Origin of the sequence: Thermorhabdus hydrogeniformans (assembly GCF_049310025.1) — a bacterium.
In the GTDB taxonomy this organism is placed as follows: Bacteria; Bacillota; Thermosediminibacteria; order Thermosediminibacterales; family Tepidanaerobacteraceae; genus JBJYKD01.
Window position 1 is genome coordinate 1 of record NZ_JBJYKD010000004.1, and the last position, 57671, is coordinate 57671.

The following is a 57671-nucleotide window of genomic DNA, read 5'->3' on the forward strand; positions in this document are numbered from 1 at the left end:
GTGATTGTTTTTGGCAACTACTACCTACGACACCAAGGGGAGGGAATCCTCCTTTTTTCCGAAAAACTTTTAGTTTCGATAGTTTTGAGGTAGCAAGCATGTAAATTTAAGGTCTTAGTTTGACATTACAATCATGAAAAACGGAGGAAGTTTAATGAATATAAAGGATTTATTGGCAGCTGTTGGAGTAATAATTAACGGCCTGCCGCAGGGGATTCTGGCGCTGTCGTTTGGGTTTGCATCATTGCCTACCGCCCTGGCTTTTATAGTGGGAGCTGTTGGCGCCAGTGTTTTCGGCCTGGTGGCGCCGATATCCTTCCAGGCCGAGACCATCACCCTGGCCGGCACCATGAGCAAAGATTTGAGAGAAAGGCTCTCCATGATTTTCTTTGGCGGGCTTATAATGACGGTGATTTCTTTATTCGGCCTGAACCAGAGTATTATAAATTTTGTGGGGCCCGTCATAACAAACGGCATGATGGCCGGAGTGGGCATAATGCTCTCGGCCGTTGCGGTGAATATGGCCAAAAGCAGTAAGACTGTCGGATTATCCTCTATAGGTCTTGCTTTTATCGTATATATATTCTCAAAAGACCTGGTGTACACCATAGTATCTTCAGTAATATTTTCCAGCGCAGTGGGCTACTTTACCAGAGAACAAAATGTGAGCTACGACAACGGTAAAGAGAGCATAAAACTTCAAAAGTTGACCTTAAACCCCTTTGTAATACGGGGAGCCCTCGCCATGGTTTGCCTGAACATAGGCGCAAACATAGCTTTTGGCAATATTACAGGCTCTTTTTCAGGGACCTCGGTAAATATAGACCACCTGGCAATAGTTAGCAGCCTTGCCGACATGGCTTCTTCTTTGTTCGGAGGCGGGCCGGTGGAATCGATAATTTCGGCAACCGGCGCGGCCCCCCATCCAGTTCTGGCTGGAATTTTGATGATGAGCCTTATGGCGGTAATACTCATTACCGGACTTTTGCCCAGGATTGGAAAGTACGTGCCGATGGAATCAATAGCCGGGTTCTTGCTCGTACTGGGGGCGGTGGTTACATTCCCTGTAAATGCCAAGCTTGCCATGGAAGACCCAGTGGTTGGAGGAGTAACAGCCGCTGTAACTGCCACCACCGATCCCTTTACGGGCATGGCTGCGGGGCTGATTATGAAATTGTTGAAGGGAACACTGGGTTTTTAAGTCCGTTTGATAAAATATTATTGATATCCGTATGAAAATATATAGATACTTTAAATAATGTGGGTCTAATTTAAGAATATATTGGAGGTTTAAAAATGGAAAAATACACACTGGAGATACTGGGCCTCAAACGGGAACTTCCGGTAATAGAAGTCGCACCCGGATTGAAAATAGCGTCTTTTGTTATCCTGGGGGATACGGAGCTTGTGGTAAAAGCTGCCCCCGAGATCGTTAAGCGCCTGCCCGAGGCGGATGTAATAGTTTCGGCGGAAGCCAAGGGCATACCGCTGGTTTTTGAAATTTCACGGCTTTTGGGCAAGAACTATATCGTGGCTCGAAAGAGCGTAAAACCTTATATGGAATCGCCCATCACCGAAGAGGTGGTTTCGATAACAACTCAGAAAAAACAACTCCTGGTTTTAAATGGAGTTGATGCGGATAAAATTAAGGGCAGGAGGGTTGTCTTAATAGACGACGTTGTGAGCACGGGGTCTTCCCTTGCAGCTCTGGAACGACTGGTGGAAAAAGCGGGAGGCAAGGTGGTGGCCAAAGCCGCAATCCTTGCTGAAGGAGAGGCCGCCGACAGAAAAGACCTGATTTTTCTGGGCACACTTCCCGTTTTTAAAAACAGCTGAAATTATGTCTAAAAACGGGCAGGTATATGTCTAACGGTATTTCATCTTATGGCATCCAGAAAGTTTTTTAAGATCCTGGCTGTTAAGCCCCATATGACATTTTATAAAATCAAAATCCATGATTATGTCTCCAATATCCTGAGCGATATTTTAATCTGCGGGCGATGTCCAGCAATATGTCTCTCTTGTTTAAACCGGGGTCTTCTATTACCTTCTCCAGCAGCTCCTTCAATATTTCTCCTATGCGAGGCCCCGGGGGTATACCGAGTTCTTTTATCAGGTCATCGCCAGAAATATCCAGGTCTTTTATTTGATAATCGCTGTGTTCGCGCTTTATGACCTCCAGGTCTTCCAGCAACTTTTTAAGCCCATGGCCGACCGCCTTTTCAAAACCGCTGGCTATCCTGTCGGCCACCCTCAGATCAATGAGGTCGTAGATGTTCTCCCAGCCCACTTTTGATACGAGGCGCCGGGCTTCGGATATCTGCGATTCGGCGGTATAGTGAAACATGTGGTGCCTGATGAGGAGCACCACTTTTTTTACGGTATTATTATCATATCTCAAGTTTCTGAGGATGTTTTCGGCCATTATCGAGGATTTTACATGATGCTGCGGAAATTCCAGGCCCTTCTCCCCTTCTATGGCCGAGCGGGGTTTTGCCGCATCGTGAAGCAGAGCCGCCAGCCGCAGGGGCAGGGTATTTCTGATAACCTTGCACGCAATGAGGTTGTGTTCCAGCACATCCACCGGCTTATTGTAGTGCATCATACCCATGCCTTCCATGAGCTCAGGAATGATGTATTCCATGAGACCTGTGACCACAAGAGTCACAAGGCCGTCATAGCAATTGTCGCCGGTCAGGAGTTTGGAAAGCTCGTCCCGGATTCTTTCCCGGGAAATATCGGCAAGTTCGCAAGCCCTGGCTTTCAGGGCATAGAGGGTGGAGGGCTCAATGGAAAATCCAAGCTGAGCCTGGAAGCGGGCGGCTCTCATGGCCCGCAGAGGGTCCTCCCAGATTCTTTTGGTGGAACCGGTGCACCTTATGATGCCTGCTTCGAGGTCGCTTAGCCCGCCGAAAGGGTCTAAGAATTCGTCAGATATAGGGTCATAGGCCATGGAGTTTATGGTAAAATCACGACGGGCAAGGTCGGTATAAATGCTACCGCCGAAGGTATAGTCCGGTTTTCGGCCGGGAGCGTCATCCCTGAAAGGGGTGATTTCTATTTTGATTTTTGTCTCTTTGATGTTATCTTCTAAAAGGTTTAATTCCCTTCTAGGATCGCAGGATGTTTTTTTGATTGGGTTTTTTCGTATTACCAGCATGGTGCCGAAGTTTCCATAAGGTACCGCATCGGGGAAAACAGAGGCGATTTCATCGGGCAGGGCGCTGGTGGCGATATCAAAATCCGGATTTTCCCGGCCGAGCAGCATATCCCGCAAGGCTCCGCCCACCACATAGGCTCTATGGCCTGCGGTATTGAGTTTCACACAAATTTCCTTTATGAATGCGGGTATTTCAAAGCGAATCATGTGATACTATCTCCATTAACTATTCCTCATAAAAAAGCAGGGGAAGCAAAAAGTTATATGTAATTTATGATGCCCTATAATATCGCATTTCGGCCGTATTGTCAAATAACGAACTGATGGTGTATTATATTTGATACAATAAAATTTTGGGAAATATGCCCTCACGGCAATTATATACATATTTTAGAAAAAAATCGAGCTTTTAAAATTCTGTAAAGGCATGATAGAATGATTAAAAAATGGTGAGGTGGGTTGCGATGGACATTAAAGAAATGTTTTTAAAAGGCAAGACCTACGAGGATTTTTTAAAGGATGCCGACGAAAAGTCACATGCAAGGCTCGGTGAAATTTATAATACCCTTGATTTTTCTGATGATATAAAAAGACATATAAAAAACATTAACCGAAAGATAAAGGTACTGGCTTTTGCCGAGCCCTGGTGCCCCGATTGTACCGTGAGCGTCCCGGTGCTGGTGAAAATGGCGGAAGAAAATGGAAACATGGAATATGCTATACTCCCCAGAGAAGGGTATGAGGAATTTTTGAAGAATTACCAGTATGAAGGCAAGCCCAGAATCCCCACCTTTATTTTTTATGATGAGGATTTTTTCGAACTGGGAGCTTTTATCGAGATTCCCCAAAAGATAAAGGCCGTTTATGAGAGAGGATTCCAGCCTGACATCATTGTAGCCCGCAGGGATTATCGAGCCGGAAAACACTCAAATATGATAGCTGAGGAGTTTCTGGAGATTATTTTTCAGGGTAAACATTAAGGGCGCGCTTTCTCCGCAGTATCGCCGAGTGTTATCCAGCCGGTTTCAAAAAGCATAAAATTGGTGAGATGGTCGGTTTTTTTGAAGAATGAGTTTATGGCGAAATGTGATTTGATATAATAAAATATAATAAAAATACGCTCTGATGTTTGTGATTATCCGGGAAAGGATTGAAGGATATGCCTTTTTTTGTGATATTGCTCGTTTTTCTGATGCTTTTTCCATACCTCCTGATACCGGTGCTCATATTTTTTGGAATCGGTATCCTCTTCCTGCTGCCCTATGTGCTGATATTCAATTCCTTTTACAACGTTATAACAATACCGTGGCAGATATTGAAGATTGCCGCCGACAGGCGCATACGGAAAAATCACAGCCTGGAGCACGCTACGGTGAACGTGCTTGAGGAACGCTACGGCAGAAATCTGAGAATCGGTGGCCTTGCTTATGCCAACGGTTTTTCCCTGTCGGGGCCGGATATGCCGTCGCCTTATGAGGTAATGGATGCCGCAAGGGAAGGCCATTATCGCATGACCAGGGGCGAGTCGAATCTTGCCATACATCCCCGCTGCGGGACTTCCATAGCGGCGGCAAATTTTCTTTTCTCTCTTGTTTTTATCCTGCTCCTCTTTTTCTATAACCACCTGTCCCTTCTGAATCTGGTGGCCGCCTTTTTGCTGGCGAATGTAATGGCAAAACCTTTTGGTCTGACACTGCAAAAGTTTTTTACAACCCATCCCGATGTAAGCGATGTTGAAGTGCTTGACATTTACGGTAAACCCGCAGCGTATGGCTTCCCCTTTGAAATTATATTGAATCCCAACAGAACTTATTTTATAAGAACCTGTGCAGGCAGGGGAAATGCGTGGAGATTATTTTAAATTGGGGAGGAGGTGTTTTGACGGTGTGCTCATGAGCCCCCTGGAGGGCGGAGCATGCTTATTTTTTATGAAAATACCCGGCAAAAAAATTGAAGCAGAATTCGAGGCGAGAGTAAACCGGTTTGTGGCAAGGGTCAGGCTGCAAAAAAAGAGCTTCGAAGTCCATGTTCCCAACAGCGGCAGGCTGGCCGAACTTCTTGTGCCCGGAGCCCGCGTGATTTTGCGGGAAGCTGCAAACTCATTGCGCAAATACAAATACGATTTGATCATGGCATATAAGAACGGCCTGCTTGTGTCAGTGGATTCCCAATTACCCAATAGACTCTTGATGGAAGCCTTTAACAAAAAATCCCCGATTTTAATGGAACATGACAGGGCAAAAAGGCTTTTAAAATACCCTATCGCAAAACCGGAAATAAGTTACAAAAACAGCCGGTTTGATATAGGACTGGGCGACGAAAATGATATCAGGTACTATATCGAAGTAAAAGGTGTGACGCTGGTGGAAAACCGCAGGGCCTTATTCCCCGATGCTCCCACAGACCGGGGTGCAAAACACCTTAAAGAACTGGAGAGGGCCCGGCATGAAGGATTGGGGGCCGGGGTGTTTTTTGTAATTCAGAGAGAAGATGCCGCAGCTTTTTCTCCCAATGATTCCATGGATCCCCCCTTCGGAGACGCTTTGAGGCGGGCCGCCCGGGCAGGTGTGGATATTTTTGCCTTCCGCTGCGCCGTTGAACCCGGAGAAATAAAATTAATCGGTCCGGTAGACGTGAGACTTTGACAGCAGGGCGTATCGGGGCGTATCGGGTTGTATTAATTGTTTCAAAATGCTAAAATTAAGAAAGGTGGAGAAGCCGTAACTTTTGGCTTTTCAGGCCCGAATTTTGCAATTTGGGAGAGCCCCCCTGCAGGATTTTGGAAGACGGCTCTGAATTATATTTTATTTCGGAGAGGTGGATACATTGAGGATTACAAAAGAAACCGTGGAGCATGTGGCAAACCTTGCCAGGCTGTATCTTTCGGAAGAAGAAAAAGCCGAGATGACCGATAAGCTGAATTCCATACTCGAATATATGGAAAAACTCAATGAACTCGATACCGAGGATGTCCCTCCCACTGCGCATGTCATTCCGATAAAAAATGTCTTTCGCGATGATAGGGTAAGGGAGAGCCTGCCGGTCGAGGAAGTGTTGAAAAACGCCCCGGATAAGGATAAAAACTTTTTCAGGGTTCCCAGAATTATCGAGGAATAATCACAAAGTTCGTCCGTGAGAGTGAGGATATTGCAGTATCACCGCGGGGCTCAAATTTTGTTTTTTGATTCAGTGAAAAACACTTTATTTCTAAAACAGAGGAGGTTGGGCAATTGGAATTACATAGGCTTACAGTCCACGAAGCGCACGAGCTTCTCAAGAAAAAAGAAATATCTTCGGAAGAACTTACCAGGGCTCTTTTGAAAAGAATAAAAACAGTGGACGAAAAAATAAAAGCATACTTGACTCTGGATGAAGAAGGAGCTTTGCAAAGCAGCCGCAATGCCGATGAGAAAGGCGATTTCGACAACCCCCTCTCGGGAATCCCGGCGGCCGTCAAAGATAATATATGTACAAAGGGCTTAAAGACGACGTGTTCGTCAAAAATCCTGGGAAACTTCGTACCCCCTTATGACGCCACCGTTTCGGCAAAGCTCAAATCCCTGAACGCTGTAATTTTGGGCAAGACAAACATGGATGAATTTGCCATGGGCTCTTCCACAGAAAACTCGGCGTTTTTTGCCACACGAAACCCCTGGGATCCCAACCGCGTGCCGGGCGGGTCATCGGGAGGCTCAGCAGCTGCGGTGGCGGCCGACGAATGTCTTTTCGCGCTGGGCTCCGATACCGGAGGTTCCATCCGCCAGCCCGCGGCGTATTGCGGGGTGGTGGGGTTAAAACCCACCTACGGCAGGGTCTCCAGGTTCGGGCTGGTGGCCTACGCTTCGTCCCTTGATCAGATAGGTCCCATTACAAAAGATGTTACCGATTGCGCCCTGGTGCTGAACGCCATTGCGGGTCACGATTCCATGGACTCTACGTCGGCGGATGTGCGGGTGCCCGATTACACGAAAAGTCTGGTGGCCGATGTGAAGGGCATGAAAATCGGTTTGCCGAAGGAATACATGGGAGAAGGCGTCGACCCGGATGTCAGGGAAGCGGTTTTATCGGCGGTCAAGACCTTTGAAAAGATGGGGGCGGTGTGCGAGGAGATTTCGCTCCCCCATACCGGCTACGCTCTATGGGCCTATTACATAATTGCCCCTGCGGAAGCCAGTTCCAACCTCGCCAGGTATGACGGTATTCGTTACGGTGTGAGGGCCCGTGATTACGACGACCTGATAGACCTTTACAAGAAAACCCGCAGCGAGGGCTTCGGGGCTGAAGTAAAGCGACGGATAATGCTGGGGACCTATGCTTTGAGTTCCGGATATTACGACGCCTACTATTTAAAAGCTCAAAAGGTCAGGACCCTTGTAAAAAAAGATTTCGATGAAGCCTTTCAAAAATACGATTTTATCATAGCTCCCACCGCTCCGACAGTGGCCTTTAAAATTGGTGAGAATACCGACGATCCCCTGAAAATGTATATGAACGATGTTTGCACAATACCGGTTAATATGGCGGGGCTGCCGGGCATATCCATTCCCTGCGGTTTTTCCGGGAAAATGCCCATAGGGCTTCAGATTATAGGAAAGCCCTTTGATGAGGAAACTGTCCTGCGGGCGGCTTTTGCCTTTGAACAGGCCACCGATTTTAACAGGCCGAAACCCGGCATATAAGTGGAGGTGAAAACCATGAATTATGAAACTGTTATAGGTCTCGAAGTGCATGTGGAACTCTTTACAAAGTCAAAGATATTCTGCGGCTGTACCACGGAATTCGGCGGAGATCCCAATACCCATTGTTGCCCCGTGTGCCTTGGCATGCCGGGGGTTCTGCCCGTGACAAACAAAAAGGCGGTGGAATATGCCATAAAAGCCGCACTGGCGTTAAACTGCGAAATAGCCGGATACTCCAAGTTCGACCGAAAAAATTATTTTTATCCAGACCTGCCCAAGGCCTACCAGATTTCTCAGTACGACCTGCCGCTGGCCAAAAACGGCTATATTGAAATAGAAGTTGGCGGCACTACCCGCCGGATAGGCATTACCAGAGTACATCTGGAAGAGGATGCCGGAAAATTGATCCACGAAGAAGGCAAGGGATATTCACTGGTGGATTTGAACCGTACGGGAGTTCCCCTCATAGAAATAGTTTCCGAGCCAGATATTCGCTCGCCGGAGGAGGCGTGGCTGTATCTTAACAAACTGAAAGCTATTCTCCAGTACATCGAGGTTTCCGATTGCAAGATGGAGGAAGGTTCGCTGCGCTGTGATACAAATATATCCATCAGACCTGCCGGTTCTGAAAAATTCGGCACAAAGGTTGAGATAAAAAACCTGGGCTCCTTCAAGGCCGTCAGGCGCAGCCTTGAGTACGAGGAAAAGAGGCAGCGGGAAATCCTTGAAGAGGGCGGCGTTATAGTTCAGGAGACGCGCCGCTGGGATGAGGCAAGAGGCATAACCACATCCATGAGAAGCAAAGAAGAAGCCCATGACTACCGCTATTTCCCGGACCCTGACCTGGTACCCATGGTTATCGATAGGGAGTGGATTGAGGAGCTCAAAGCCGAGCTTCCGGAATTGCCCGATGCCAGAAAGAAGCGCTACATGGAAGATTACGGACTGCCGGCTTACGACGCCGGGGTGATTACATCTTCCAAAGCTTTATCGGATTTTTATGAAAGGTGCATATCTCATTACCACGACCCGAAAACCGTCAGCAACTGGGTGATGGTGGAGCTGATGGGCATATTGAATGAGACGGGGAAAGACGTTGAGGATATAAAGATAAAACCCGAACAGCTTGCCGGTATGCTTTCAATGATAGATAAAGGCACCATTAGCGGTAAAATTGCCAAGGAAGTGTTCCGGGAGATGTTCGAGACCGGCAAAAACCCGGAAGCCATAGTAAAAGAAAAAGGCCTGGTACAGATATCGGATCAATCCGAGCTGGAAAAAATCGCCCGTAAGGTAATAGACGAAAACCCCAAGTCGGTTCAGGATTACAAGAACGGCAAAGAGAAGGCGCTGGGATTCCTCGTTGGGCAGATAATGAAAGAGACCAGGGGAAAAGCCAATCCGCAAATGGTGAATAATATTTTAAAGAGGATGCTGGAATAAAAAATTGCACCGGATGTGCAGACCCCCTGTCAAATAAGAGACAGGGGGTTTTGATTTAACAAGTTAAACAAAGAATATAATGAATAATTATACAATTTAGACAAAACAACCGGTTTTTGAATTTAAAACCTCTCATAAAGCAGGATTTTTTAATTTGTTATCGAAATATGTTTAATGTCATGATATTTTTAAACGATAAAACAGAAAAATTATTAAAAAAATAATTGCAGATTATAATATATTTTTAAGGGAGGGGGGTGGTTTTAAGGGGTAAAAGAAATATATTGTAAAATACCGCTTACTAAATTGAAGAGATTTCAAGGAGGGGATTTGATGCTGAAGAAAAGTATAGTTTTACTGGTTGTGTTTTTACTGATAATAACCGCTCTCGCCGGCTGCGGGCAGAAGCCGGCCCAGCAGGGAACTCAGGAGCAACAGCAGCAACAGCAGCCCGCCGCCGAAGGTCCCAAGAGCGGCGGAGTGCTAAGAATGGCCATAATGTCCAATCCGCCTAAACTCGACCCGGTGCATGCGACAGACACCTCTTCGGCCAGGATAATCTATCAGATCTTTGAAACGCTTGTGGATTACGACAAAGACGGCAATGTCCAGCCCCTTCTGGCCGAATCCTGGGAGATTTCCGATGATAAAAAAACCTATACTTTTAAATTAAGAAAAGGTGTGCATTTCCACAAGACCATAGAAGGCGGACAGCCCACCGCCAACGGCGGCCGGGAGGTAAAGGCCGACGACTGGGTATGGACCTTTAACTATATTCTCAATCCCGACACCAAGTCCGAAAGGGCCTACTTCCTTGATATGATAAAAGGTTACAAGGATTACCAGGAAAAGAAAACCGACCATATCGCCGGCATCTCCAAGGTGGATGACTATACCCTTAAGATTGAACTGGAATACCCCTTTGCGCCTTTCCTGAGCGTGCTGGCGTACAATACGTTTAACGTTCTGCCGAAAGAGGACGTGGAAAAGTGGAAAGACCAGTTTAACTTCCATCCCGTGGGAACCGGCCCATTCAAATTCGAACAGTGGGTGCAGGACGATAAGGTCGTCCTTTCAAAAAATGAAAACTACTGGAAGAAGGACGCCAGCGGCAATCAGCTTCCCTACCTGGACGGCCTGGAATTCAGGGTTGTGACTGACCTGGCGATGGAGTGGACAGAATTTGGTCTTGGCAACTTTGAGCAGATAGAAGAAGTCGACGATCCATATTACCAGGAAGCCAAGGCAAAAGAAGGTTTCCAGGAAGGACCGACTCTGGGTACATACTACTATGGATTTAACCTTACCAAATCCCCCTTCAAAGACAACAAAGCCCTCCGCCAGGCCTTCAACTACGCTCTGGACCGCAAGACATTGATAGACCTCGTGAGGAACGGCAGGGTCCTGCCGGCCACCGGTGTACTGCCTCCCGGTATGCTGGGCTATGACTCGAGCATCCAGCCCCAGTATACTTTTGACCCCGAGAAAGCCAGGCAGTTGCTGAAAGAGGCGGGTTATCCCAACGGCATCAAGGTTGAACTGGTTTACAACACCAGTGAAGGCCATAAGAGGATCGCCGAAGCCGTACAGCAACAGATGAAAGAAATCGGAATCGACATGTCCCTGAAGAACATCGACTGGGGCGCTCTGCTGGACGCCACCGACAGGCTTGAAATACCCTTCTTCAGGATGGGCTGGGTGGCGGACTATCCCGACCCCGACAACTTCCTGTATGTTCTGTTGAATTCCGCCAATATCGGGCCCCAGGGCAATTATTCCGGGTTTAACAACAAGGAATTTGACAACCTGACAAACCAGGCCCGTATTGAGACCGATCCGGCAAAGCGCGCGGAGCTTTATAAGAAGGCCGAAGCCATAGCCCGCGAAGAGGCCCCGTGGCTGTTTATTTACCATTACACCACCCATACCATCACGCAACCTTATGTAAAGAACGTTGTGCTGCCTTTCTTCGGCGAGTACTCCATGAAGTATACCGAAGTCTGGATGGACAAATAGAATATCAGCGAATCTGGCTTCCCCTTATAAGGGGAAGCCAGGTCATGTATAAGCACAACCCTGGAAAAGCGCAGCTCGAGGAGGGGGAAAACTTTGCTGAATTATATCGTAAGGCGTCTCATAGGGGCTATTCCCGTTATTCTGGGAGTTATTGCAGTTGTCTTTATACTCACCACCATAGTACCCGGCGACCCGGCCCGGATAATGGTGGGACAGAGGGGAAATCCGGAAACCATAGCAAAAATCAGGCAGGAAATGGGCCTGGATAAGCCCCTGGCCGTTCAGTTTTTCGATTTTATGAAAAACGCTTTGACACTTAATCTGGGAAAATCTTACAGGAATAATATGACGGTGGTGGAAGCCCTTCTTTCCCGTCTGCCCGTTACGGCTAAACTGGCCGTTTTTGCTACGATAGTCGCGGTTTTAATGGGCGTCCCTCTGGGGATTGTATCAGCCGTTAAGCAGTACTCCTGGATAGATTACAGCGCCATGTTTTTTGCGATTCTGGGGATCTCAGCTCCGGTCTTCTGGGTGGGGCTGCTTTCGGTGGTGCTTTTTTGCGTGAAACTGGGCTGGATTCCGGGGACCGGCACGGGCAATGGGGAATTCATCTATTATATTCTGCCTTCGCTGGTGCTGGGAATCCGACCTGCCGCTTTAATAGCCAGGCTTACGCGTTCCAGCATGCTGGAGATAATTAGACAGGATTATATCCGGACCGCAAGGGCAAAGGGCCTTTCCGAAAGGGTGGTTATCATGAAGCACGCCCTCAGAAATGCTCTAATTCCGGTAGTAACGGTGATAGGTATTGAAACGGCCAGCCTCTTGAGCGGTGTGGTTGTAACCGAATCCATTTTTTCCATGCCCGGCCTCGGCAGGCTCAGCGTGGAGGCTCTCATAAACCGGGATTTTCCCGTAATACGGGGAGTTGTATTATTCATGGCATTGATCTTCGTTTTTGCCAATCTAGTGGTCGATCTTTCTTATCCGCTGTTTGATCCCAGGATAAAATACGATTGATTGGAGGGAGAAGATTATGGAGGTAAAAACTGCTGCCAATACAAACATCCCCGGAAAAGCAAAACGGAAGGTGGAGGGCCGGAGCCTCTGGATGGACGGCTGGCTGAGGCTCAGGAAGAACAAACTTGCCATGCTGGGTTTGACCCTGGTGATCATAATATGCCTGGCGGCCATATTTGCACCTTATATAACCCAATATGACCCTTATGAGCAGTTGATATGGAAGGAGGGCCGCTCGGCACAGCTGGCGCCCCCCAGTGCAAAACACTGGTTCGGCACCGATGTATACGGCAGGGATATATATACAAGGGTGGTGTACGGTGCCAGGATATCTTTACAGATCGGATTTGCCGCCACCGGTGTTGCTGTGGTGATAGGGGTTATACTGGGAAGCCTCGCGGGATATTACGGCGGTTTTATAGATGATATTATATCCTGGCTGACCAACGTCATATTTGCATTTCCGTTCCTTCTTTTTGTGCTGGCCCTGGTGGCCTATCTTCCACCAAGCATGCCGCTGATGTACATGTCCATCGGCATCATTTCCTGGGCGTCGTTTGCAAGGGTGGCCAGGGGTCAGGTAATACAGGTCAGGGGAATGGAATTTGTGGAAGCGGCTACGGCCATTGGAGGCAGCGACTGGAGGATAATCTTCAAGCATATTATGCCAAATATACTGGCGCCGATTATAGTCCAGGCCACCCTCGAAGTGGGAAGCATAATCATGCTGGAATCTTCGCTGAGTTTTTTGGGTTTTGGAGTCCAGCCACCGAAACCAGCCTGGGGGTACATGATAAATGAGGGCAGGCAGTTTTTCCTGTCAGGCCAGTGGTGGTGGTCCGTTTTTCCGGGCCTGGCCATCATGGCCCTGGTGCTGGGATTTAATCTTTTCGGCGACGGATTGAGGGATGCGCTGGATCCTCGACTAAAGCAGTAGGGGGTATGGGAAGTGGCAGAAAATCTTGTTGAAGTTAAGAATTTAAAGACTTACTTTTTCACAGACGACGGAGTTGTGCCCGCGGTGGACGGGGTGGATTTCAAAATCGACAAAGGCGAGACTCTGGGTATAGTCGGGGAGTCCGGGTGCGGTAAAAGCGTCACTTCGCTATCGCTATTAAGGCTTGTCCCCAATCCCCCCGGCAGGATAGTGGAAGGTGAAATGTATTTTAAGGGCGAAAACCTCCTGGAAAAAAGTGAGAGCGAAATGCGCAGAATCCGCGGGAACGACATTTCAATGATATTTCAGGAACCCATGACATCCTTAAATCCCGTGTTCACCGTAGGCGAACAGATAGCCGAAGCTATAGAGTTACATCAGGGGTTGAATAGAAGGGAAGCAATGGCCAGAGCCGTGGAAATGCTCAAACTGGTGGGCATACCGGCGGCGGAAAAAAGGGTTGATGAATATCCCCACCAGATGAGCGGCGGAATGCGCCAGAGGGTCATGATAGCCATGGCGCTGTCCTGCAATCCCACCCTGTTGATAGCCGACGAACCCACCACCGCCCTGGACGTCACCATACAGGCTCAGATACTGGAACTCATGAAAGGCCTGAAAGAAAAGTTGGGCACGGCCATAATGCTCATTACCCATGACCTTGGAGTGGTGGCGGAAATGGCCGAAAACGTGCTTGTGATGTATGCGGGAAAAGTGGTGGAATACGCCGGTGTAAAAACCATCTTCAAAAGTCCAAAGCACCCGTACACCATAGGCCTTCTGGGCTCCATCCCGAGACTTGACCGGCCAAAGGAAAGACTGTATGTAATAGAGGGCGCTGTGCCGAATCCCTTTGACATGCCGGAGGGCTGCCGGTTCCACCCCAGATGCCCCGAAGCCCGTGAAATATGCAAGACGAAAGAACCCGATCTAATCAGGCTTAACGGGCAGCAGGTGCGGTGCTGGAAGTACACGGATGAGTGGAAGGGAGGAGGCCAGTGATGGTAGGGGCGGAAAAATTACTGGAAGTAAAGGGCTTAAAAAAATATTTCCCCATCACCGGCGGCATTTTTCAAAAGACCATAGGATACGTAAAAGCCGTGGACGGTGTTGACATGTATATAAAACGGGGAGAGACCCTGGGCCTCGTGGGCGAAAGCGGATGCGGCAAATCCACCCTGGGCCGGGTGATATTGAGATTGCTGGAAGCCACCGGAGGGGAGGTTTACTACGGCGGGAAAAACATTCTGAAGCTGAACAAACACCAGATGAGGGAACTTCGGAAGAAGATGCAGATAATTTTTCAGGACCCGTACGCTTCATTGAACCCCAGGATGACGGTGGGAGACATAATAGGTGAGCCCATGGACATTTATCACATGGCCGTCGGCAGGGAAAGAGAGGACAGAGTGCTGGAACTTTTGAGAGTGGTCGGCCTTGGCACGCAGCATATAAGGCGCTACCCGCACGAATTTTCCGGAGGTCAGCGGCAGCGAATAGGGATAGCCAGGGCCCTGGCGGTCAACCCCGAACTCATAATATGCGACGAGCCTGTATCGGCCCTGGACGTATCCGTAAGGTCCCAGGTTTTAAACCTCATGCAGGAACTGCAGGAAAAATTCAGCCTTACCTATCTGTTCATATCCCACGACCTGAGCGTTGTAAAACACATAAGCGACAGGGTAAGCGTCATGTACCTGGGGAAAGTGGTGGAGATAGCGGAAAAGAACGAACTGTACGACAAACCCCTTCATCCATACACCCGCGCGCTCCTTTCCGCCATTCCCATACCGGACCCGGAAGTAAAAAGGGAAAGAATCATACTGGAAGGGGATGTGCCAAGCCCCGTAAACCCGCCCGGCGGCTGCCGGTTCCACACCAGGTGCCGCTATGCAAAACCCGGGTGCAGAGAAAGGGAACCGGAACTTAAAGACGCGGGCGGCGAGCATTTTGTGGCGTGCCACCTTTATTAAAAGGAATATCCCAAACGGTTTAAAAATCACAAGGGACGGTGAAAAGTTGTCGCCGTCCCGCTTGCTGTTTTCTACAGGCTACATTTGAAAGTGAGTTGCTTTTTGATGGAGCTTTTACTTAAGGTTGGAAAACAACTACCAACAGCATTTTAAAGCGCTCTTTGGCGTACAGGGCATGGGGAACCCCGGCCGGCATGACCACCACCTGGCCTGCTTTGACATCCACTTCCTTATCGCCGATGGTTATCCTAGCCGCCCCGTCCAGAATAGACACCAGAGCGTCGCCGGGAGAAGAATGGGCGCTGATTTCCTCGCCTTTATCAAAGGCGAAAAGGGTCATGCTCATGTTTTTGCCCTGAGCCAGCGTCCTGCTGACCACCTGGCCGGGATTGTAATCTACCATGTCCAAAATGTTGTAAACTTCACCCCAGTTAACGTTTTTGATGAGCTTTTTATTTTGTTCCATAAAAAATACCTCCGGATAATTCTTGAGTTATCTGCATTTTTTATTATAACCTTCCATTAAAAAAGAAAATATGAGGAAAATCACAAAACGGATTTTTAGGTCTGGAATCCGGAAGTTGCTGAAATGCAGGGGTTTGTAGTTGTAAACCTTAGCGTAACTCGACTTTAATTAAAAAATATCTTATAATTTACTTGGATTAATAATAAACAAAAGTATGGAGGAATAATATGGCCGTCATTAAACCTTTCAAAGCTTTGAGACCCGAACCGCACCTGGTGGCGAAAGTTGCGGCGTTGCCTTATGATGTGGTGAGCACACAAGAAGCAAGAAAAATGGTAAGGGGGAACGAGTATTCTTTTTTGCACGTAGATAAACCGGAGGTAGACCTGGAAGAATCGATAGACCCTTATGACCCGAGGGTTTATGAAAAAGCGCGGGAAAATCTTAATAAAATGGTCCGGAAGGGAATTTTTGTAGAGGATGAGGACGAATGTTATTACATTTACAGGCTGATCAGAGAAGGCAGAATGCAGACGGGTCTTGTGGCGTGCGTTTCGATAGATGATTACTTGAATAATGTGATAAAAAAACACGAACATACCCTTGCGCGTAAGGAACAAGATAGAATTAACCATGTGAACATTACCAATGCTCATACGGGCCCAATCCTGATGGCGTATCGAAAAAATGAGGAAATTTCCGGTTTGATAGACGAATGGGTATCAAAAAGCGCTCCTTTATACGATTTTGCGTCAGAGGATGGGGTGGTTCAGACCGTATGGGTCGTTGATGATGTGAGGGTTATCGGTGCATTGACGGCATTATTTTCCCGGGTTCCTTCGCTTTATATAGCCGACGGGCACCATCGCGCCGCAGCCGCTGTAAAAGTCGGGCAGATGCGAAGGGCGGAAAATCCGAATTACGAGGGCACCGAAGAGTTTAATTTCTTTCTGTCGGTGCTTTTCCCCGATGAAGAGTTGACAATACTGGAATACAACAGGCTTATAAAGGATTTAAACGGCCTTGCGGAAGAAGAACTCCTTACGAAGCTTGCCGAAAAATTTAAGGTTATCCCTCGGGGCAGACACAGGTTTCAACCGACCGAGAGGCATACCTTCGGGATGTATATGGACGGCATGTGGTACACTCTCGAGGCAAAACCGGGTACTTTCAATGAGTCTGACCCGGTCGAAAGACTGGATGTTTCAATACTTCATAATAATATAATAATTCCGATACTTGGGATTGAGGACCCCAGAACCGATAAAAGGATAGATTTCGTGGGGGGCATCAGGGGCCCGGAGGAACTGGAAAGAAGGGTGGACAGCGGGGAAATGAAACTGGCGTTCTCCATGTATCCCACATCCATGGAAGATTTGATGAGCGTAGCTGATGCGGGCCGCATTATGCCGCCGAAATCCACCTGGTTTGAACCAAAGCTGAGGAGCGGGATTTTTATCCATAATCTTGCTTAAAAGAGGGGGTTTTTAATGGCCGCCGGATTGTTGGAAGACTTTTTCCATGAAATTCTGGATGTTCTGGACGTCGGCATCCACATTGTGGATGCCGATGGGAATACAGTATTTTACAATGCCGCCATGGGCCGGCTGGAAAGGCTGGACCCGGCAAATGTAATGGGGAAGAATCTGCTGGAGGTCTTCCCATCCCTTAACCAGGAGACCAGCACGCTTCTTTATGTGTTGAAGACGGGCAAGACCATCGTGGACCGGGTCCAGACCTACTTTAATTTTAAAGGCCAGGAAATTACCACAATTAACACCACTTGCCCCCTGAAAAAGGGAAAAAAGATAGCAGGAGCGATGGAAATAGCCAAGGATATAACAAAATTAAAGGAACTGTCAGAAAAGGTGGTGTTTTTACAGGATTCAACAAAAAATAAAGTTTCACGGGAAAAAGAATGCCACCCCTTCACACGGTTCACTTTTGACGATATTGTCGGGGAAAGCCAGGTGATAAAAAAAGCCGTTTCGATGGCCAGGAAAGCCGCCCAGACCTCTTCTCAGGTTTTGATATACGGGGAGACGGGTACCGGCAAGGAGCTTTTCGCCCAGAGCATCCATAACGCCAGTGCGAGAAGGAATAGGGCGTTCATCGCCCAGAACTGTGCAGCACTTCCCGAAAGCCTTTTGGAAGGGATTTTGTTCGGGACGGTAAAGGGGGGTTTTACCGGCGCAATAGACCGTCCCGGCCTTTTTGAACAGGCCGACGGGGGCACTCTTCTGCTTGACGAGATAAATTCCATGGGGGTCAACCTCCAGGCAAAACTCCTGCGGGTTCTGCAGGAAGGCGTTGTAAGAAGAGTGGGGGATACGAATATTATACCTGTAAATGTAAGGATCATAGCCACCACCAACGAAGATCCTGTAGAAAGCATAAAAAACGGCATCATAAGAAGAGATTTGTTTTACAGGCTGGGGGTGGTATATATAAAAATACCGCCTCTTCGGGAAAGAAGAGAAGATATACCTGTGCTCACGAAATATTTTATAAACAGGCTGAATAATAAATTGGGCAAGAAGGTTCTGGGAGTATCGCCCCGGGTTATGAAAGTATTCATGGATTATGAGTGGCCGGGGAACATCAGGGAACTGGAAAACGCTCTTGAAGGCTCAATGAATATGATAGGCGATGAAAGTTATATAGATATGGATCACCTTCCTTCTTATATTTCTGAGCAATATAATCAAAAAAGTGATATATCTAAAAACTTCGATGGTGAGATAAGAGAAGAGGTCTTTTCTGGCGATATTCCCATTAATGACCATTGTTTAAACATCGGCTCCATGGATATCGCGGATTCCCCTCTGGACCGGGTAATAGACGGTATAGAGAGGGAGATTATACTGAAGACTTTGAAAGCATACAGCGGAAATGTAACCAAGGCCGCCGAAAAATTGAGAATTAAACGCCAGACCCTGCAGTATAAGATTAAAAAATACGGGCTCATCTTGTGATGGGCGATTATGAAAATATTTGTATTATTTGTATTATATGAAGAAATACCGGGAGTTGGTGGCAGATGGCCTCTGTAGAGGAAAAATTAGAAGACATATTGAAGCTGGAAACCGTAAGGGAAATTTTCGATACTCTGGAAGAGGGAGTCTTGATAGTCGACAGGGATTGCAGAATATTATTTTATAACAAAACGCTGTCTAATTTTGAGGGGCTGGACCCAATTTTCGTAGTTGGGAAGACCATCTTTGAAGTATTTCCTTCCATTACACCGCAGGAGAGCACTCTTTTCCAGGTAATTAAAACGGGCAAATCCGTCGCGGGCAGGTACCAGCAATATTTCAACTGCAGAGGCAAACAGATAAAAACAGTGAACACCACCATTCCAATCACTTGCGGGGGAGAGGTTATCGGCGCCGCGGAAGTATCCCGGGATGTCTCCATGATAATAAATTTGACGGAAAGAGTGGCGGATCTGCAGCAGAAATCAACCGGAACTTCAAAACATCAGAAAAAATATGCGGGAAGGTACTCTTTTGACGACATTCTCGGCCACAACGAAAAGATTCGGAAAATAATAGAAATGCTGAAAAAGGTATCGATGACATCCTCATCGGTATTGATATACGGAGAAACCGGGACAGGCAAGGAGTTGTTCGCCCAGAGCATTCATAACGCAAGCCCAAGGCGGCATATGCCTTTTATTGCCCAGAACTGTGCAGCCATCCCCGAGAGCATCCTGGAAGGATTGCTCTTCGGCACCACCAGGGGAAGCTTTACAGGGGCACTGGATAAACCCGGACTGTTTGAGCAGGCGGATGGTGGCACCATGCTGCTGGATGAGATCAACAGCATGCCCATATCCCTCCAGTCCAAGCTGCTTAGGGTGCTCCAGGAAGGAGTGATAAGAAGGGTGGGAGGGTCGCAGGATATCCCTGTAGATGTAAGGATTATTGCCACTACCAATGAAAATCCAATAGAGCTTACTAAGAACGGAAAACTGCGGCAGGACCTTTTTTATAGATTGAGCGTTATTTATGTAGAAATCCCTCCTCTCCGGGAAAGGCCCGATGACATAAGCGAGCTGGCGGAGTTTTTCATAAAAAAATACAATGAAAAATTCCACAGGAAAGTTACAGGTATTAATTGGGAAGTTATGGATATTTTCCGCGGTTATTCCTGGCCGGGCAATGTCCGGGAACTGGAAAACGTGATCGAAGCCCTGATGAATTATGTGGATTATGGGGAAATCAGGAAGGAACACCTGCAATTTTTAAGCTTCGGCCCCTTCAAGAATTATTTAAACGAGCAGCATTATTCATCGGAAAATCCGGAGTTTAAAGGGATAATAAACGATTATCAGAAAAAAGTAATCCTTGATGTTTTAAGAAGTACCGGAGCCAATATTACCAAAGCCGCAAAAAAAATGGGAATAAAGCGGCAGCTTTTGCAGTATTACATGAAAAAGTACAACATTAGCAGAGAAGAAGTACTAAAAAGTTAAATTTGATTTTGTGTAAAAAGTCAATTTCGGTGGTCGTGACGGCCCGGCACCTGACCGTTCAGCCAGACGTTCTGAAGTTCGTTCCTTCGCTTCGCAGGGTTGCGCTGGCAAATACGGCGTCCCGCCTCAATGCCGGCCGGAGCATTTCTGCATGCCGGTACCCACCGAAGGCGGGTTTGAATCGAGCTTAATAACGTCTTTGGCTTAACTCTAAGGCGCTTTTAGCCGTTACAAACCACCGTCGACTTGTTTCTAAATCAGAATAAAATTTGTAAACGACTTTTTATCCATCAGAATCAAATTTATAAAAAAAATGGCCTGGTTAAAATTCTCCAGCCCTTGAGTCGTATTGCTTATCTTTTATTTAGGAAGTCCCGCCTTCCGACAGAGTTTGGTCATAGCTGTAGAGTTCTACCGGCTTTCCCATGAATCGTACCAGAGCATAAAGGCCTGCCGCGCCCAGCACAAGGGAAATCCAGGCGGGTACGCCAAAACCTGCCGGGATATATCCAACCACAAGGGCGACCATTGCCGTAGTTACTGCGTAGGGGATTTGAGTCTTCACGTGATCCATGTGATCTGCAGAAGAAGCCATGGACGACATTATAGTGGTATCGGAAATGGGTGAACAGTGGTCACCGAATATGGCCCCAGCCAGTACCGCTCCCAGGGTGGGGAGCATCACCTGGGGACTCACGGCATGAGCCAGAGGCAGCGCCAGTGGAATCACTATGGCCATAGTACCCCAGGATGTTCCGGTGGCAAAGGAGGTAACGCAAGAGATTATGAATACCAGGGAGGGAATTATCACAGGACTTATGGAGCCGGAAGCTACCTGTATGAGGTATTGGGCGGCTTTTACATCTTCTGTGACACTGCCCAGAGACCAAGCAAGCACCTGAATTATTCCGGTTATGGTCAGGGCCTTGGCACCGTCGACCCATGCTTCCAGAGCGTCTCGCAAAGTCAGTATCTTCTGCCCTACAGCCAGACCTATTGTAATAATGGTGGCTGTTGTGGCAGCCCATATAAGAGCCACGCTGGTATCGGAATTACCAAAGGCTTCCCGGACTCCGGCCCAGGTGAGAGGGAGTTGTGTACCGCCGCCGTTGTACCAGAGGCTAACAAACCCCAGGACAATGAGAGAAAAGACGGGTATGGCGGCATTTATTATCCTGGGCTTTGCTCCCTCGCGAAGCTGTACGTCAATGAGGTCCATGGCGGACATGGGCCTTGCTCCATCAGCCAGCACCCTTCCAGTCTGCCGGGCCCGGATTTCGGCTTCATACATGGGGCCGAAATCCCTCATCATATATGCGATGAGAAAGACCATGATAAGAGTTAAAAGCTCATAAAACCTATAGGGTATGGTTGCAAGAAAAGTACCGTAGGCGTTTACCGGTTCTCCCATTTTTTCGTATACATCCTTTATAAGGCTGACTTCGTATCCTATCCAGGTAGACATCAAAGCTATTCCCGCTACTGGAGCGGTGGTGGCGTCAACTATATAAGATAATTTTTCACGGGATACCCTCATCTTGTCACATAGTGGCCTCATGGTTGGGCCCACCACGAGAGTGTTGGCATAATCGTCAAAAAATACTACGCAGCCCAGTACTTCGGTAACTATCTGAGCGCCCCGGGAGTTTCGAGCCAGCTTTGCTAGGGCTTCGGCAACCGCCTGGGTTCCGCCCATTCTCGTCATGATTCCAACCATGCCTCCTATGGTGAAAGAAAAAATCAGGATGCCGGCATGCCATGAGTCAGCCAAGGCACCTAAAATATATTGGTCCAGAGCCCGCAGGTACCCGGCGAACAAATTGCCACCGTTCATCATTGTAGCTCCTGCCAACACTCCAAGAAAAAGGGAAAGCACCACTTCTTTTGTTATGAACGCCAGGACAATAGCTAAAAAAGGAGGAAGCAACGACATCATGCCAAAATCAACTTTTGCTTCTTTATTTTCTTCTTGCTGCGCGTAAGCCGCAGAAAAAATCAGGCCTGCGATAATAATGATTAGGAAAAGGATTAAGAAGGTTCGCCACCTTCGTTGCACAATACCGCCTCCTTGAATTTATAATGATTATTTTTTATTGGGGCGCCCACATTTGCATCTTAAAAATTAGATATGCATAAAACATGCCATATTACAGAAATTAATCAATATTGGATAAATTACGGGTAATGTAAACAGACATTAAATACAAAAAAAGTATGTTTTGCACAAGTTATTCCAACAAAATAGAAAATTTTTTATTTTTACTATGGGGACAGGCTTAAGTTTAAGTTTTTAAATACATATGCAAATATTATTTGCACTGCCAACGAAAATTTTTGCAGAAAAACGTTGCTGGATACCCGGTTGCATAAAATATTTCGTGATTCTGTGAATAAAAAAAGTGACCCCGAAAGGGATCACCCTCTTTGCGGGCATTATTTGAATTTCTTTAAAACATCGTATAGATCCGGTTTTCCAATCTCCTGCAATTCGTATCTCACTCTGACCACGGGCTTATTTGGTTTGATGACCCGGGTGATATCGATGGGGGTGCCGGAAACTACCACGTCGCAGTCTATGCGATTGACGGTCTCTTCCAGCTCCTTCATCTGTTTTTCTCCGTAACCCATGGCGGGCAGGATCTTTTCCAGATGGGTGTAGCGCCTGTAAGTTTCTTCTATGCTTCCTACGGCATAAACTCTGGCATCGATGATTTCCCGGGCTCCGAACTTTCTGGCGGCCACAAAACCTGCTCCAAAGCCCATACCTCCATGGGTGAGGGTGGGGCCGTCTTCAATTATAAGCACCCGTTTGTCCCGGATCATCTCGGGATTCTCCACGGTAATGGGGGATGCAGCCTCTATGACAACGGCTTTGGGATTGGCCTTTTCGATATTTTCCCTTATTTTCTGGACGTCGGCGGCATTGGCTGAATCAATCTTATTGATGACTATAACATCGGCCATCCTGAAATTGGTTTCTCCAGGATGATATGAAAGTTCGTGGCCTGGTCTTAAAGGATCTACAAGCACGATGTGCAGGTCGGTATTATAGAATGGGAAATCGTTGTTTCCCCCGTCCCATACGATGATATCGGCTTCTTTTTCCGCTTCCCTGAGTATTGTTTCATAATCGACTCCGGCGTATACGATGGTGCCGCTGTCGATGTGGGGTTCATATTCCTCCCTTTCTTCTATGGTACATTTGTGCCGATCCAGGTCATCGTAGGTGGCAAATCTCTGACAAATCTGCTGGCTAAGATCGCCGTAGGGCATGGGATGTCTTATAGCCGCCACTTTTTTGCCCATTTCCTTTAAGATTTTGCAAACTTTTCTGGTGGTCTGACTTTTGCCCACTCCAGTGCGGACGGCGCATACGGAAATCACGGGTTTTACAGATTTTATACTGGTGTTGGCGGGTCCCATAAGGCGAAAGTCTGCCCCGTTTGCCAGCACGATAGATGCTTTGTGCATGATATCCTCATGAGAAATGTCGCTGTAAGCAAAAATTGCCTGGCGCACATCGTATTTTTTAATAAGTTCCGGCAACTCTTCTTCAGGACAGATGGGTATACCATCCGGATAAAGTTTTCCCGAAAGAACCGCCGGGTATTTCCTGCCTTCAATGTTGGGAATCTGGGCGGCAGTAAATGCAACCACTTCATAGGTCTGATTGTCCCTGAAGTATGTGTTGAATACATGAAAATCCCTGCCCGCGGCTCCCATTATGATGGTGCGTATTCTCATAGGCTTTACCTCCAATCCATTTTTTTAAATAATTAAATACGCAAATAACATACCAACCAGAAAAAACAGGGAAAACCTATTATATCGCGCAAAATAATTTTGCACGTTTGAAAAGTATATACAATATATTTTGCAAAATAAAGGTGAATTCATCCGGCTGATTTCAAAATTCATATAACGAAATCTTCGTTTTTTTATTAACAAATTTAAATTAATAAAATTAAAAGAGTTACCCCTTGAGTGGCATAGAGTTTGCTAAAATTAAAGTATTAACGAACAAATTTTATTATTTCTTGGCTGGGCATTTTAAACAAGGGTACGGTTAACTTTACAAGAGAATGGTAGGAGGTGTTTTTCATGAGCGGGTTTGGGGAAAAGATTAAAGAACTGGCGCTCGAACTGACGAAGATACCCAGTGTGGTAGGGTCATCGGGAGAAGTGGAAATAGCTCATGCGATATACCGGTGGTTAAACCGTATAGAATACTTCAAACAAAACCCTGACCGACATCGCCGACGGTGAAGTGGCTCTCCCGCCGATAAGCCTTTACCAGCGAGACCTAAAGAAAGAGTATTCCGTTCAGACCGTAAATGCCGTAAGCCTGTATTTTAATTTTGCCACCCACATCAGCACGCCGCATCAGGTTTTGATAAAATTAAAAGAAAAGGCCGTTCGGGCTTTTGACAATGTGATAGAGAAACTGAATATGGAGTATAGAAAATACTGTGAACTTAGCAACATCCCCTACAAAAGACTCCCATGGAAAACAAAGGTTTTAACTTTCCAGGAATTATATAACGAAGTCAAAACGGAAATGGGTGAAAAAATAGATGAAATAACAAAACAGCTGGCAACCAAATTGCTAGAAGATGATGTGGACGACCGGGAGTTTTCTTTAAAAATCGTCCGGGAAGTTCACAAATATTACTCCGACAAAGATCCCATCATCGTCATTTATTTTGCTCCGCCGTATTACCCACATATTTATGTTCGGGGAAATGACGAGAGGGAACAAAAACTTTTGGCGGCGGTAAACCGGGCGGTTGAAGAAACAAAACGGGCTTTTGATTATGATATAAAGATAAAGAAGTTTTATCCATATATCTCCGATTTGAGCTACTGCAGCATAACAGACGAACAGAGCATGCTTTCCAGCCTGATTGGCAATATGCCGGCATGGCCCCAAAAGTACTCCCTGCCGCTGAAGGCCATTCAGAAAATCAGTATGCCGGTGGTCAATATCGGCCCCTACGGTAAGGATGCACACAAGCTTACCGAAAGGTTAAGCGTTTCTTATTCCCTGGATGCAATGCCTGCAATCCTTGAAAAGACCATTGAGAATCTGGCCTGCAGCAGATAAATAAAAGTTCTACCCTTACGGATTATGCAGGGTGATGGTTAATTGATGATGATGGATTTTGGAGGTGGTTTTTGTGAAATATCCCCGAGTGGAGATCGATATCGCCAAAATTCGCCATAATGCCCGTTATGTAGTGGATTATTGTGGGAAAAACGGGATTGAAGTAATGGCCGTAACCAAAGGAGTATGCGCCTTTCTCCCGGTGGTAAAGGCCATGCTGGAAGGGGGTGTGAGAAAGCTTGGGGATTCCCGACTTCAAAATATTGAGGAATTGAGGGAAGCGGGCCTAGAGATCCCGATATATTTAATACGAATTCCCATGCTTTCAGAAATAAAAGATGCGGTTCGCCTGGCGGATGGAAGCCTTAACTCTGAAGTGGATGTGATTAAGGCGCTGTCACAGGAAGCTCGAGCGATCGGCAGAACCCACAAGGTCATTTTAATGGTGGATGTCGGGGATCTGCGGGAGGGGGTTATGCCGGAAGATGTACTGGATGTGGTAGCACAAATTATCGGCCTCCCCGGTATAGAATTCGAGGGTCTGGGAACCAATGTAGGCTGCTATGGCGGAATCCTGCCGAGTTATGAAAATACCAAAGTACTGGTGGATCTGGCCGGTGACATTGAAAAAAGGTATGGAATCAAAGTTAAAACCCTGTCGGGTGGAAATACGGCCACTCTGGCTTTGCTTGAAAAGGGCGAGCTTGCGCCGGGAATAAATCAATTCAGGATAGGAGAGGGCATTTTACTGGGCAATGATACTACTAATTTCAGGGATATTCCGGGAATTTTGAAGGGTACGATGAAACTAAAAACAGAAGTTATAGAAGTTAAGGTCAAACCGTCATACCCCATAGGAGAAATAGGCCGGGACGCTTTCGGCAATGTACCGGTATACGAAGACAAAGGTCCCATGAGGAGAGCTATTGTGGCGCTCGGAAAGCAGGACTGCCGGATTGAAGGGTTAACACCGGTGGATAAATCTATGGAAATCCTTGGAGCCAGCAGCGACCATTTGCTTATAGATGTGACAAAGCGCCCCGATATCAAGGTCGGAGATGTAATAGAGTTTGACGTGACCTACGGAGCCATGCTAAGTCTTATGACATCCAGATATGTGGAAAAAATTGCAACAAATTAATTTGATTGCAAATTTTTTTGCGCGATTTATAGTTACTGCAAAAAAAATGTCATAAAAACAATTTTTTCGCTTATATTTTGTTTAAAAAAGACATAATTTAGATTGCTGCAGAGAATTTTTATTATATCGGTATTTATCTAAAATTATGCTACCATATAATGTGGCTGATAATGCATGCAATAAATAATTTTTTCTTACCTTAATTAAGTTGGCTTAATATTTGCAATAGCAATAAAGTGGTATAAGTTCTATTGAACTAAAAAATTAATATTAATAATGAGTATTTACTTAAAACAATGGCTAAGGGGGAGTATGATGACAAACTTAAAGGAAAAAATCAAAAATTTATCCATGGAACTTACTAGCATTCCTAGCATAGTGGGGACAGTAGGAGAGATTTGTATAGCTGAGAAGATATATAGTATTTTCAGGAAAATAGATTATTTTAAGCTATATTCTGACAAATTAAGAATAGTTGATTTAAAGAAAGATTCTTTGGGACGAAAATATGTCATGGCTTTTATTGAAGGCACCAATTTCCGTTCTTCAAAAACCATCTTACTTCTAGGGCATATCGACACCGTAGGTATAGAAGATTACGGGGATTTAAAAGAATTTGCAACAAACCCCAATATGCTAAAAAAGAAACTGGCTGAGAAAAAAGTTAATCAGGAAATATTGGAGGATCTGGAGTCTGATAATTGGTTATTTGGTCGAGGTATTTTCGACATGAAAGCCGGCGTGGCTTCTCTAATAGTTATGATGGAAGAGTTTTCAAAGAAGACAAATGAACTTGACGGAAATCTAGTGTTTATCGGCGTCCCTGATGAAGAGGGAAATTCAGCAGGTATGCTTTCAGCGGTCGAGGACCTTGCCGCAATTGCCGAAGAAAAGGGCTGGGAGTTTATAGCTGCCATAGATACCGATTACATGACAGGTCATTACCCAGGTGATGAAAACAAGTACGTATACATCGGGACGGTAGGAAAACTCTTGCCCTGCTTTTATGTATATGGTAAGGAAACCCATGTGGGTGAGGCTTTCAATGGTCTTGACGCAAATTTACTTGCAGCTGAAATAATGAAGCAGGTGGATTTGAGTTATGACCTCTGCGATATTGCCGATGGGGAAGTGACGCTACCCCCGATAAGCCTCCATCAGAGAGATCTTAAAACTGAATACTCGGTGCAAACCGTCAATGCCGTAAACCTGTATTTTAATTTTGCTACCCATATAAGCCAGCCCGATGAGGTTTTAGAAAAACTCAAGGAAAAGGCTGTCCTGGCTTTTGAAAATACTATAGAAAAACTGAATGGGGAATACAGAAAGTTTTGTGAACTAAGCAATATACCTTTTAAAAAGCTTCCCTGGGAGGTCCGGGTGCTGACATTTGAAGAACTATACAGTCAGGTGAAAGAGAAGTTAGGAGAAGCGCTGGATAAAATGATTGACAGTCTGGTCGATGAACTTCTCGAAAAAGGTGTCGATGACAGGGAGTTTTCATTGAGGATTGTACAGGAAGTACATAAGTACTACCCCGATAAAAATCCTTTGATTGTATTATATTTTGCACCTCCTTACTATCCACATATTTTTGTAAAAGGGGAAAACGAGAAGGAAAAGAGGCTTCTAGAAGCGGTAAATCAAGCCGTAGAAGAAGCTAAGAAGCAATATGATTACAAGATTGTAACCAAAAAATTTTTCCCCTATATATCTGATTTGAGCTACTGTAGTATTGCTGAAAATGACGAAAGTATTGCCAAGTTAATCAACAACATGCCCGCCTGGTCCAGAAAATACTCGCTACCAGTAAAAGCCATCAAGAAGATAAGCATGCCTGTCGTAAATATAGGACCTTATGGGAAAGACGCCCATAAGATGACGGAAAGAATAAGCTCTTCTTATTCTTTTGATGCCATGCCTTTTATTCTGGAAAAGACTATATTGAATCTGCTAAAATGTCATTCTAAAAATAGTTAAATCTTTATAAATTTTATCAATGTTATGGAAAGAAGGTGATAAACTTTTTTTAACCAAAAAATGGGTGCTACGCTACTCATTAAGCTTATTTTCTAGGCAGGTAAAGAAATCAAATGCAAAAAGGAGTGAATTTACAAGTGCAATCACTATTGAAAATTATCGGCGATATTAGTAACTGGATTTGGGGCATACCGATGTTGATCATCCTGGTTGGCGGCGGCGTTTTCTTAACAGTCAGACTGGGTTTCTTCCAGTTTATACACTTTGGCTATATTATGAGACAGACTTTTGGAAAAATGTTCAGAAAGAATGTTGAAGGTGAAGGAACAGTAACTCCTTTCCAGGCGGCAACATCCGCACTGGCGTCTACAGTCGGGGCTTCAAATATCGTAGGTGTTCCGGTGGCGATAGCCTTAGGTGGTCCGGGGGCGGTGCTGTGGATGTGGATAACAGCGTTGATAGGTTCAGCATCAAAATTCAGCGAAGTTGTTCTTGGTTTAAAATATAGAGAGGTTAATGAAGAGGGAAATTATGTCGGAGGCCCCATGTACTACATTGAAAAAGGTCTTGGGTGGAAGTTTTTATCTACCCTGTTCGCTTTATTTTTAATGCTGGAAATTATACCAAGCACTATGGTTCAGGCAAATTCCGTGGTAGGTTCTGCTGCTACGCTGGGAATTTCACCAATTGTGACCGGTATAATAGTAACACTTTTGGTAGCACTTGTCGTAGTAGGTGGCATTAAGCGAATAGGAAGTGTGGCAGAATACATGGTACCGTTTATGGCATTATTTTATATAATCGGAGCTCTCGTTGTTATCTTATTTAACATTAGAGAACTTCCTGGGGCAATTGTGTCTATATTTAAATATGCATTTACACCCGCGGCACCTGTAGGAGGGTTTGCGGGGGCGACTATTGCCGGTGCTATGAGATGGGGTATAGCAAGGGGAGTTTATTCCAATGAAGCCGGTATGGGGACGGCGCCAATGGCACATTCAGCCGCGACCATTGATCATCCGGTAAGGCAGGGATTTTGGGGAGTCTTCGAAGTGGTAGTAGATACATTAATCATTTGTACAACTACCGCTCTGGTGGTGCTGACGACAGGGATCTGGAAAAATGCAGACGCTTCTAAAGCTAGTTCATTTCCTGCACTGGCTTTTTCCTCGGTTTTCGGTTATTTGGGTAGCAGCGTAGTTACCGTGAGTGTTTTATTATTCGTTATTTCAACCATAATTGTTATAATATATTATGGAGAAAAGCAGGCTGAATACCTGTTCGGCCTTGCATTTTCTAAAGTTATGAGATATATCTACCTAGCTGCCATTTTTGTGGGATCAATAGGTGGATTGAAAATATTGTGGCAATTTCTCGATATTTTGCTGGCAATGATCGTAATACCGAATATGATTTCCGTTGTCCTGTTGAGTAAAGATGTAAAGAAATTATTAGATGAATTTTTCTCCAATCAGGAACTGGTTAATAAATAATTCAGAAATATGGCTTAATTCACAACTTCCACAAATCTTTAGTGTAATATCTGCTCTAATTCATTATATAAACCTTCGTTTTGATAATGAAGCCTTGCATCAAAGAATGCAAGGCTTCTAACTTGCAAAAGATACATCGTCTTAGTCCTATATTTTCCGATAATCTTAATAACGCAAAATTTTTTGCGTTAAAATATTGATAGAACTTAGCTGTCTTCGCTTTTGTAATTACCGCTATGACAATTCTTACTTGAGTGGCCAGCAATATGCTGCATTTCGGCCACCGCCTATGCACCCTGGGCTTTTTTGAATTATATTAACAGCGGAAGGCAGCAATTTTAAAAAGATTAAGACCAATCCCCGGATATTCTTCCGGGGATTTTCAGTGCAAAAAAATTTGCTCATGTTATTCTGCTAAAAAATTCGGGCTCACCGGAAAATCGTTCCGGTTCAAGTATGACATTATGGCATAAACTTTGCTATTTAATTTTTTTGATAACATTCCAAATTGTAAAAAAGGAGCGATGTAGATGGAAAACATAAAAGTCATCGTCTGGGGTCTTGGCGCCATGGGTGGTGGGATGGCCAGGATGATTTTGCAGAAAAAAGGGATGGAAATAGCCGGAGCCATAGCTTCAAGACCTGAAAAAAGCGGCAAAGATCTCGGTGAAGTGCTGGGACTTGATAAAAAGACCGGGGTTTTGGTTTCAGGCAATGTGGACGAAGTTTTGAGCAAAAAGGCCGATGTGGTGCTGCTTGCTACTTCGTCTTTTACTAAAGAAGTCTTCCCCCAGATAAAGAAAATAGTGGAAAATGGCAAGAATGTTATAACCATTGCGGAAGAAATGGCCTGCCCGGACTACGGTGAACCGGAGCTTTCGAAAGAAATCGACCGGCTTGCAAAAGAGCACGGGGTTACTGTTCTGGGGACGGGGATAAATCCCGGCTTTGTGCTGGATACACTCATAATCGCATTGAGCGGCGTTTGCATGGATGTGAAGAAAATCACTGCCCGCAGGATAAATGACCTCTCGCCCTTCGGCACAACTGTGATGAGGACCCAGGGCGTGGGGACCACCGTGGAAGAGTTCAAAAAAGGCCTGGAGGACGGCAGCATTGTGGGCCACATCGGATTTAACGAATCCATCACCATGATTTCCAGAGCACTGGGGCTTGAGATCGATGAAATAAAGCAAACCAGGGAACCCATAGTTTCCAGAACCTACAGGGAAACGCCTTACGTCAAAGTTGAACCGGGCATGGTGGCCGGATGCCGCCACATCGGTATAGGCCAGCGAAAGGGCGAACCGGTTATTATCCTGGAACATCCCCAGCAGATACGCCCCGAACTGGAGAATGTGGAAACCGGCGATTATATAAACATCGAAGGAACTCCGAATATAAATCTTGCCATCAAGCCCGAACTTCCCGGGGGAACAGGCACCATTGCCATAGCGGTAAATATGATACCCCAGGTGGTAAACGCAAAGCCGGGCCTTGTTACAATGAAGGACTTGCCGGTGCCTGCAGCCTTAATGGGTGATGTGAGGGAACTCATAAAAGGCGGGTGCCGCAGGTGATGGATGCAAGAAAAGGCGACTGGGTTCAGATACACAGGATAGTGCTCAAACCGGAAGAACGGTCGCCGCATCTTCCGGAGGATACAAAAAAAGTCCCCCTGGAAGTCTGGCAAAAAGGCTTTATAACCCATGACGCTTCTATCGGCGACGAGGTAGAGATAGAAACGGTCATCGGGAGAAGGGTGAAAGGAAAGCTGGTAAGGGTAAATCCAGTCTACGAGCACAATTTTGGAAAGCCGGTGCCGGAATTACTCACCATTGGCATGGAGCTTAGAAAGCTTTTAGAAGGTGGGAACAAATGAGCAGGGACATGAGTTACTCTGCCGTAATGGCGAGAAAAAACGAAATAATGAAAAAAGCCGTCGGCATAGATTACGATAAATTTGAATCCGGCGGTATTGCCTTTGATTACGAAAGAATGATGAGGGATGTGGGATACAGCATAGAGGAGATCAGGAAAATACAGGCCGAGACCAGTGTGGGAAACACCCCTCTAATTGAGCTTAAAAATCTGACAAAACTTGCAAGGATGACGGCACCGCCCGGTAAAGGCGCCAGGATTTTTATAAAGGACGAAGCCGCCAACCCATCCGGAAGCTTCAAAGACCGGAGGGCTTCGGTATCGGCCTACAGGGCAAAAGCGCTGGGATACAGGGGGATAATTTCGGCCACCAGCGGCAACTACGGCGCGGCGGTGGCCTCCCAGGCGGCCATGAGGGGTTTAAAGTGCATAGTGGTGCAGGAAGTCTTTGACAGCAAGGGGCGGGGGCAGCCGGAGATCCTGGAAAAAGGCCGGAAATGCGAGGCGCTGGGTGCGGAGGTGGTCCAGCTCACGGTGGGCCCGGAGCTTTTCTATACGTTTCTCTGCCTGCTTGAAGAGACCGGTTATTTCAACGCTTCCCTTTACACGCCCTTCGGGATTGCCGGTATTGAGACCCTGGGATATGAGCTGGCCGAACAGGTGAGAGCCAGAACGGGTAAGGAGCCGGACGCCGTGGTAATAACCCATGCCGGTGGAGGCAATGTCACCGGCACCGCCCGTGGTCTTTTGAAGGCCGGTTGTAAAAATACGAAAATCATAGGTGCCAGTGTAGACCTTACGGGCCTTCACATGGCCAGCGACAGCGATTTTAACAGGAAGTCCTTTACCACCGGTCACACGGGTTTTGGCGTCCCTTTTGCCACCTGGCCGGATCGGGCGGACGTCCCGAGGAATGCGGCAAGGCCGCTACGATATCTGGACCGATATGTTACGGTGAGCCAGGGGGAGGTGTTTTATATGACCGAAGCCCTTGCCCAGCTGGAGGGCATGGAACGGGGACCGGCGGGCAACACCTCGCTGGCTGCGGCTTTTGCCATAGCCCGGGAGATGGATGAAGACGAAATTCTGGTGGTGCAGGAAACGGAGTACACCGGTGCGGGAAAACTCCCGTCAGCCCAATTGACTTTCGCAAGGGAAATGGGGGTTGAAGTGAGAAGGGGAGACCCGGCAGATGATAAGCCAGGTGAGAGGATAGTAATCCCGGAAAACCCCGCACAGATAAGAGTAAAAGATGTAGACCTGGATCAACTTAGAAAATCATATGTCAAAAACTGCCTCAATCACTATAAAGGGGTAAAGATTAGGCCCGAAGACATCGAATTCTTAGCGGAAGATACAAAGACGGATGAGGATTATATAAAAAGCATAATAAGAGAAATAAAGGCGCGGCAATCTTAATTGCCGAAAACGGTTTTTACAGCATCGAATTACGGCATGCCCGCATGGAAATTTTATAAACATGATTTGGGTGCAGAAACTATGTCCGCCGCCGGGTCATCTCCGGCAGGAAAGTGACTTTTACACCGAAACAGAATATTAGCGCGGCGATTATCAAAGGAGGGGAAAGCATGCAGCGAAAGGATGATTTTGAACTGCGCAGAAAACACCTGGCTCATCTTACGGAAGAAGAACTGGAAAAGAGGTTCTGGGAACTTACGGAAAAAATCGTGGATCCTCTGATTGAACTGGCCAGGACCCACACTTCGCCTTCCATTGAACGCTCGGTGCTCCTTCGCATGGGTTTTGACAGTCTGACCGCCAGAGCCATAGTCGACAGGTGTGTGGAGAAGGGCCTTTTGGGAAAGGGAGCCGGCCATGTGGTGTTGAAATACGCTCTGTTTAAAAATATATCCATCAAAGACGCAGGAGAGAAACTTGCCCGGGGAGAGGGATGGGATGAGATGGAATCGGCACTGAAAGTCGATGTTTCAAACCCCAATCTTTTCCGGAAGGTCACATCCGGGGAGGTGAGGAAATGAAACTTGAGAAAGATAAAAAAATTGATATAGAAGAGATACTGAAAGACCTGGAGCATTACAGGCCCCGCCGCCGTGGATGGCACTGGCGGGAAAAGGTGGAAAATCAAAAGCTGGGGCCTTTTGAGTATCATGAAACATCGAAAGCCCTTAAAAACAGTGTACCGCTGCCGGCTGCAAAACATTTCGGAAACATAGATCCGCAGCCCGATTATGTCATTACGACTGAAATTGCATCCGGTCGCTTTGAAGACGATATTCGGCGCATGCGTATGGCCGCCTGGCACGGGGCGGATCACATCATGGTCATAAGGACCGCTGGCCAGAGCCATTTCGACGGGCTTATCGAAGGGACGCCCGAGGGTGTAGGCGGTGTGCCCATCACCCGAAAGCAGCTCCGGGCTACCAGGAAAGCTCTGGATTTAATTGAAGACGAAGTTGGAAGGCCCATAAACTTTCATTCATATGTCAGCGGTGTGGCGGGACCCGAGGTGGCGGTGCTTTTTGCGGAAGAAGGCGTCAACGGTGCACACCAGGACCCACAGTACAACGTGCTGTACAGGAATGTCAATATGATCAGGTCCTTTGTGGATGCCGCCGTGGCCAAGAAAATTATGGCCTGGGCGGATATGGCCCAGATAGACGGTGCCCATAACGCCAACGCCACCGCCCGGGAAGCGTGGAAGGTCATGCCGGAGCTCATGGTGCAGCATGCCATTAACGCCATGTATTCGGTAAAAGTGGGTATGAGAAAGGAGAACATCTGCCTCTCAACGGTGCCACCAACAGCTCCGCCGGCCCCGTGCCTCCGGATAGACCTGCCTTACGCCGTGGCGTTAAGAGAACTGTTTAAAGGCTTTAAAATGAGAGCACAGATGAACACAAAGTACATTGAGTCCAGCACCCGGGAGGCCACGGTTACTCATGTGTTGAATTTACTGATATCCCGCCTGACCAGTGCGGATATCCAGAGCACCATCACTCCCGACGAGGGCAGGAACGTGCCGTGGCATTATTTCAACGTGCAGGCGGTGGACACCGCAAAGCAGGCTCTGGCGGGTATGGACGGCCTAAAGGAAATGGTGGAAATAAAAAGGGACGGCCCCCTTGGAGAAAAAGTCCGGGAGCTTAAAGAAAGAGCTGTACTTTTCCTTGAAGAGATTTTAGAAGTCGGGGGTTATTTCAAAGCCGTGGAGCAGGGATTCTTTGTGGATTCCGGTATGTATCCCGAGAGAAACGGGGACGGTATCGTAAGGAAGATAGATGGAGGCGTGGGAGCCGGGACTGTGGTAAAAAGAGATGAGGATTACATGGCGCCCGTGTGCCATCACTTCGGATACAACAATATACCCGAATGGGTGGAAAAGCCCTGCGACCTCATAGAAGGGTGTACGCTGTGTAATCCGGACAAGATAGTCTATATAGACGAACTGGACGAAAGGGACAATGTGTTGAGCAGGCTGGAAGAAACCCGCCACATCAGGGAAAATGGGTTTATTAAGCCCGAGGTGGAATGGTTTGCGGACGGTTACATTTGCCTGAATATATTCCTTCCCTCTGAGGAAAGGGTTGCGGAATTTGCGGCCGTGGAAATGGCAAAAAAACTCGGCCTTTCCGATGTGGAAGTCATTCACAAGGAGGTCATGCAGCCCGCCGAAGGGACATACCTGGAGGTCAAAGGAAAAGTGCCCTTTGAAATAAATCCAAAAGATCTGATCATACCGGAAAAGCCTGAAGTCCTTACACCCGATGAGATCAGGAATTATGTGAAAGAGCATCCCATAAAAATCGTGGCTGCAACGGTTGGGGAAGATGAACATTCCGTCGGCATGAGGGAGATCATTGATATAAAGCACGGAGGCCTGGAGGGGTTTGGCATTGAGTGCCATTACCTGGGGACGTCGGTGCCCGTGGAGAAAGTAGTGAACGCCGCTATAGAAATCGATGCAGACGCCATTTTAATCAGCACGATTATAACCCATGCCGATATTCACAGAATCAATATGAAGAAGCTCCATGAGCTGTGCATTGAAAAAGGAATAAGGGACAGGGTAATCCTGGTGGGCGGCGGGACACAGGTCACCGATGAAATTGCAAAGGAATCAGGGCTTGACGCAGGCTTTGGCAGGGGCACTAAAGGTATAGACGTGGCGAGCTTCCTGGTGAAGGCACTGAGGGCGAAGGAAAAAGAGAGTAAATAAAACCAGGTGTGGCATCCATCTTTTGCCATAGTCTGTGGATGCCGCACAAGTTTTAAAATAATCCTTTTTAACCCATCCCACAAATTGCAAAATGTCTCCCACCTGCAATGGAGGTATTTATATGTTAAACATAGACGTTATAGTGGCGGAAATCGGCAGCACCACAACGGTTGTCAATGCCTTTTCCGATCTGGGCACTTCACGCCCCAAATTTATCGGCCAGGGCATAGCTCCTACCACTGTGCTGCAGGGGGATGTGACCGTTGGGCTGGAATGTGCTGTAAAAAACCTCGAACAAAACCTCAAAACCGGTATAAAGTGGAATAGGATGATGGCTTCCAGCAGTGCGGCGGGTGGACTCAAGATGACAGTTCACGGCCTGGTATACGACATGACGGCCAAAGCCGCGAAAGAAGCTGCACTTGGAGCAGGTGCTGTACTCCATATGGTCACCGCCGGCCCGCTTAGCCCGCTCGACCTCAAAAAGATACTGGAGATTAAACCGAATATAATACTGCTGGCAGGGGGGGTAGATTACGGCGAAAAAGCCACGGCCATATCCAATGCGGCAAAAATCGCCGGATTAGGAATTGACACCCCCGTAATCTACGCCGGAAATGTGGCTGCCAGAGATGAAATCAGGGAGATTTTTCAGGGTAAAAACAGGGTATTTTTTGTCGATAATGTTTATCCCCGCATAGACGAGCTCAATATAGAGCCGACGAAAAAGGTCATACACGATGTATTTGAAGAGCACATTGTAATAGCGCCTGGTATGGAGAAAATCCGCACCATGGTAGACGGCCCCATCATTCCCACGCCGGGTGCGGTAATGAACGCCGCAAGACTTTTAAAAGAGAAAATAGGGGATTTAATGGTGCTTGATGTGGGAGGAGCCACCACCGATGTGCACTCGGTGACCGAAGATTCGGATGAAATCGCGAAAATCCTGGTGGCGCCGGAACCGGAGGCCAAGAGGACGGTGGAAGGCGATCTGGGGGTTTTTGTAAACCGCTACCACGTACTGGAAAATGTGAGCGTTGAAGAAGCCGGTAAAGCGCTCGATATCGATATCCGGGAGGCTATAAAGAAACAGCCGCCGATTCCGAAAACGCCGGAGGAAATCAAGCTGGCTGAATACCTTGCGGAAACGGCATGCATTATCGCCGTCAACCGCCATGCCGGTGAAATAAAGTATCTTTACGGCCCTACGGGCAGGTATTCCATCGCCCAGGGCAAGGATCTGAGCCGGGTGAGGTGGATTATAGGCACCGGTGGAGCCCTGACAAGATTGCCTCACGGCAGGGAAATACTTCAAAAGCTGCGGCAGTATAAGAAAGGAAAAAAGCTTTTACCTACCGGTGATGCAGAAGTACTTATAGACCACGATTACATCATGGCATCCGCCGGTGTGCTTGCAAAAGAATTTCCTCAGGAAGCGGTGGATTTATTGGAAAAAAGCTTAAGACTGCAGCCTGACAGACAATCCTTCTGCCGGTCCCTTAATTAGCAAAACGATGGTCAGAAACTTATCGTTTGAATTGCGGAGGACGAAAAAAAGGGAGGGTAAGCATTAGCTTACCCCCTGTATTTTTATACGGTCAATTTTATTTCTCCCCGGCGCACGAAGCGCTTGAATACCCTGGCAAGATACGGGATTACGTAATAGTCAAGGCCGAAGGAGCGGCCGGCACCGGCCAGCATTACTATGGAAACCACCAGGAACCACATATCGCCGGACCCGGAAATCATGAAGTTTATGTTCATGAATATGGAGCCCAGAGCCGCCAGCACGGTAAAAAGACCCAGGATCAGGCATATGCCTATGGCAAGTTCACCGAGAGTAATCATAATCTGGAATAGCAATGCGTTGGGAAATACAACTTTTTCCATAAAGTTTGCGTACCATTCGGGAGTATTCGGCCCGATGGGGGACGTTGAAGCGCCGGCCACCAGTTTGTCTCCAGCAGAGAGCCAACCCGAATTCACCTTTTCAAGCCCTGACATGAGCCACCTGTAACCCAGGTAAATCCTCAGGAATGCAAGCCAGGCTGCACTGGTACTTACGCCGATATGTTTTATGACCATGGGTTTATTACGAGTCTTCCGGAAGAACTGGCGATCAATGTAATCCATGATAAAGCCTATACCGCTGACACCAAAAAGGTAATGCATATCCGCCAGATGTTTTATGGCGGTGGCCAGAAAGCCTGTGAGTTTAATTCCCATTACTTCGGCCACACAGTATTCTGCACCGATTGAAACCATGTTACCGTGAAGCTTGAGGTTCAGCGGTTTCCTGGGCTTGTTGTTGATTTCCGCGGCTATATTATAGGCGGCGCATTGGGCCGACTGCATGGCCGATTCTACAAGAGCGGGCATGGGTTTCCCATCTTTTTCTACGAACAGGCAGTTGTCACCGATGGCGTATATTCCCGGTTCGCTGGTTTCCATGTACTCGTTGACTTCGATACGGCCGCGACTTCCCGTTTTAAGCCCAATATTTGCCACAAAACTGTTGGCCTGCACGCCGCCGGTCCAGATGAGGGTATGGGTTTTGATGACTTCCCCGGATTTTAAAGTGAAGGAATCGGCAGCCACATTGGTAATTGGGGAATTGGTAAGTATGCGGACACCTTTTTTCTTAAGATAATTTGAAGCTTTTTCAATAAGGCTGTCGGACAGGTTTGGAAGGATTTTAGGTAGAGCTTCCACCACCATCAAAGAGACTTCATGGCGCTTTATATTGTGTTCAATGCACAGGTCTTCCACCCATTCAACCAGCTCACCTATCATCTCGATGCCCGTAAATCCCCCGCCGCCCACCACGAAGGTTAAGTATTCGCGCCTTTTTGTCTCATCGGTTTCGGCGCTGGCGGCCTTAAACATTTTTATTATGTGTTCCCTGATTCTCAGAGCATCTTCATGAGACCACAATGTGAATGCGTTCTCTTTCATTCCTGGGATGCCGAAAAAGGCCGGTTCACTGCCGCAAGCAAGTATTAGATAATCAAACGAGTACTCGCCTTTTCTGCCGTAAAGCTTCCGATTCTTTATATCGGCCCTGTGAATTTCATCCACAATGAGCTTTATTCTAGTCTGGTCAAGGGCGGTTTCGAGAGAATAAAGCACACCCTCGGGCGGGATACGATTCCCTGCTATTTCATGCAGTTCCGTAAGGTATACCTGATTGCTTGTTTTGTTTATTAGCATTATTTCAACGTTTTTGTTCCGCCTTAAAAATTTATCCAGGGCCTGTGCCGCTGTGAGACCTCCAAATCCACCTCCCAGCACTACTATTTTCTTTTTTTCTTCCATAGGTTTCCTCCTCCTAAAAATTATAATTTGTTGGAACCATCACAAGCTCAAACAAATTTCTATTAATTTTTAATATGATTGATTGATTATAGTATATACCTTTTAACGTTGCATTGTAAAGACGATAAAAACAACATGTTCATTTTTTCATACAGTTTGAGCCGGTATGAATTTTAATTTTATTATATTATATTCGATGCCGGAATTATATTTCCTTCCTTTAAAATCGTATAAAAAACCTCAAATTTTAATATATCCTGCTGAAGTCATAATGTAAATGATTTAAATCACTTTGTGTTTAATAAATATTACAACAAAATGTTTGCCCGGCAGGACTTTTGAAATGCTTGAAGAATAAATAAAAATCGTGATATTTTTTTTAAGGGATTTTCCTGATATAATAAAAAAGAAATAAAATAATAAAATAAAAGGAGGCATGGCGAAAAAGCCGTTTTATTGATGAAAAGATTAATTGCAGCGTTTCTGATAGCGGTTGTTGCAGTGATGACGCTTACATCTTGCAGTAGGGGGACGCCCGAAAAACCCCTGACCAAAACCAACTTTTTGCTTGACACGATGATCCAGATTACAGCTTACGGGCCGGAAGCTCAAAGAGCGATTGACGAAGCCTTTGACAGGATTAACGATATTCAAAAAAAGATGACGGTCAATGGCCAGGATAGCGAGGTGATAGAAATAAATAAAAAGGCCGGAATAGGTTTCCAGAAAGTCAGCCCCGATACCTTTTATGTCATAAAAAAGGGACTTTATTACTCCGAAGAATCTCATGGAAGGTTCGACATAACCATAGGCCCCCTTGTAAAGCTGTGGGGTATAGGTACCGACAGGGCCCGGGTGCCGTCTCAAAATGAAATAAAAGAAGCTTTGAAGCTCGTAAATTATAAAGATGTGGTTTTGAAAGAATCCGAAAACAGTGTCATGCTTAAAAGACCCCATATGGCCATAGACCTTGGAGCCATTGCCAAAGGATATGCCGCCGACGAAGTGGTAAGAATTTTAAAGGAAAACGGCATAAAAAGCGCCGCAGCCGACCTGGGGGGGAATATTTATGTTGTGGGGAAAAAACCCAACGGGCTGCCATGGAAGATAGGTATACAGGACCCCTTCGAGCCCAGGGGCAATACCTTTGCCACTGTGGAAGTAGCCGATAAAACCCTGGTTACATCGGGGGTATATGAGCGATTTTTTGAGAAAAATGGAAAGAGATATCACCACATACTGGATACCTCCACCGGGTATCCTGTCGAAAACGGTCTCGTAAGCGTGACTATTATATCGGATAGTTCCATTGACGCCGACGGCCTGTCTACCACGGTCTTTGCGCTGGGATTGAAAGAGGGAATGAGCTTTGTAGAAAGAACACCGAACATAGAAGCTGTCTTTGTTACCGGCGATCGAAGGGTTTATACAAGCTCGGGCATAAACCGCTACAATTTTAAGATCACGAATTCCCAGTATAAATGGAGCAAGCTCAATTAAAAGGCATATTGTTAAAAAATTAACAATCACAAAAATATAGAATAACTTTGTGACTATTTTCTCTTGTTCTATTGTAAAAAGACGGCGATTATGCTAATATTAAATAGAGGAGTGGTAAGATCACATGTTTAAAAAATTCAAGATACCCGATGCCACCATCGGCAGATTGTCCTTGTATTCGCGGTATTTGAAAGAAGCCGATGAGAAGGGGATTAACACTGTTTCTTCTCAGCATATAGCCAAGGCTACCGGTGTCACTCCCGCTCAGGTTCGAAAGGACCTGGCCTATTTTGGGGAATTTGGAACCCGGGGAGTTGGATACAATTCCAGGGAGTTGTATAATTATATAATGAAAATTTTGGGTCTGGACAAGAGGTGGCCGGTAGCCATAATCGGTGCAGGAAATCTTGGGAGAGCTCTTTCGCAGTATAAAGGTTTTGCCGAACGGGGATTTGATATTGCGTGCATTTTTGATACTGATCCGAACAAGGTTGGCAGGAAACTTGCGGGAATCGAGATATATCATATGGATTCCCTGGAGGAAAAGGCCAAAGCCCATAACATTAAACTGGCGATTATAGCCGTTCCAGCCACGGTAGCTCAGGATGTGGCTGATCAACTTATAAAAGCAGGCATAAAAGGTATAATAAATTTTGCTCCTGTGAACATAAGCGTTAAGGAAAATATCATGCTGAGAAGGGTGGATCTTGCCGCTCAGTTGGAGTACCTGACGTATTATCTGGAGGATGCTCGATGAAACTATCCCGTATAAAGGAGTTGCTCCAGGCGGAAGTACTTTGGGGAAAGGAGTACCTTGACAAAGAAGTGGAGAATGCCTGCGGTGCCGACCTGATGAGCGATATTCTGGCCGATACCAAGACAAATGCCGTACTGCTCACCGGCCTTACTCACCGGCAGATTATCCAGACGGCCGGTATGTCGGATTTTGCAGCAATAGTTTTCGTACGGGGGAAGGTCCCGCCAAAAGATGTTATTGACCTTGCCAGGGAACAGAAATTGCCGCTGTTGCGCACGGTTTATCCTCTTTACGAAACCTGTGGAATCCTTTATCAAGCGGGATTGAGAGGCGGAGCGTTAAAGCAGCCGGGCAAAGCCGAAGCCGTTCCCAGGGAGCAGGAATCCCTTCAGGCCATGAAATTGTCGTATGACATCAGGGGCAATGACTTCAACAACGCGGGTAAGGCCACCGAACAGGCAAAAAAAATATTAAAGCAGATAGGCATTGATCCGTCGGCTATGAGAAGGGTAGCCATAGCGGCTTACGAAGCAGAAATGAACATCGTAATTCACGCCTATCAGGGCAAATTGATGTTTAACATCACCCCCAGGTACATTGAGGTGATAGCCGACGACTCGGGTCCGGGAATACCCGATATAGAAAAGGCCATGCAGGAAGGTTATTCAACCGCGCCTGACCGCATCAGGGAGTTGGGATTTGGAGCGGGCATGGGTCTTCCCAATATGAAGAAATTTTCCGATATTTTTGAAATAAATTCTATTGTCGGAAAAGGGACAAGAGTAAGAATGATTATCAACTTATAATATCGAAAGATGGTGAAATTCCTTGTGGCAGTATTACCATTCGGTTACTCTGGATATAGAGAAGTGTAAGGGATGCACCAACTGTATAAAAGGGTGCCCCACTGAAGCCATAAGGGTAAGAAACGGAAAAGCTCATATCCTGGAAAATAAATGCATTGATTGCGGTGAGTGCATAAAGATATGCCCCAACAATGCAAAGTATGCTGCCGCTGAGGGGTTTGAAAAGTTAAAGGAATTCAAGTTCAAAGTGGCGCTGCCTGCCCCCAGCTTTTACGGCCAGTTTAAGGAAGGCGTTTCCAGAGAGAGTATACTGAGTGCACTCAAAAAGGTGGGCTTTGACGAGGTATATGAGGTTGCTCTTGCCGCGGAAGAAGTTTCGATTGCCATAAAAAAGTATATAAAAGAGCATAAAGAAATAAGGCCGCTCATTTCATCGTCTTGTCCGGCGGTACTGAGGCTCATCCAGGTGAGATTTCCCGAGCTTATCAAGAATATTATTCCGGTAAAAGCCCCTATGGAAATCGCTGCAAAGAGAGCAAAAAGTGAAATTTGTGCAGCCCTGGGTTTTAAACCGGAAGAAGTAGGGGCTTTTTTTATAAGCCCTTGCCCTGCAAAGGTTACGTCGATAAAGCAACCTATCGGTACCGCAAAATCGTATGTTGATGGTGTTTTTTCGATGGCTGGAATCTATGGTGCGGTAATAAAAGAACTTGGCGAAGACGATTTTAAGTCCATGTTTGAAAAATCTTCAGGGATCGGCGTCGGATGGGGCAGGGCTGGCGGCGAAAGTCTGGCCATAGGCGGCGAAAACCATCTATCAGTGGACGGTATTCACAATTGCATAGAAGTGCTGGAAGAAGTGGAAATGGATAAGCTAAAGGATATTGACTATATAGAATGCCAGGCGTGCATTGGAGGATGTATAGGCGGGGCGCTGACGGTGGAAAACCGCTTTGTAGCCCGGGTTAAGATGAGGAGGCTGTCCGAGAAGCTGAATTGTGAAAGTAATATCAAGTATGAAGAAGTGAAAAAAAGGATTGAAAAAGGTTTTTACAGTTTTGAAGAAGTAATCCATCCAAAATCTTCTCTTAAACTGGATGATGATGTAGCCAGAGCCATACAAAAGATGGAACTTTTAGAGAAAACGGTCAAAGGCCTCCCAGGTCTTGACTGCGGGAGCTGCGGTTCTCCAAACTGTCGGGCACTGGCTGAAGATATAGTAAAAGGCGAAGCTAATGAGACAGACTGCGTATTTAAATTGAGAGATAAAGTAAAGCAGCTGGCTGCCGAGATGCTGAACTTATCGCAGAAATTGCCTCCTACCATGGAGGAAAAATGAGGGAGGTGATGCGGATTGACCCTCAGTGATTTGCAAAGTCATCTCAAACTGGAGCTGGTAACTAAAGGGACAAATACTGACAGGAGAGTCGAAGGCGGTTACGCTTCAGACCTTTTGAGCTGGGTCATGGCGCACGCCAAAGAAAATCAGGTATGGATAACCATTCAAAGCCATCAGAATATAGTGGCGGTTGCTTCCCTGCTTGGTCTTGCGGGCATTATTGTGGCCGAGGGAGTGGAAGTGGATGAAAATACCGTGAAGAAAGCTGAAGAGGAAAATATACCCATCCTCACCAGCAAGATGCCCGTATACCAAATTTGCGGTATACTGTATAATTTGCTCACGGGGAGCAGAGAAAGATGTTAAAGGAGTACCCGGCGGACCTGCATATACACACGTGCCTTTCTCCTTGCGCCCATGAAGAGATGAACCCGGTAAATATACTAAATATGGCAAGACTCATGGGCACCAGGATAGTGGGCATTTGCGACCATAATTCCGCAAGAAACATTAAAGCCGTGCAGGATGCGTCAAAAGGGTTTGATATATTCATACTTTCCGGCATGGAAGTGGAAAGCGTGGAAGAAGTTCACCTTTTGTGTTTTTTTGAGGATTTAAACTCTATTTTGGAATGGCAGAATTTCGTTTACGACCACATGCCCCCCAGGAAGAACAATCCCGAAATTTTTGGGAATCAGCAGATAGTCGACGAGGCGGGAAATGTGGTGGCGGAAGAAGAGCGGATGCTCCTGACGTCGACGACTCTGACGGTGGAGGAAATATCCCAAAAGGTGTGGGAGATGGAAGGGCTGCTAATTCCGGCTCATATCGATAAAAGGTCTTTCAGCTTATGGGGGCAGCTGGGATTCATTCCTGAAGGATTAAGGCTTAGTGCGGTGGAGTTTTCAAGAAATATTTCAGAATCTGAAGTCAGAAGAAAATTTGGTTTTTTAGATAGATATACATTAATTACATCATCCGATGCCCATCGCCTGGAGGAAATGGTTTTTCAGAAAACCTTTTTCCGCCTGGAAGAATTGAATTTTACAGAAATAAGATGGGCTCTTGAAGGCAAAGAAGGGAGGCAAGTGGTAATAAGGGAATAGAAATATGGAGTAGCAATATTGTGATATTAGTGAAAATGAAAACTTTTACATTAGAAGGAGAGGATGAAAATGGAAGCTGCTGTAAAGGCTAATGCCGAATTCGAAGAAAAATTGAATCAAGTGGATGAAATGCTGAAAAAGTACCGGGGGCAAAGGAGCGCGTTGCTCCAGGCTTTACAGGAAGCCCAGGGGATAATGGGATACCTGCCGCTGGAAGTCCAAAAGAAGGTGGCCGAAGCCCTAAATGTAACCCTTAGTGAAGTCTACAGTACAATCACTTTCTATTCGTTCTTCAACCTCAAACCCCGGGGCAAGTATCAAATAAGGGTCTGTCTGGGTACCGCCTGCTATGTAAAAGGCGCCAGCAAGGTTCTGGAAAGGCTGGAAAAAGAACTTGGCGTCAAAGTGGGAGATACAACCAATGATTTAAAATTTTCCCTGGATGCCTGCCGCTGTGTCGGCGCCTGCGGCCTTGCTCCGACCATCATCATTAACGACGACGTTTATGGCAGGCTGACCCCGGACAAGGTGCCCGAGATCCTTAAAAAATACGAATGATCATGAAAGAACTTTCCTTGCACGTTCTCGACATTGTCCAAAACTCCATAAGTGCCGGAGCATCCCTGGTGGAAATAAACATTTCGGAAGATAGGGAAAAGGACATGCTGACCATTGAGATAAAAGACAACGGCAGGGGAATGGACGAACAAACGTTAAAAAAAGTACAGGACCCGTTTTTTACTACCAGGACCACCAGGAGGGTCGGCTTGGGTATACCGCTGTTTTCACAGGCCGCAAAGATGTGCGGCGGCGATTTTTCAATATCTTCCAGGCCGGGTGAGGGAACTATCGTTAAAGCCGGCTTTGTGTGGAGCCATATAGACAGGGCGCCGCTGGGCAGCATGGCGGATACTGTTGTCTCTCTGGTGGCGGCAAATCCTGAAGTGGATTTTGTATACCGGCACCGGATCGGCGAGAATGAATTTGTTTTCGACACCCGGGAAGTAAAAGAGACGCTTCAGGATGTACCGGTAAACCACCCGGCGGTTTTGGACTGGATAAAAAGGTATGTGGAAGAAAGTTTAAAAGAAATCAATGGAGGTGTTTAAAATGGCGGTTATAAAATCTATAGAGGAACTGGAGAAAATCCGCGAACAGGCCAAAGACCTGATTAATTTGAGAAAGGACAACGAAACCAAAACCCGCGTGGTAGTGGGTATGGGAACCTGCGGCATAGCCGCTGGAGCTCGACAGACCATGCTTGCCATTCTGGACGAATTGAAAAAGAGAAACATAGATAATGTTATAGTTACTGAAACGGGCTGTATAGGCCTTTGCAAATACGAACCTCTGGTGGATATCATAAAACCAAACCAGCCAAAAGTCACATATGTGAATATAGATGCGGAAAAGGCCAGGCAAATTGTCGTAAAACACATTATAAACAACCAGATCATCGACGACTGGGTAATACCAAATATTTAACAAAAAAACCTGGGAAGAGCTTAAGGAGGGGTTTGAAATGGAAATTTATAGAGCTCATGTGCTGGTCTGCAAAGGTACCGGATGTACGGCTTCCGGCAGTGAGCAGGTAATGGAAGCGTTTCAAAAGGAGATTGAGAAACGGGGTCTTTCCAAAGAAGTTCGCGTCGTTCAAACGGGGTGTTTGGGCCTTTGCGAGCTGGGTCCCAATGTGCTTATTTACCCTGAAGGCAGCTACTATTGCCGGGTAAAAGCTGAAGATATACCGGAAATAGTAGAAGAACATTTAATAAAGGGGAGAATTGTAGAGAGGCTTTTATATAAGGAGCACCTTACGGAGGAACGCCAGAGGGCGCTTACGGACATCAACTTCTACAAAAAGCAAAAACGCATCGCTTTGAGAAACTGCGGCCTTATTAACCCCGAAGTCATAGAGGAATATATCGCCAACGATGGGTACAGGGCTCTGGCTAAAGTGCTCACTCAGATGACCCCGCAGGAAGTTATCGATGAAGTAAAAAAATCGGGTTTAAGGGGCCGCGGCGGCGGTGGATTTCCCACTGGCAACAAGTGGCAGTTTGCAGCCAATGCCAAAGGCGACATAAAGTACGTGGTATGCAATGCCGACGAAGGTGATCCGGGCGCTTTCATGGACAGAAGCGTACTGGAAGGGGATCCTCATTCGGTATTGGAAGCTATGGCCATCGCAGGATACGCCATTGGAGCGCAGGAAGGTTATATTTATGTAAGAGCGGAATACCCAATAGCCGTTAAGAGACTGGAAATTGCCATAAATCAGGCGAGGGAGAGGGGCCTGCTGGGAAAGAATATACTGGGCACCGGGTTTAACTTTGATATTTTCTTGAGGCTCGGTTCCGGAGCCTTCGTATGCGGCGAAGAGACTGCCCTTCTGGCATCGATAGAAGGGCGAAGGGGAGAGCCCAGGCCAAGGCCGCCGTTCCCTGCCAACGAAGGGTTGTGGGGTAAGCCGACGATTATTAATAACGTAGAAACATATGCCAATATACCACCGATCATTTTAAACGGCGCGGATTGGTTTGCCAGCATCGGGACCGAAAGGAGTAAGGGCACAAAGGTCTTTGCCATAGGCGGAAAAATAAACAATACCGGCCTTGTGGAAATACCCATGGGCACTACCCTGAGAGAGGTTATATATGAAATAGGCGGCGGCATACCCAACGGCAAGAAGTTCAAAGCGGTCCAGACCGGCGGTCCGTCAGGTGGATGCATACCTGCATCGTTGCTCGATATGCCGATAGAATATGACACATTGACACAGGCGGGTTCGATGATGGGGTCCGGCGGTATGATAGTCATGGACGAAGATAACTGCATGGTTGATATAGCCAAGTTCTTCCTGACATTTACCCAGGATGAGTCATGCGGCAAATGCCCGCCATGCCGGATCGGCACCAAGAGAATGCTCGAAATTCTGGAGAGGATTACCAACGGGGAAGGTAAAGAAGGGGATATAGAATTATTAGAAAGTCTGGCCAGGAATATAAAAGCATCAGCTTTATGCGGCCTTGGGCAGACGGCTCCCAACCCTGTTCTGTCTACCATTCGCTATTTCAGAGACGAATATGAGGCGCACATAAAAGAGAAGAAGTGCCCGGCCGGAGCATGCAAAGCGCTCATCCATTACGAAGTGGTGGCTGAAAAGTGCAGGGGATGCGGACTTTGTGCGAAGGTGTGTCCCACCGGAGCCATTTCCGGAGAAAGAAAACAGCCCCATATTATAGATCAGGAAAAATGCATCAAGTGCAACAGCTGCTTTGACCGCTGCCCGTTTGGCGCCATAATAAAAGCTTAGTTTAATGGAAGGGAGAGGTGAAACCATGGATATGGTAACATTAACAATAGACGGACAAAAAGTGGAGGCTCCTAAAGGTTCCACAGTGCTGGAAGCGGCACGCAAAGCCGGAATTAAAATTCCCACCCTTTGCTTTTTAAAAGGGGTAAATGAAATCGGAGCTTGCCGCATGTGCGTGGTGGAGGTAAAAGGCGCCAGAGCCCTCCAGGCATCATGTGTCCTGACGGTTTCAGAGGGCATGGAAGTCTATACCAACTCGCCGGCCGTGAGAGAATCGAGGAAGATTACCTTAGAACTGTTGCTGTCGGATCACAACCTTGAGTGCCCGACATGTGTTAGAAACCTCAATTGTGAATTGCAGAAGCTTTCCGAAGAACTGGGTATCAAGTCGATAAGATTTCAGGGAGAAAAGCATGCGCCCCGGTATGATGATTTTTCACCGTCTATCGTGCGAGATGCATCCAAATGCATCCTCTGCCGGAGGTGCGTGAGCGTCTGTCACAAGGTACAGGGTGTTGGCGTAATTTCTCCAAATCACCGTGGATTCAATACCGTTGTAGCTCCGGTGTTTGACATGAGCCTGGCGGAAGTGGCCTGCGTTAACTGCGGTCAGTGCATACTGGCATGCCCGGTTGGCGCCCTGAAAGAAAAAGACGACACAGATAAAGTATGGCAGGCCCTGGCGGACCCCGACAAGCATGTGATTGTTCAGACGGCTCCCGCCGTAAGGGTTTCGCTGGGTGAAGAATTCGGCGAGGGCCGTGGGGCAATAGTTACCAAGAAATTGCCCGCCGCCTTAAGACGGCTCGGTTTTGACAGGGTCTTTGATACCGACTTTGCGGCAGATTTAACCATAATGGAAGAAGGCAGTGAATTCCTTGAAAGATTGCAAAACGGCGGGAAACTTCCGCTCATAACATCCTGCAGCCCTGGATGGATTAAATTCTGCGAACATTATTACCCCGAATTCCTTGATAATCTGTCGACCTGCAAGTCACCCCAGCAAATGTTCGGAGCCATTGCCAAGACCTATTATGCCGAGAAAATGGGCATAGATCCGTCAAAAATATTTGTGGTTTCTATAATGCCGTGTACAGCCAAGAAATTCGAAGCCCAGCGGCCCGAAATGAATTCCAGCGGCTACCAGGATGTGGACGTGGCTTTAACAACGAGGGAGCTTTCGAGGATGCTTAAAGAAGCGGGGATTGATCTGAACAAACTTCCCGATGAAGAGTTCGACGAGCCCCTGGGTATTTCCACCGGAGCGGGCGCCATATTCGGTGCTACCGGCGGCGTTATGGAAGCGGCTCTCAGGACCGTCTACGAACTGGTTACAAAGAAAGAATTAAAGAGGATTGATTTTACAGAAGTCCGTGGCGTTGAGGGCGTGAAAGAAGCAACCGTAGATATAGATGGAATCCAGGTCAATGTGGCAGTAGCCCACGGCCTTGCCAATGCCCGCAAGGTTCTTGATCGTGTAAAAAATGGTGAAGCAAACTATCACTTTATTGAAATCATGTGCTGCCCCGGCGGTTGCGTGGGCGGCGGCGGGCAGCCCATACTGAGCGCGGATGAGCGGTGGGATGTGGATTACCGTGAAGTGCGCGGCAACGCCATATATGAAGTGGACCGCCAGATGCCGCTGAGAAAATCCCATGAAAATCCGGCGATTCAGACGCTGTACAAGGAGTTCCTGGGCAAGCCTTTAAGCGAAAAATCCCATCACCTTCTTCATACCCATTACACCAAGAGACCGCTCTATCCGGAAGCTTAATAATTCGAAAAGCAAAAAGGCTCTTCCATATGAAGGGCCTTTTTTATGTTTAAAATAAAGTCTTGCAATATATGGCAGTAATTTGGAAAGCAAAATCTTGACATAGCAAATTTTAACTTTTTTATGGAACCGCAACATTTTTTATTGTATAATCATATTGTAATTAAATAGCCGGTATAGTGTATACTAAATACTTTGTGAAAAGAAGTTTTAGCGTGAAGTTATGAAATTAAAGAGGTTTTTTAAGAAAAATGTCGAACTATTATTAGGTTTTAGTTTGGAGGGAGAGGTGAAACGATGCTAAAAACCTTTAGAGGAGGTATACATCCTCCTTACAATAAAGAATTTACAAAACACAAGCCGGTGGAAAAGGCAAACCTGCCTCAAAAGGTTATAATACCCATGAGCCAGCACGTTGGGGCTCCGTGCGAGCCCATAGTAAAAGTTGGGGACCAAGTAAAAAAAGGCCAGAAAATAGGTGAGGCAAAAGCTTTTGTATCGGCTCCCATCCATGCCAGCATCTCGGGAAAGGTGGTGGCCGTAGAACCAAGACCCCATCCGGGCGGGGGATTGGTGATGTCGGTGGTTATAGAATCCGACGGTAAAGATGAATTTTACGAGGGCGTAAAGCCGCCGAAACCGCTGGAGGAGATGACACCCGATGAGATAAAGAACCTCATACGGGAAGCCGGCATAGTAGGCATGGGAGGGGCCGGATTCCCCACCCAGGTAAAATTGTCGCCGCCGCCCGGAAAGACCATCGATACAATTATCGTAAATGGCGCCGAATGCGAGCCATACCTTACGGCTGATCATCGCCTGATGGTGGAAAGACCCGAAGATGTGATTCTTGGCCTTCAGGCCATCATGAAGGCCACGGGGGTAAAAAATGGCTTTATCGCTATCGAAGAAAACAAGCCCGATGCCGTTGAAGCCATAAGGCAAGCCATAGAGGGCAGAGAAGGCATTGAAGTTGTGGTCCTGGCTACTAAGTACCCCCAGGGCGGTGAAAAACAGCTGATAAATGCCGTTACGGGAAGAGAGGTACCTTCGGGAGGCCTCCCGATGGATGTCCATGTGATTGTGGATAATGCCGGCACATGTGCAGCCATTGCCGACGCCATAAAAACCGGGATGCCCCTCATTGAGAGAATTGCCACCATCACCGGCTCGGGAGTAAAAGAGCCTAAGAATCTTTTGATACGGGTCGGCACGCCCTTTGGCGAAATAATAGAACAATGCGGGGGTTTTAAAGGAGAACCAGGCAAAGTAATCATGGGAGGGCCGATGATGGGCCTTGCTCAGTCGGCGCTTGATGTTCCAGCCGTTAAAGGGACTTCGGGCATTCTGGTGCTGGAGAAAACGGATGTTAAACTAGCCGAGAGGTCTGCCTGCATCCGATGCGCCCGGTGCGTCGATGCGTGCCCGATTCATTTGCTTCCCACCAATCTGGCAAAGTTTGCCGAGCGGGGTATGTGGATTGAGGCGGAAGAATACCATGCGCTTGATTGTATTGAGTGCGGTTGCTGTGCATATGTGTGCCCTGCTCACATACCGTTGACACAGCTGATAAGGCTTGCCAAAAATCACATTATCGCATCGAAAAAGAAATAATTGTTTGAATAATGTGGACCATGGTGTAAATATAGTATATAAAGTCAAAATTGGATTTACCTGTATATTGCAACGACGGGAGGGAGTTACCTATGGAAGAGCTCAGATTTGTTACCACGTCTTCTCCTCATATACATTCGGGAGAAAGCGTTCAGAGGATAATGTTCAGCGTGGCCGGAGCATTGCTGCTGCCGACCATTGGAGGGATATACTTTTTTGGTTTAAGAGCGTTAAGTCTCATTATAACCACCACTCTGGCGGCGGTGTTGACCGAAGCCGTATTTCAGAAAATAAGGAACAGACCCATTACCGTATGGGATGGCAGCGCAGTCGTGACGGGGTTGCTATTAGCCCTGAACCTGCCGCCCGGTCTGCCCCTCTGGATGGCTGTGGTGGGTGCGGTAGTCGCCATTGCCCTCGGGAAGCAAATTTACGGAGGATTGGGGACAAATCCCTTTAATCCTGCTCTCATAGGCAGGGTGTTCCTAATGGTTACTTTCCCGGTTCAGATGACCACATGGATAAATCCTGTAGACGGAACAACGGGTGCAACTCCGCTTCAGCTCATGAAAATGCAGGGGATATCCACCGACTATGCGAAACTTTTTCTGGGAAATGTTGGAGGTTCTCTGGGAGAAACTTCGGCGCTGCTGATAATACTAGGCGGATTATATCTATTGTATAAAGGTTACATCGACTGGAGGATACCGGTAAGCTATCTGGGAACAGTGGCGGTGCTTTCGATGATTTTAGGCAGGGACCCGATTTTTCAACTGTTGTCGGGCGGCCTGATGCTCGGAGCTTTCTTTATGGCAACCGATATGGTTACCACTCCTCTAAGCCGCCTCGGGAAGATAATTTTTGGCATAGGGGCAGGATTTTTCGTGGTGCTCATTAGATTTTACGGTGGTTATCCCGAAGGTGTCTCGTTTTCAATACTTTTAATGAACGCCTTTACGCCAATCATAAACAGATATACTGTGCCGAGGATCTACGGGGAGGTGAAGGCAAGATGAATCAGTATACGCGGATGATAGTGGTTCTTCTGGTTTTATCGGTCCTTTCGGGAGCGATATTAGCCTTTTCTTATGAGATTACAAACCCCAAAATTCAGGAGCAGGCGCAAAAGAATCTGCAGAAGGCAATTATGAGCGTTATTCCCGGATGTACTAAATATGAAGAGGTAGAAAAAGGCGGGATGACCTTTTATATTGGCCTTGATGATCAGGGCAATAAAAAGGGAATCGCTTTTAAAGCCAGCGGGACGGGCTTCGGCGGCCCCATAGAGATGATGGTGGGATATGATCCTAAGGAGGGCAAACTGACGGGTTTGGAAATACTTTCCATGCAGGAGACGCCCGGTCTTGGTGCCAGGATTACGGAACCGGCGTTCAAAGAACAGTTCAAGGGTAAATCGGTGAAAGACCAGTTCAAAGCAAAAGAAGATGTCAAGGTCATAACCGGCGCGACAATATCTCCAACAGCTGTGGCAAACGGCATTAAGTCCGCTCTCGACAAGGTTGTAAAGATTTACCCGGTGGGAGGCGATTATTGATGTTTCAGTTGATAAAGGATTTTTTCAACGGCCTGTGGAACGAAAATCCGACATTTCGAATGATAATTGGGATGTGCCCCACTCTGGCTGTCACCACCGCCGCAAACAACGGTGTAGCTATGGGCCTGGCGACGACTTTTGTTCTGCTTTTCTCCAGTGCGTTGATATCTCTTTTGAGAAATTTTATCCCCACCAAAGTTAGAATACCGTGCTACATCATCGTAATAGCCACTTTTGTTACCGTAGTGGACCTTTTTATGGCGGGGTATTTCCCGGCAATGTACAAAATTTTGGGTCTTTACATCCCGCTGATCGTAGTAAATTGTATAATTATGGCAAGAGCTGAGGCCTTTGCATCGAAGGTGAGTTTGGGAAGGTCTGTCGCCGACGCCCTGGGAATGGGTTTGGGATTCACCTGGGCCATTACTTTAATCGGAGCGGTCAGGGAACTGATGGGGTCGGGTACCGTTTTTGGCTATCATTTGCTGGGCGCAAATTCCACCCACTGGGTGATAATGCTTTTGCCACCCGGCGCTTTCTTGACAATGGGTATTTTGCTGGGTATAATGAATACCATTACCCGCAAAACCGTCAAGGATACTCATTGCTGCCATTAAAAAGGGGGGAGGAGAATGTTGAAAGAGCTGTTTTTTATCATTGCGGGGTCGGTGCTTGTTAACAATTTCGTCTTATCGAGGTTTTTGGGAGAATGCCCTTTTCTGGGGGTTTCCAAAAAGTTTGAAACAGCCGTGAGTATGGGTATTGCCACTACTTTTGTTTTGACGATGACCTCGGTGGCTACTTATTTTATTCAGTTTTACATCCTGGAACCCTTCGGCCTGTCAAGATTTTTGCAGATTGTGTCGTTTATTCTCGTCATAGCATCTTTAGTCCAGTTGGTGGAAATGGTTATATTAAAAACCAGCCCGGCCTTATATAAAGCCCTGGGGATTTTCCTTCCCCTGATAACCACCAACTGCGCCGTGCTCGGCCTTGCGCTTTTAATTGCCGTAAAGAGGTATAACCTGCTTCAGAGTATTGCCTTTGGCCTGGGCGCCGGGCTCGGTTTCACTCTTGCCATGGCTTTGATGGCAGGCATACGAGAAGATATGGAATTTGGAGATATACCCGAGGCACTTCAGGGCCCTGCAATCGTTTTGATTACGGCGGGGCTGCTGTCGCTTGCCTTTTTAGGATTTTCCGGGTTAATTCCCATGTAATAATCGCTATGTCCGGGAGGTGAAAAAATGTCGAATGTAGTACTGATATCAATATTAAGCATGGGCGGTTTAAGCCTCTTATTGGGAGGAGGTCTCGCTTTTGCATCAAAAAAGTTTGCGGTAGAGACCGATCCACGGGTAGATGCGGTGCTCGAAGCATTGCCGGGCGCCAATTGCGGCGCCTGCGGTTTTCCCGGCTGTTCTGGCCTTGCGGAGGCTATAGTGGCCGGAAATGCCCCGGTCAATGCTTGTATTGTTGGCGGTCCTGCTGTAGCCAAAAAGATTGGAGAAATTATGGGAGTTTCCGACACGGGGGAGGCCGGAGAAAGAAAACTGGCACGGCTGCTCTGCCAGGGAGGTAAAGTCGAGGCCAGGCTAAAGGCGGATTATCACGGTGTGAAGTCCTGCAGAGCCGCGTCCATGGTAAACGGCGGACCCAAGGGATGCCCCTTTGCATGCATTGGATTCGGCGACTGCGCGAAGGTATGTCCCGTTGGTGCCATTACCATGGGTGAGAACGGACTGCCGGTGATCGACGAAGAAAAGTGCACCGGCTGCGGCCTTTGTGTAAAGGAGTGCCCCAAATTTGTAATTGCCATTACATCGGAGAAAAATGAAGTTCACGTGCGCTGCAGGGCTACCCTGAAGGGCAAGGACACCCGGGCTGTGTGCAGCGTGGGGTGTATAGCGTGTAAGCAATGTGAGAAGGTATGCCCCTTTGATGCCATTCACGTGATAAACAATGTGGCGGTAATCGATTATGATAAGTGCAGAAACTGTATGCTCTGTGTGGAAAAATGCCCTACAAAAGCTATTACTTCAGCCTTCACCGAACGCAGGAAAGCAGTAATCGGCGAAAAATGCATAGGCTGCACCATCTGCGCTAAAAACTGTCCCGTAAAAGCCATTTCCGGCGAAGTGAAGAAAATGCATGTGGTAAACCAGGAGATCTGCATAGGGTGCGGCATATGTGCGGAAAAGTGTCCTAAAGATGCAATAACTATGGTTCGAAACGGTCGGGAAAGAGATAATCAGTGTACCGCCTGCAATGCTGCAAAATAGAAAATGTCGTTTCGGGTGGGAAATCGATAAAAGTCGGTTTCCCACTCTTTTTATTAAGTATGTGAGCGTCAGGTGAATACTTTTTTATCGAATCAGGAACTCCCTAAGCGCGCCTCATGCCTGTACCATAAAAACTATTATACTGAGATCTATGGATGCGGTTTTTTTACGGCTGGAGCGGGGGCTGCTGCGTATAAAAAAAGGCCGGCTGTAGACCGGCTTGGAAAATAAAAAGGGGGATCTTTGCATGATTTGGTGCAAGCTTTAAAAAAGGATTTACACTATTTCACAATAATGTAGTAAACTCCTATAATTGCTAAAGCGCCAATTATCCAGTAAATCAGAGAACTTACGTTTTTGGATTTTGCACTGTGATTGTGTCCAGAGGCATTGGAAGCCCTGTTAATAGATTTCTTGTCGTCACTCGTGTGCTGGTGATTATGTTGCGAATTATTATGATACATGGGGCCGCAGCATCCCATTCAAGTCACCCCTTTCGGATAGTACCTATACCCCCTAAAGGTATAATATCATATTAAAGATATTTTTGCAAGTGCCGGATGTTTTTCTGCACACCTTTTTGCTGTAATTTGTTGCAGATTGTCAGACTTAAAATTATCAGCGAGAATCAGGCGTATATATTTGTCTTGGCATTCACATTATGTTTCATGGGGTGCCGATAATTAATTTTACAATTTTTCCGTACACATCTTCAACTTTTTCCAGCTTGATACCCGCCGACTCTACATTTTTGACCGTGCGGCGGTTGATATTGGAACCAATCAGGTGGAGGGATATGGGGTTTAATAAATCCATTAGCCGTCCGAGGACGGGATTGTCGCTCCGGACATGCTCCAGCAGTATAATTTTTCCGCCGGGCTTGCAGACCCGCTTTACCTCTCTGAGGCCTTTGACCGGATCGGGAACGGAGCAAAATACGCAGGTCGCAACCACCGTATCAAAAGTGTTATCCGGAAATTGCAGGGCCTGTACATCCATTTCCATGAGATTTACCGGTACGCTTGCCAGATGAAGTTTTTTTCTGGCCCTGGCGAGCATGCCGGGGCTGAAGTCGATGGCGGTTACATCACACCCCTCCGGGTAATAAGGGAAATTTTTTCCGGTGCCCACCCCGATTTCCAGAACCTTCCCGGAAGCATGGGCAATGGCCGTCTTTCTCAGCTTTGCAGGAATCATGCGGTCTATCAGATCATAAAATAACGCGGTGCGGTTATATCTTTTCTTAATTATATCTGTCTGTTTTGCCGAACATACTCCATCATTCACTGCGCTTCACCTTTTCCTCTATTTATTCTGCCCTGCGGTATTGATTTTTCTTACCGCTTTTATTTATTATATCAACTTCTTAAAAATTTTACCATGAAGGGATTCAAAGCATAATACAATCATGTTCCATCCGCTGATAAGTTGTGATTTTTTTGTGAAATCTGCAGGAATAAAGTTGACTAAAAACATAAGAATAATATACAATAAATATATACCCCCATTGGGTATATGTTTAAACCATCTCGAATAAAATTTTCTGGACAATCTAATTTTTAAGGAGGAGCGTTTTATGAATAAAAAAAATCATGGTTTATGGCATGGAATTTTAATGCTGCTTTGCTGCCTGATACCTCTTGCTCTGATTTTTGGATTATCGAAACAGGGATTCGGCGGCGTTTTATCCTATGGTCTTCTCCTGCTCTGCCCGCTAATGCATATTTTCATGATGGCTGGTATGCATGGCGGGGATAAAAAAGGGGCCTGCCACGGGCATGAAGAAACAAAAACAGATGGTAGCGAAGCTGAAAATGAAAAGCTGAAAGGATTGAAGGAGAATGCGTAAGTCCATCGTATGGCTGTTGGCTGTCATTTTGGCAGTTTCTATTTTTGCCTTCTATTATATGAAAAACAATAAATCACCCGAAGTTTCGGGTGCCGACGGAAAGAATCGAATTGCAGATTCAAATTCGCAAAAAACGGGGAATAACCTCTTGGAGGGTATTGACGAGAGCGAGTTGTTTGTTATAACCCGGCGCACGGAAGGTGGAGCTGTAACGGTGGACGTGGCCTTTTTAAATATTTTAAAACCGCAGGAAAAAGATCTGGCATTTTACGTGGTGATGAATACCCATACAGTGGACCTCTCTTCATATGATATCGGCTCCGTTGCAGTGCTGTCCAATGGGCAGGAAACCGTGAGTCGGGGATTTACGTGGGAACCCATAAGCGATGACGGTCATCATAGAAGTGGAATTCTCAGGGTTAAAAATAATGGTATTTTCAATGAAAAAACCAAATTTATAGAACTAAATCTTAGAGGCATCGCAGGA

General features: G+C 46.6%; 52 protein-coding genes and 1 pseudogene (1 of these 53 running past the window's edge). 47 read left to right on the top strand and 6 right to left on the bottom strand.

Annotated elements, in window-relative coordinates:
- Positions 1-154 precede the first annotated feature (154 nt).
- Positions 155-1201 carry an NCS2 family permease gene (locus tag ACKX14_RS02675; RefSeq protein WP_422444402.1) on the top strand — a complete coding sequence of 349 codons (1047 nt, stop codon included), beginning with the start codon at positions 155-157 and terminating at the stop codon, positions 1199-1201.
- 95 nt (positions 1202-1296) lie between these two features.
- Entirely contained in the window at positions 1297-1836 is a 540-nt protein-coding gene (locus ACKX14_RS02680) for a phosphoribosyltransferase family protein (RefSeq protein ID WP_422444404.1), read from the top strand.
- 109 nt (positions 1837-1945) lie between these two features.
- Here the strand turns inward: ACKX14_RS02680 and ACKX14_RS02685 are convergent, their stop codons facing one another.
- The gene (locus ACKX14_RS02685) at positions 1946-3367 is read right to left on the bottom strand and encodes a CCA tRNA nucleotidyltransferase (RefSeq protein WP_422444406.1); all 1422 of its coding nucleotides are present in this window, start codon (positions 3365-3367) and stop codon (positions 1946-1948) included.
- A 257-nt stretch (positions 3368-3624) separates the two neighbouring features.
- On the opposite strand from ACKX14_RS02685, the gene ACKX14_RS02690 reads away from it, so the two are divergent.
- From ACKX14_RS02690 to ACKX14_RS02740, 11 genes are all read left to right on the top strand, one after another.
- A complete protein-coding gene (locus ACKX14_RS02690; protein WP_422444408.1) occupies positions 3625-4140 on the top strand; it encodes a thioredoxin family protein in 516 nt (171 codons plus the stop codon).
- Positions 4141-4319: 179 nt separating this feature from the next.
- Complete coding sequence (locus tag ACKX14_RS02695; RefSeq protein ID WP_422444410.1) at positions 4320-5021, top strand: DUF6391 domain-containing protein; 702 nt, start codon at positions 4320-4322, stop codon at positions 5019-5021.
- A complete protein-coding gene (sfsA, locus tag ACKX14_RS02700) occupies positions 5002-5805 on the top strand; it encodes a DNA/RNA nuclease SfsA (RefSeq protein WP_422444412.1) in 804 nt (267 codons plus the stop codon). The genes ACKX14_RS02695 and sfsA overlap by 20 nt, the downstream gene beginning before the upstream one ends.
- 181 nt (positions 5806-5986) lie before the next feature.
- Positions 5987-6277: an Asp-tRNA(Asn)/Glu-tRNA(Gln) amidotransferase subunit GatC gene (gene gatC, locus ACKX14_RS02705; RefSeq protein WP_422444414.1), complete on the top strand. Its 291-nt coding sequence runs from the start codon at positions 5987-5989 to the stop codon at positions 6275-6277.
- 113 nt (positions 6278-6390) lie between these two features.
- Entirely contained in the window at positions 6391-7839 is a 1449-nt protein-coding gene (gene gatA, locus ACKX14_RS02710; RefSeq protein ID WP_422444416.1) for an Asp-tRNA(Asn)/Glu-tRNA(Gln) amidotransferase subunit GatA, read from the top strand.
- 15 nt (positions 7840-7854) lie between these two features.
- Positions 7855-9282 carry an Asp-tRNA(Asn)/Glu-tRNA(Gln) amidotransferase subunit GatB gene (gene gatB, locus ACKX14_RS02715; RefSeq protein ID WP_422444418.1) on the top strand — a complete coding sequence of 476 codons (1428 nt, stop codon included), beginning with the start codon at positions 7855-7857 and terminating at the stop codon, positions 9280-9282.
- Between the two features lie 333 nt (positions 9283-9615).
- Positions 9616-11298, top strand: coding sequence for an ABC transporter substrate-binding protein (locus ACKX14_RS02720; RefSeq protein ID WP_422444420.1), 1683 nt, complete (start codon positions 9616-9618; stop codon positions 11296-11298).
- Positions 11299-11391: 93 nt separating this feature from the next.
- Positions 11392-12318, top strand: coding sequence for an ABC transporter permease (locus tag ACKX14_RS02725; RefSeq protein ID WP_422444422.1), 927 nt, complete (start codon positions 11392-11394; stop codon positions 12316-12318).
- A 16-nt stretch (positions 12319-12334) separates the two neighbouring features.
- Positions 12335-13255 (top strand): ABC transporter permease, encoded by a 921-nt coding sequence (locus tag ACKX14_RS02730; protein ID WP_422444424.1) that lies wholly within the window; start codon positions 12335-12337, stop codon positions 13253-13255.
- A 12-nt stretch (positions 13256-13267) separates the two neighbouring features.
- Positions 13268-14257 carry an ABC transporter ATP-binding protein gene (locus tag ACKX14_RS02735; RefSeq protein WP_422444426.1) on the top strand — a complete coding sequence of 330 codons (990 nt, stop codon included), beginning with the start codon at positions 13268-13270 and terminating at the stop codon, positions 14255-14257.
- Positions 14257-15228, top strand: coding sequence for an ABC transporter ATP-binding protein (locus ACKX14_RS02740; protein ID WP_422444663.1), 972 nt, complete (start codon positions 14257-14259; stop codon positions 15226-15228). The genes ACKX14_RS02735 and ACKX14_RS02740 overlap by 1 nt, the downstream gene beginning before the upstream one ends.
- Before the next feature lie 118 nt (positions 15229-15346).
- Here the strand turns inward: ACKX14_RS02740 and ACKX14_RS02745 are convergent, their stop codons facing one another.
- Entirely contained in the window at positions 15347-15694 is a 348-nt protein-coding gene (locus ACKX14_RS02745) for a cupin domain-containing protein (protein WP_422444428.1), read from the bottom strand.
- A gap of 227 nt (positions 15695-15921) precedes the next feature.
- Between ACKX14_RS02745 and ACKX14_RS02750 the strand changes: the two genes are divergently transcribed.
- The 3 genes from ACKX14_RS02750 to ACKX14_RS02760 all read left to right on the top strand — a co-directional run bounded on the left by ACKX14_RS02750 (position 15922) and on the right by ACKX14_RS02760 (position 20171).
- The gene (locus ACKX14_RS02750) at positions 15922-17169 is read left to right on the top strand and encodes a DUF1015 domain-containing protein (RefSeq protein ID WP_422444430.1); all 1248 of its coding nucleotides are present in this window, start codon (positions 15922-15924) and stop codon (positions 17167-17169) included.
- A gap of 15 nt (positions 17170-17184) precedes the next feature.
- Positions 17185-18669, top strand: a complete 1485-nt coding sequence (locus tag ACKX14_RS02755) for a sigma-54 interaction domain-containing protein (protein ID WP_422444432.1) — start codon at positions 17185-17187, stop codon at positions 18667-18669.
- A gap of 65 nt (positions 18670-18734) precedes the next feature.
- Positions 18735-20171, top strand: coding sequence for a sigma-54 interaction domain-containing protein (locus tag ACKX14_RS02760; protein WP_422444434.1), 1437 nt, complete (start codon positions 18735-18737; stop codon positions 20169-20171).
- Positions 20172-20535: 364 nt separating this feature from the next.
- Here the strand turns inward: ACKX14_RS02760 and ACKX14_RS02765 are convergent, their stop codons facing one another.
- Positions 20536-22227, bottom strand: coding sequence for a Na+/H+ antiporter NhaC family protein (locus ACKX14_RS02765; protein WP_422444436.1), 1692 nt, complete (start codon positions 22225-22227; stop codon positions 20536-20538).
- Positions 22228-22604: 377 nt separating this feature from the next.
- Positions 22605-23915, bottom strand: a complete 1311-nt coding sequence (locus ACKX14_RS02770; protein WP_422444438.1) for a cyclic 2,3-diphosphoglycerate synthase — start codon at positions 23913-23915, stop codon at positions 22605-22607.
- 357 nt (positions 23916-24272) lie between these two features.
- Between ACKX14_RS02770 and ACKX14_RS02775 the strand changes: the two genes are divergently transcribed.
- From ACKX14_RS02775 to ACKX14_RS02825, 11 genes are all read left to right on the top strand, one after another.
- A complete protein-coding gene (locus tag ACKX14_RS02775) occupies positions 24273-24437 on the top strand; it encodes a hypothetical protein (RefSeq protein ID WP_422444440.1) in 165 nt (54 codons plus the stop codon).
- Between the two features lies 1 nt (position 24438).
- The gene (locus ACKX14_RS02780; RefSeq protein WP_422444442.1) at positions 24439-25275 is read left to right on the top strand and encodes a hypothetical protein; all 837 of its coding nucleotides are present in this window, start codon (positions 24439-24441) and stop codon (positions 25273-25275) included.
- A gap of 73 nt (positions 25276-25348) precedes the next feature.
- Positions 25349-26416 (top strand): alanine/ornithine racemase family PLP-dependent enzyme, encoded by a 1068-nt coding sequence (locus tag ACKX14_RS02785; protein WP_422444444.1) that lies wholly within the window; start codon positions 25349-25351, stop codon positions 26414-26416.
- Positions 26417-26731: 315 nt separating this feature from the next.
- Complete coding sequence (locus ACKX14_RS02790; protein ID WP_422444446.1) at positions 26732-28396, top strand: M20/M25/M40 family metallo-hydrolase; 1665 nt, start codon at positions 26732-26734, stop codon at positions 28394-28396.
- Positions 28397-28533: 137 nt separating this feature from the next.
- Positions 28534-29889, top strand: coding sequence for an alanine/glycine:cation symporter family protein (locus ACKX14_RS02795; RefSeq protein ID WP_422444665.1), 1356 nt, complete (start codon positions 28534-28536; stop codon positions 29887-29889).
- 530 nt (positions 29890-30419) lie between these two features.
- On the top strand, positions 30420-31469 hold the full coding sequence (gene ord / locus ACKX14_RS02800; protein ID WP_422444448.1) for a 2,4-diaminopentanoate dehydrogenase: 1050 nt from the start codon (positions 30420-30422) through the stop codon (positions 31467-31469).
- On the top strand, positions 31469-31771 hold the full coding sequence (gene ortA, locus ACKX14_RS02805) for a 2-amino-4-oxopentanoate thiolase subunit OrtA (RefSeq protein ID WP_422444667.1): 303 nt from the start codon (positions 31469-31471) through the stop codon (positions 31769-31771). The genes ord and ortA overlap by 1 nt, the downstream gene beginning before the upstream one ends.
- Positions 31768-33189 carry a 2-amino-4-oxopentanoate thiolase subunit OrtB gene (gene ortB / locus ACKX14_RS02810; protein WP_422444450.1) on the top strand — a complete coding sequence of 474 codons (1422 nt, stop codon included), beginning with the start codon at positions 31768-31770 and terminating at the stop codon, positions 33187-33189. Before ortA ends, ortB begins: the two co-directional genes overlap by 4 nt.
- 170 nt (positions 33190-33359) lie before the next feature.
- Complete coding sequence (locus ACKX14_RS02815; RefSeq protein WP_422444452.1) at positions 33360-33770, top strand: ornithine aminomutase subunit alpha; 411 nt, start codon at positions 33360-33362, stop codon at positions 33768-33770.
- Positions 33767-35968: a D-ornithine 4,5-aminomutase subunit OraE gene (oraE, locus tag ACKX14_RS02820; RefSeq protein ID WP_422444454.1), complete on the top strand. Its 2202-nt coding sequence runs from the start codon at positions 33767-33769 to the stop codon at positions 35966-35968. The genes ACKX14_RS02815 and oraE overlap by 4 nt, the downstream gene beginning before the upstream one ends.
- 121 nt (positions 35969-36089) lie before the next feature.
- Complete coding sequence (locus ACKX14_RS02825) at positions 36090-37478, top strand: GlmL-related ornithine degradation protein (protein ID WP_422444456.1); 1389 nt, start codon at positions 36090-36092, stop codon at positions 37476-37478.
- 83 nt (positions 37479-37561) lie between these two features.
- On the opposite strand, the gene ACKX14_RS02830 is transcribed toward ACKX14_RS02825, so the two are convergent.
- Positions 37562-39286, bottom strand: a complete 1725-nt coding sequence (locus tag ACKX14_RS02830; RefSeq protein ID WP_422444458.1) for an FAD-dependent oxidoreductase — start codon at positions 39284-39286, stop codon at positions 37562-37564.
- A gap of 459 nt (positions 39287-39745) precedes the next feature.
- Between ACKX14_RS02830 and ACKX14_RS02835 the strand changes: the two genes are divergently transcribed.
- The 18 genes and pseudogenes from ACKX14_RS02835 to rnfB all read left to right on the top strand — a co-directional run bounded on the left by ACKX14_RS02835 (position 39746) and on the right by rnfB (position 55335).
- Positions 39746-40786, top strand: coding sequence for an FAD:protein FMN transferase (locus tag ACKX14_RS02835; protein ID WP_422444460.1), 1041 nt, complete (start codon positions 39746-39748; stop codon positions 40784-40786).
- Between the two features lie 124 nt (positions 40787-40910).
- Positions 40911-41543, top strand: coding sequence for a redox-sensing transcriptional repressor Rex (locus ACKX14_RS02840; RefSeq protein WP_422444462.1), 633 nt, complete (start codon positions 40911-40913; stop codon positions 41541-41543).
- A pseudogene (locus tag ACKX14_RS02845) lies at positions 41540-41845 on the top strand (DRTGG domain-containing protein); the annotation flags it as partial. The gene ACKX14_RS02840 and the pseudogene ACKX14_RS02845, both read left to right, overlap by 4 nt.
- A 93-nt stretch (positions 41846-41938) precedes the next feature.
- Complete coding sequence (locus ACKX14_RS02850; RefSeq protein WP_422444669.1) at positions 41939-42349, top strand: ATP-binding protein; 411 nt, start codon at positions 41939-41941, stop codon at positions 42347-42349.
- Positions 42350-42371: 22 nt separating this feature from the next.
- Entirely contained in the window at positions 42372-43688 is a 1317-nt protein-coding gene (locus ACKX14_RS02855; protein ID WP_422444464.1) for a [Fe-Fe] hydrogenase large subunit C-terminal domain-containing protein, read from the top strand.
- Positions 43689-43703: 15 nt separating this feature from the next.
- Positions 43704-44054, top strand: a complete 351-nt coding sequence (locus ACKX14_RS02860; RefSeq protein ID WP_422444466.1) for a DRTGG domain-containing protein — start codon at positions 43704-43706, stop codon at positions 44052-44054.
- Positions 44048-44794: a histidinol phosphatase gene (locus tag ACKX14_RS02865; protein ID WP_422444468.1), complete on the top strand. Its 747-nt coding sequence runs from the start codon at positions 44048-44050 to the stop codon at positions 44792-44794. The genes ACKX14_RS02860 and ACKX14_RS02865 overlap by 7 nt, the downstream gene beginning before the upstream one ends.
- A gap of 69 nt (positions 44795-44863) precedes the next feature.
- A complete protein-coding gene (gene nuoE / locus ACKX14_RS02870; RefSeq protein ID WP_422444470.1) occupies positions 44864-45352 on the top strand; it encodes an NADH-quinone oxidoreductase subunit NuoE in 489 nt (162 codons plus the stop codon).
- A gap of 2 nt (positions 45353-45354) precedes the next feature.
- The gene (locus ACKX14_RS02875; protein WP_422444471.1) at positions 45355-45903 is read left to right on the top strand and encodes an ATP-binding protein; all 549 of its coding nucleotides are present in this window, start codon (positions 45355-45357) and stop codon (positions 45901-45903) included.
- Between the two features lie 10 nt (positions 45904-45913).
- Complete coding sequence (locus ACKX14_RS02880; protein ID WP_422444671.1) at positions 45914-46279, top strand: (2Fe-2S) ferredoxin domain-containing protein; 366 nt, start codon at positions 45914-45916, stop codon at positions 46277-46279.
- A gap of 37 nt (positions 46280-46316) precedes the next feature.
- The gene (nuoF, locus tag ACKX14_RS02885; protein WP_422444473.1) at positions 46317-48110 is read left to right on the top strand and encodes an NADH-quinone oxidoreductase subunit NuoF; all 1794 of its coding nucleotides are present in this window, start codon (positions 46317-46319) and stop codon (positions 48108-48110) included.
- A 25-nt stretch (positions 48111-48135) separates the two neighbouring features.
- Complete coding sequence (locus ACKX14_RS02890; protein WP_422444475.1) at positions 48136-49884, top strand: NADH-dependent [FeFe] hydrogenase, group A6; 1749 nt, start codon at positions 48136-48138, stop codon at positions 49882-49884.
- Between the two features lie 297 nt (positions 49885-50181).
- Positions 50182-51498 (top strand): electron transport complex subunit RsxC, encoded by a 1317-nt coding sequence (gene rsxC / locus ACKX14_RS02895; RefSeq protein WP_422444477.1) that lies wholly within the window; start codon positions 50182-50184, stop codon positions 51496-51498.
- A 92-nt stretch (positions 51499-51590) separates the two neighbouring features.
- On the top strand, positions 51591-52514 hold the full coding sequence (locus ACKX14_RS02900) for an RnfABCDGE type electron transport complex subunit D (RefSeq protein WP_422444479.1): 924 nt from the start codon (positions 51591-51593) through the stop codon (positions 52512-52514).
- Entirely contained in the window at positions 52511-53053 is a 543-nt protein-coding gene (locus ACKX14_RS02905) for an RnfABCDGE type electron transport complex subunit G (RefSeq protein ID WP_422444481.1), read from the top strand. The genes ACKX14_RS02900 and ACKX14_RS02905 overlap by 4 nt, the downstream gene beginning before the upstream one ends.
- Positions 53053-53670, top strand: a complete 618-nt coding sequence (gene rsxE, locus ACKX14_RS02910) for an electron transport complex subunit RsxE (RefSeq protein ID WP_422444483.1) — start codon at positions 53053-53055, stop codon at positions 53668-53670. The genes ACKX14_RS02905 and rsxE overlap by 1 nt, the downstream gene beginning before the upstream one ends.
- A gap of 15 nt (positions 53671-53685) precedes the next feature.
- Complete coding sequence (rsxA, locus tag ACKX14_RS02915) at positions 53686-54273, top strand: electron transport complex subunit RsxA (protein ID WP_422444485.1); 588 nt, start codon at positions 53686-53688, stop codon at positions 54271-54273.
- A gap of 27 nt (positions 54274-54300) precedes the next feature.
- On the top strand, positions 54301-55335 hold the full coding sequence (gene rnfB, locus ACKX14_RS02920; protein WP_422444487.1) for an RnfABCDGE type electron transport complex subunit B: 1035 nt from the start codon (positions 54301-54303) through the stop codon (positions 55333-55335).
- Positions 55336-56001: 666 nt separating this feature from the next.
- Here the strand turns inward: rnfB and ACKX14_RS02925 are convergent.
- Positions 56002-56622 (bottom strand): class I SAM-dependent methyltransferase, encoded by a 621-nt coding sequence (locus ACKX14_RS02925; protein ID WP_422444489.1) that lies wholly within the window; start codon positions 56620-56622, stop codon positions 56002-56004.
- A gap of 289 nt (positions 56623-56911) precedes the next feature.
- On the opposite strand from ACKX14_RS02925, the gene ACKX14_RS02930 reads away from it, so the two are divergent.
- Both ACKX14_RS02930 and ACKX14_RS02935 read left to right on the top strand, forming a co-directional pair.
- Entirely contained in the window at positions 56912-57184 is a 273-nt protein-coding gene (locus tag ACKX14_RS02930; RefSeq protein WP_422444491.1) for a DUF2933 domain-containing protein, read from the top strand.
- On the top strand, positions 57177-57671 hold the 5' portion of the coding sequence (locus ACKX14_RS02935; protein WP_422444493.1) for a hypothetical protein. The gene runs 48 nt beyond the window's last position; 495 of the gene's 543 nt are visible here — the first part of the coding sequence; it begins with the start codon at positions 57177-57179; its stop codon lies off the right edge, out of view. The genes ACKX14_RS02930 and ACKX14_RS02935 overlap by 8 nt, the downstream gene beginning before the upstream one ends.

Bases quoted from the DNA above. Each gene is read 5' to 3' on its own strand.
- ACKX14_RS02840 (WP_422444462.1), top strand. From the start codon at position 40,911: ATGTTTAAAAAATTCAAGATACCCGATGCCACCATCGGCAGATTGTCC.
- ACKX14_RS02750 (WP_422444430.1), top strand. From the start codon at position 15,922: ATGGCCGTCATTAAACCTTTCAAAGCTTTGAGACCCGAACCGCACCTG.
- ACKX14_RS02740 (WP_422444663.1), top strand. From the start codon at position 14,257: ATGGTAGGGGCGGAAAAATTACTGGAAGTAAAGGGCTTAAAAAAATAT.
- sfsA (WP_422444412.1), top strand. From the start codon at position 5,002: ATGCGTGGAGATTATTTTAAATTGGGGAGGAGGTGTTTTGACGGTGTG.
- ACKX14_RS02775 (WP_422444440.1), top strand. From the start codon at position 24,273: ATGAGCGGGTTTGGGGAAAAGATTAAAGAACTGGCGCTCGAACTGACG.
- nuoF (WP_422444473.1), top strand. From the start codon at position 46,317: ATGGAAATTTATAGAGCTCATGTGCTGGTCTGCAAAGGTACCGGATGT.
- ortA (WP_422444667.1), top strand. From the start codon at position 31,469: ATGGATGCAAGAAAAGGCGACTGGGTTCAGATACACAGGATAGTGCTC.
- rsxA (WP_422444485.1), top strand. From the start codon at position 53,686: ATGTTGAAAGAGCTGTTTTTTATCATTGCGGGGTCGGTGCTTGTTAAC.
- ACKX14_RS02755 (WP_422444432.1), top strand. From the start codon at position 17,185: ATGGCCGCCGGATTGTTGGAAGACTTTTTCCATGAAATTCTGGATGTT.
- ACKX14_RS02745 (WP_422444428.1), bottom strand. From the start codon at position 15,694: ATGGAACAAAATAAAAAGCTCATCAAAAACGTTAACTGGGGTGAAGTT.
- nuoE (WP_422444470.1), top strand. From the start codon at position 44,864: ATGGAAGCTGCTGTAAAGGCTAATGCCGAATTCGAAGAAAAATTGAAT.
- ACKX14_RS02695 (WP_422444410.1), top strand. From the start codon at position 4,320: ATGCCTTTTTTTGTGATATTGCTCGTTTTTCTGATGCTTTTTCCATAC.
- ACKX14_RS02770 (WP_422444438.1), bottom strand. From the start codon at position 23,915: ATGAGAATACGCACCATCATAATGGGAGCCGCGGGCAGGGATTTTCAT.
- ACKX14_RS02930 (WP_422444491.1), top strand. From the start codon at position 56,912: ATGAATAAAAAAAATCATGGTTTATGGCATGGAATTTTAATGCTGCTT.
- ACKX14_RS02850 (WP_422444669.1), top strand. From the start codon at position 41,939: ATGAAATTGTCGTATGACATCAGGGGCAATGACTTCAACAACGCGGGT.
- ACKX14_RS02825 (WP_422444456.1), top strand. From the start codon at position 36,090: ATGTTAAACATAGACGTTATAGTGGCGGAAATCGGCAGCACCACAACG.
- ACKX14_RS02730 (WP_422444424.1), top strand. From the start codon at position 12,335: ATGGAGGTAAAAACTGCTGCCAATACAAACATCCCCGGAAAAGCAAAA.
- ACKX14_RS02790 (WP_422444446.1), top strand. From the start codon at position 26,732: ATGACAAACTTAAAGGAAAAAATCAAAAATTTATCCATGGAACTTACT.
- ACKX14_RS02720 (WP_422444420.1), top strand. From the start codon at position 9,616: ATGCTGAAGAAAAGTATAGTTTTACTGGTTGTGTTTTTACTGATAATA.
- ACKX14_RS02835 (WP_422444460.1), top strand. From the start codon at position 39,746: ATGAAAAGATTAATTGCAGCGTTTCTGATAGCGGTTGTTGCAGTGATG.
- ACKX14_RS02675 (WP_422444402.1), top strand. From the start codon at position 155: ATGAATATAAAGGATTTATTGGCAGCTGTTGGAGTAATAATTAACGGC.
- rnfB (WP_422444487.1), top strand. From the start codon at position 54,301: ATGTCGAATGTAGTACTGATATCAATATTAAGCATGGGCGGTTTAAGC.
- ACKX14_RS02875 (WP_422444471.1), top strand. From the start codon at position 45,355: ATGAAAGAACTTTCCTTGCACGTTCTCGACATTGTCCAAAACTCCATA.
- ACKX14_RS02900 (WP_422444479.1), top strand. From the start codon at position 51,591: ATGGAAGAGCTCAGATTTGTTACCACGTCTTCTCCTCATATACATTCG.
- ACKX14_RS02865 (WP_422444468.1), top strand. From the start codon at position 44,048: ATGTTAAAGGAGTACCCGGCGGACCTGCATATACACACGTGCCTTTCT.
- ACKX14_RS02680 (WP_422444404.1), top strand. From the start codon at position 1,297: ATGGAAAAATACACACTGGAGATACTGGGCCTCAAACGGGAACTTCCG.
- ACKX14_RS02830 (WP_422444458.1), bottom strand. From the start codon at position 39,286: ATGGAAGAAAAAAAGAAAATAGTAGTGCTGGGAGGTGGATTTGGAGGT.
- ortB (WP_422444450.1), top strand. From the start codon at position 31,768: ATGAGCAGGGACATGAGTTACTCTGCCGTAATGGCGAGAAAAAACGAA.
- oraE (WP_422444454.1), top strand. From the start codon at position 33,767: ATGAAACTTGAGAAAGATAAAAAAATTGATATAGAAGAGATACTGAAA.
- ACKX14_RS02690 (WP_422444408.1), top strand. From the start codon at position 3,625: ATGGACATTAAAGAAATGTTTTTAAAAGGCAAGACCTACGAGGATTTT.
- rsxC (WP_422444477.1), top strand. From the start codon at position 50,182: ATGCTAAAAACCTTTAGAGGAGGTATACATCCTCCTTACAATAAAGAA.
- ACKX14_RS02905 (WP_422444481.1), top strand. From the start codon at position 52,511: ATGAATCAGTATACGCGGATGATAGTGGTTCTTCTGGTTTTATCGGTC.
- rsxE (WP_422444483.1), top strand. From the start codon at position 53,053: ATGTTTCAGTTGATAAAGGATTTTTTCAACGGCCTGTGGAACGAAAAT.
- ACKX14_RS02890 (WP_422444475.1), top strand. From the start codon at position 48,136: ATGGATATGGTAACATTAACAATAGACGGACAAAAAGTGGAGGCTCCT.
- ord (WP_422444448.1), top strand. From the start codon at position 30,420: ATGGAAAACATAAAAGTCATCGTCTGGGGTCTTGGCGCCATGGGTGGT.
- ACKX14_RS02685 (WP_422444406.1), bottom strand. From the start codon at position 3,367: ATGATTCGCTTTGAAATACCCGCATTCATAAAGGAAATTTGTGTGAAA.
- gatB (WP_422444418.1), top strand. From the start codon at position 7,855: ATGAATTATGAAACTGTTATAGGTCTCGAAGTGCATGTGGAACTCTTT.
- ACKX14_RS02815 (WP_422444452.1), top strand. From the start codon at position 33,360: ATGCAGCGAAAGGATGATTTTGAACTGCGCAGAAAACACCTGGCTCAT.
- ACKX14_RS02760 (WP_422444434.1), top strand. From the start codon at position 18,735: ATGGCCTCTGTAGAGGAAAAATTAGAAGACATATTGAAGCTGGAAACC.